Raw genomic sequence first — 57,671 nt, forward strand, 5'->3', positions numbered from 1 at the left:
CGCCAGACCACCTCCACCTCGGTGTTCGTCTCGGGCGACTCGGTGATCGACACCTTCGGCCTGAAGCTGGTCGAAGGCCGCGACTTCCTGCCGCAGGAACTGGTCGACGTCAACCAGAACGAGAGCAACCAGTACCCGCATCAGGTGATCATCACCAAGCCGCTGGCCGAGAAGCTGTGGCCGGGCGCGCCGGCGGTCGGCAAGACCATGTACTTCGGCACCGGCGAAGACGCCCAGGGCGTGCAGGTGGTCGGCGTGGTCGAACGCCTGCAGGCCGCCCACGTCAACCTGGAAGAGCGCTCCGAGTATTCGACCTTGGTGCCGGCGCGCGTGTACGGCAGTCCGGGCAACCTGTACGCGATCCGCGCCGAGGCCGGCCAGCGCGACCGCGTGATGAAGGAAGCCGAGGCGGCGCTGCGCAAGTCCTCGGCCAGCCCGATGATCCTGCGCCTGAAGACCGTCGACCAGGACCGCACCGACCTGTACCGCGCCGACGCCGCCCTGTCCTGGATGCTGGTCACCGTCAGCGTGCTGCTGCTCCTGATCACCTGCTCCGGCATCGTCGGCATGGCCAGCCTGTGGGTCACCCAGCGCCGCAAGCAGATCGGCGTGCGCCGCGCGCTGGGCGCGAGGAAAATGGACATCCTGCGCTACTTCATCACCGAGAATTTCATGATCACCAGCGCCGGCGTGTTCGGCGGCGTGGCCCTGGGCCTGGGCCTGAACCATCTGCTGGTGAGCAAACTGGAGATGGCGCGCCTGCCGGGCGGCTACCTGATCGGCGGTGCGCTGGTGTTCTGGGCGCTGGGCGTGCTGGCGGCCTACGGACCGGCGTGGCGCGCGGCCAGCATTTCCCCGGCCACCGCCACCCGCAGCGTCTGAACACGATGGTATGCTAGCGCTCATGCCTATGCCTACCGTTCTGATCATTGACGACAACGCCGCCGTCGGCGTCGCCCTCGACGTGCTGTTCTCGCTGCACGACATCGCGGCGCTGCACGCGGCGTCCCCGGAGGAAGGGCTGGCGGTGCTGGCGCGCCAGCCGGTCGACCTGGTGATCCAGGACATGAACTTCACGGCCGACACCACCTCGGGCGAGGAAGGCGTGGCGCTGTTCCGCGAGATCCGCAAGCGCCATCCGGACCTGCCGGTGATCCTGCTGACGGCATGGACCCACCTGGACGCCGCGGTCGACCTGGTCAAGGCCGGCGCGGCCGATTACCTGTCCAAGCCCTGGAACGACGACCGCCTGCTGGCGACGGTAAGCAACCTGATCGAGCTGGGCCAGGCCAACCGGGCCCTCAACCAGCGCCTGCTGCGCGAACGCCGCGCGCGCCGCGAGCTGGAACAGAACTACGATTTGCGCGGCCTGGTGTGGGGCGATCCGGCCCTTGAGCGCGTGCTGAGCCTGGCCTGCCAGGTGGCGCGCGCCGACGTGCCGATCCTGATCACGGGGCCGAACGGCACCGGCAAGGAACGCATCGCCGAGATCATCCAGGCCAACTCCCTGGTCCGCAACGGCCCCTTCGTGGTGCTCAACTGCGGCGCCCTGCCCTCCGAACTGATCGAGGCCGAACTGTTCGGCGCCGACGCCGGCGCCTACACCGGCGCCTCGAAAGCGCGGGAAGGAAAATTCGAGGCGGCCGACGGCGGCACCCTGTTCCTCGACGAGATCGGCAACCTGCCGCTGGCCGGGCAGATGAAACTGCTGCGCGTGCTGGAGACCGGCCGCTTCGAACGTCTCGGCTCGAACCGCGAACGCCAGGTCAAGGTGCGCGTGGTCAGCGCCACCAATGCGGACCTGCAGAGCATGATCCGTCTAGGGACCTTCCGCGAAGACCTGTTCTACCGCCTGAACGTGATCGAGCTGAAGCTGCCGCCGCTGGCCAGCCGCCCTGGCGACATCCTGCCGCTGGCGCAGTCCTTCCTCCCGCTCGGCAAGACCCTGCATCCGAGCGCCGAAGCCGCGCTGATGGCGCATGGCTGGCCGGGCAATGTGCGCGAGCTGAAGAACGTGATGGCACGTGCCAGCCTGCTGGCCAATGGCGACGTCATCAAGCCCGCCGAACTGGGCCTGCCGGGCCCCTCTGGCGCCGCCGGCAATGGCGCGGATGCGGAACCGGACCGCGACGCCATCGTGCAGGCGCTGGCGCGCGCGGGCGGCGTGATCGCCCAGGCCGCCGCCGACCTCGGACTGTCGCGCCAGGCCCTGTACCGGCGCATGGAGCGGCTGGGCATCGCGCGCGCCGCATGAACGTCACATGAGTTCAGGCAAGCGCTTCAGGCTCTCGCTCGCCACGCGCTGGTCGGCCCTGGTCGGCACGCTGCTGGCGGTCGGGATCCTGATCGCGCTGGCCCTCGACCACCTGCTGCCCGGCCAGCCGCTGGCCGTGCTCGGGATCTGCCTGGTGTGCGTGGTGCCGATCGCCCTGATCACCATCCGCTCGCAGATCCAGCCCATCCTGTCGCTGTTCCGCGCCCTCGAAGGCACGGTGGCGAGCTACCGCGACGGTGACTTTTCCTTCAGCCTGCACTGGGGCCAGAACGACGAACTGGCCGACCTGATCAGCGCCCACAATGCCCTCGGCGAGGTGCTGCGCGAACAGCGCCTCGACCTCGTGCAGCGCGAGCTGCTGCTCGATACCATGGTGCAGAACACCCCGGTGGCCATGCTGCTGGTGACCGAGCTGGCCAACCGCGGCGAGCAGGCCGGGCTCACCGTCGTCTACGCCAACCTGGCCGCGCGCCAGCTGCTGTCCGGCGGACGCAAGCTCGAAGGACACGCGCTGAACGAGGTGCTGCAGCAGGCGGCACCGGCCCTGATCGAAGCCCTGGGGCGCGGCGGCGACGGCCTGTTCACCGCCGGCGAAGGCGAGGACGAGGAGGTCTACCACCTCGCGCGCCGCAATTTCAGCCTGAACGGCCGCAAGCACGAACTGCTGCTGCTGCGCCAGTTGACCACCGAGCTGCGCCGGCAGGAAGTGCAGACCTGGAAGAAGGTCATCCGCGTCATCAGCCATGAACTGAACAATTCCCTGGCCCCGCTGGCCTCGCTCGCGAACTCGGGCGCGGAGCTGGTGCGGCGCGGCCAGACCGAGCGCCTGCCGCAGATCCTCGAGACGATCGGCGAGCGCACGCGCCACCTGGAAAGCTTCATCCTCGGCTACGCCCGCTTCGCCAAGCTGCCGACGCCGCGCATCGAGGCCGTGCCCTGGGACGCGCTGGTGGCGCGCCTGGCCGGCCAGGTCAAGTTCCGCGTGATCGGCGAACTGCCGCCCGAACCGGCCCGGATCGACACCGCGCAAATGGAGCAGGCCCTGCTCAACCTGCTCAAGAACGCCCACGAATCGGGCTCCTGGCCGGACCACGTGGAACTGCAGATCCGCCGCGTCCAGGACGTGATCCGCATCGACGTACTCGACCGCGGTAGCGGCATGAACGACGCCGTGCTGACCAACGCCCTGGTGCCCTTCTACTCCACCAAGCGCAGCGGCACCGGCCTGGGCCTGGCGCTGGCCCGCGAAATCGCCGAAGCCCACGGCGGCCGCATCACGCTCGCCAACCGCGAAGGCGGCGGGCTGGCCGTCACCATGATCCTTCCGGTCGGTCCGGGCCCTGCCTGAAATTCGGGGTCAGAGCACATTTTCCCAGCGCCCCGGCGCGATTTGCGAACAGTTCGGCAAAACATGCGCGACGATCCTGCCATGTTCGCCTCAACTGCTAAAATAAATGTGCTCTGACCCCGAATTTTGAAAGTCTTCATGCCTGCTCAGGATCCCCGTTTTTCCCAGCCCGGCCATCCGCCCGCCACCATCACCGAATTCGAAGGCGTCCGTTCCCTTCACCTGGGTACCTCCTGGGTGCAGGGCGCGATGCGGCTCAATCGGCCGGATGCGATCGAACTCGAATACGTGCAGATGATGATGATGTGGATGCTGTTCGTGCAGCAGCCGCGCCGCATCGCGCAGCTGGGCCTGGGCAGCGCCGCGCTCACCAAGTTCTGCTACCAGAAATTCCCGGCGGCGCGGGTGGCTGCCGCCGAACTGAATCCGAACGTGATCGCGATCTGCCGCGACTATTTCGGCCTGCCGCCGAACGACGCCCGCCTGGACGTGCGCGAGATGGACGCCCTCGATTTCGTGATGGACCCGGCCAGCCACGGCACCCTCGACGTGCTGCAGGTCGACCTGTACGACGAAGAGGCGCGCGGCCCGGTGCTCGATACCCCCGAGTTCTACCAGGCCTGCGCCGACTGCCTGGTTGACGGCGGCGTGATGACCGCCAACGTGTTCGGCGACTTCATCAACTACGACAAGAACCTGCAGGCGATGGAGCTGGCCTTCGACGCCGTGGTCTGGCTGCCCGAGGTCCACGACGCCAACATCGTCGTCATCGCCTTCAAGGACGCGCCGCAGATCGATTTCGCGGTCCTGTACGAACGCGCGGCCGACATCAAGCGGCGCTACAACCTGCCGGCCAGGGACTGGGTCAACGGTCTGAAGGAGTGGATGCGGGATCGCCAGGACTGACGCTGCTCTGCTCGACACTGCTCAGCATGGCCCGTATCGCGGCGGCCTCCTGCGCTTTCCGCTGGTAGTCCTTGTAGGCCGGGATCGCCACCGCCGCCATCACGGCGATCATGACGATGGGGACGATCGCCGCGGCGCCGCCGCCGATGCCGGTACGCGGCACGAACAGGGCCAGCAGGCCCGCCAGCTTGCTGCGCGGCGGCTGGCGCAGCTCGTGCCCGGCCGCCAGCGCACGCACCGCCGCCATGCGCTTGACCAGCCAGGGATAGTCGCCGACCAGCTCGTGGAAGGACATCCAGAAACCTTCGGTCTGGCCGGCCTGGTCGACGTAGGCGCGGCGGTTCATCATCCGCGCGCGCTTGCCGCCGGCGGCCAGCACGGCCAGGCCATGCTCGGCATTCTGCGGATTGTCGCAGGCGGCCAGGCCATGGCGGTCGCAGGTGTATTCGCGGGCGCGTGAATAGGCCGGGCCGATCAGCGGCAGCGCCGAGGCCGGCATCAGGATCGTCGCCCAGTGCAGGTGCTTGCGCTTGATGTGGCCGATCTCGTGGCCGATATAGAAATTCAGCGCGTCCGGATTGTCCGCCAGGCCGTCGACCACGTCCGAGTACAGCACGAGAAAATGGCGGCCGAGGAAGCGGGTGGCGAAGGCGTTGAGCATGCCGCCCATCTGCATCAGGTAGGCCTGCGGCTCCTCGTCCAGGCCCAGCTTGCGGCAGCAGGCCGAGATCTGCTGCTTCAGGTCTGGAAATTGTTCTTCGGTGATGCGTACCCCATTGCCCTTGATGTAGGAAATCAGGGCGGACTGCGCGACGCAATAGAAAAGGAAGCCGAACAGCAGATAGACCAGCGCCAGTCCGAAGGTAATGAGCAGAAGCACGCCCCAGACCAGCAGGGACCAGACCAGCATCAGGCGAAACAGCCGCTCTTCGTTGCGATATACCAGGTTCATGATTGCCCACCCTTCTTGTCGTTAAGAAAGAGGCACATTCAAGGCCAGTTTTCGCCCCGGCGATATGAGCTTGTTGTACCTTTCTCACGGTTCTGCCACAGGACAGACATGGAGTTGCGCACGATCAACGGCGCTCCGCATTCCCCCAAGCAAGATGAGCTGTCAACCAGACTCATCAGAGGGGAATATGACCAAGCAACGCCATCGCAGTTTGCTCGCCTCCGCCATCCTGGCCGCCATCCCTCCCGCCGGGGCCCAGCAAGCCTCCGCAAGCGGGGACGCCACCGCCACCGTGGTCGTGATCGGCTCGCGCACCAATGCCAAGAGCGCGCTCGACACCGCGGTCCCGGTCGGCCTGATCGACCAGAAGGACCTGCAGTCGGCCGGCACGCCGGAGCTGGGCAAGGTGCTGCAGGAGCTGGACCCCTCGTTCAACTTCACCACCACCTTCATCAGCGACGGCACCGACATCATCCGGCCCGCCACCCTGCGCGGCCTGGGCCCGGACCAGTTGCTGGTGCTGGTCAACGGCAAGCGGCGCCACCAGCAGGCCCTGGTCAACGTCCAGCAGACCATCGGCCGCGGCTCGGCCGGCACCGACATCAATGCGATCCCGCTGTCGGCGATCCAGCGCATCGAGGTGCTGCGCGACGGCGCCGCCGCCCAGTACGGCTCGGACGCGATCGCCGGCGTGATCAATATCGTGCTCAAGCAGGGCCCGGGCGGCCAGCTGAGCGTTGCCGGCGGCACCACCTCGAAAGGCGACGGCGACACCATCAGCGTCGGCGAAAGCCACGGCTGGGCGCTGGGGTCCTCGGGCGGCTACCTGAACCTTGCCGTCGAGAGCCGGCGCCGCGGCGAGACCAATCGCGCCGGTCTGGACACCCTGCGCGTGAATCCGCCGCGCGTGACCCAGCGCATCGGCGATTCGCTGGCCAGGGATGCCTATCTGTGGACCAATGCCATGCTGCCGGTCGGTAGCAGCGACGGCGAACTGTATGCCTTCGGCGGCGTCTCGCGCCGCACTGGCGACGCCGCCGGCTTCTTCCGGCCGAAGGAAGATGGACGCAACGTCCCCGCGGTCTACCCGAACGGCTTCCTGCCGAACATCCTGACCAGGGTCAGCGACGCCTCGCTGGCGGTCGGCTTCCGCCGCGGCCTCGGCGCCGGCTGGAACCTCGACGCCAGCGTCAACCACGGCCGCAGCGAGCTCGCCTTCCACGAACGGAACTCGATCAACGTCAGCTACTGGTACGAACCGAAATGCAGCTGCGCCGACTTCAACGAGTCGCCGCTCGAAGCCGATACCGGCAAGCTGCGCTTCACCCAGACTACCGTCAACCTCGACCTGCGCGGCCCGCTGACCTTGGCGGGCATGGCGCTGCAGCTGGCCGCCGGCCTCGAATACCGGCGCGACGGCTACCAGATCGTGGCCGGCGATCCGGTGTCCTACCAGTACGGCCGCACCAACAACCCGGCGATCCGCATCCTCGACCAGACCGGCCATCTGGCGGCGGCCGGCATCCAGGGCTTCCCCGGCTATACCCCGGCGACCGAAGTGAACGAGGCGCGCCACAACAGCGCGATCTACCTCGATGCCGAACACAGGTTCGCGCTGCCGCTCACGCTGGCGGCCGCGCTGCGCCATGAGCGGTATTCCGACTTCGGCGGCACCACCACCGGCAAGCTGGCGCTGCGCTACGATCCGAGCCGCCAGCTCGGCCTGCGCGCCAGCGTCTCGACCGGCTTCCGTGCGCCCGGCGTGCAGCAGAAGTTCTACAGCTCGGTCTCGACCAACCTGAACGGCGCCGGCGTGCTGACCGAGACCCTCACCGCGCGCGAGGGCAGTCCGGTGACCCGCGCGCTGGGCATCGCGCCGCTGAAGGAAGAAACCTCGCGCAGCGCCAGCGCCGGCCTGGTGCTGCGCCCCGCTCCCGGCTTCTCGTTCACCGCCGACGCCTGGCGCACCCGCATCGCCGACCGCATTGTCTTCTCCAGCACCATCTCGCCCGAGAGCGGCCCCTGCCGGACTGCCTCCGCCTGCCCGATCAAGGCGGTGCTGGATCCGCTGCGCGTCGGCCAGGCCCAGTTCTTCACGAATGCGATCGGCACCACCACGCGCGGCCTCGACCTGATCGCCGAGCGCACCCTGCGCGGATTCGCCGACGGCACCCTGGTGCTGTCCGGCCAGCTCGGCTTCAATCGTACCTCCGTCGACTCGCGCAAGTCCTCGTCGAAGGTATTGACCGGCACCCAGTTGTTCGACGACGCCCAGGTCACGCTGATCGAACGCGGCCAGCCGCGCCGGCACCACGTGGTGGCGGCCGACTTCACGAGCGGACCGTGGAACCTGAACGCGCGCGCCAACTACTACGGCGAAGTGGCCGGCCAGGGCTTCACCGCACCCTATGTGCAGACCTGGGACGCGAAATGGCTGCTGGACCTGAGCGGGCGCTACGCCTTCAGCAAGGCCCTGGCCCTGAGCGTCGGTGTGAACAATGTGTTCGACACCTACCCGAGCCGCTGGGACCCGGTCAGGGCCGCCCCCTTCCCGCAGATGGGTTTCACCTATTGCTGGGAGACCTGCCCGTTCGGGATCAACGGGCGCTCGCTGTACGCCAGGGCCGACTACAACTTCTGATCAGCGCCGTTCGCGCCACCACAGGCCCAGCATGGCCAGCGCGAACACCAGGCCGAAAGGCCAGGCCGGCATCGTGCGCAATGGCTTGCCTGTCGACTGCGCGCCCGTTGCCGGCGCCGGCGTACGGGCCGCATAGCGCGCGGTGGCCTCGCGGCGCTGGGCGCGCTGCCACAGCGTCCAGTCGCGCTCCGCGTACACATACACCGCGTTCTCCAGCGCGCGGCCGCCCTGCGCCTGCGCCGTCATGCCCAGCCAGCCGGGCTGCTTCGGCCACACCGCCACGCAGGCGGCGTCGACGCGCTCCAGGCGGCGCTGCCAGGGCAGCGTGAGCGCCAGCGCCGGAAAGTCCAGCGACGCCGACTTCGCCAGGGCCTCGCCCCGTGCGCACACTTCCAGGCGCCGCTCCGGCAGCGGCAGCTCGCCCGGGTCCAGCCAGGCCAGGTCATCGTCACGCCGCACGCGCAGGCGGTCGAGCACGTCCTGCCACCACAGCGCCAGCGCGCGCGGCTCCTCGATCGCGTGACGGTGCCAGCCGCCCACGCCCAGCCAGGCGATACGGCCCTTGTGCCAGTCGCGGGTCCAGAGGCCGTCCTCGCCCTGCCACTCGGCGGCGCGCCCAATGGCCGGATTCAGGCCGCCCGAGGTCATCGGCAAACGGGCGCCGATGCTGCGGTCGGCCGGCTGCGGCGCCAGGCGCAGGCCGATGCCGCGCGACCAGACGCCGGCGTCGTTCGCATTCGCACCCAGCACCAGCAGCGGCGCGCCCTCGGCAACCCGCGCCAGCAAGGCCGCGCGGCCGGCTTCTCCGGCGCGTTCGAACCAGGCGGCGTCGACGATCTCGAGATCGGGCGCCTTCATCCCGGTGCGCGCGCTTTCGCTGCGGCGCAGGTTCTTGCCCAGCTCGACCTGCCAGTCGATCACGGCATTGCTGGCAGCCAGCAGGTCGTCCAGGGTGCGCAGGTCGAAGGATGGCGCGCCGAAACGTCCGCGCACCTGCAGCGGCGCCGGCTCCGTCACGGTGACCGGCACCGGTCCCTGGTCGACCGTCTTGCCGTTCGCATCCAGCAGACGCGCGCTCAGGACCAGGCGCTCGGCCAGCGGCGGCAGCCACTGCACGGACAGCACGCCCTCGCCCTTGCTCTCGGCCAGCACCTCGCCGTTCTCGGCCAGCAGCTGCAGCCGGCCCGGTCCCTGCCAGGAGCGCTCCAGGCGCAGCGTGAAGATGCGGCCCAGCGCGATCGTGCGCGGGAAGTCGAGGCGGACGGTGGGCGTGGCCGGCACGCTCCAGGCGAGCGGCCGCGCCGGCAGGTCTTCCCATTCGGCGGCGCGCAGGCCGTCGCCTTCCAGCTTCAGGCTGCGCACGCCCTCCAGCGAGGCCGGCGGCTCGGAGGCGGACAAGGCCAGCGTGCTGCCCGCCTCGCCGGGCAGCGCGAAGCTGCCGACCGTGGCGGCCAGCGCGACACCTGCCACGGCGGCCAGTACGGCATCGATCCAGCGTCGCCGTGCGGCGTAAATGAAGGCGCCGGCCAGCCCGAGCACGAGAGCGGCAATGCTCATCCAGTTCATCGCACACCTCCCCGCGCGGCGCGCTCGAACGGCGTCTCGACCTTCGGCGTGGCCTGCAGCCTTACCTTCGCCTCATGCACGGCGCCGCGCAGCCAGGCGCGCAGCACCGGACGGCAGGCCAGGCAGCCGTCGGCCACGTCCTGGATCGCGCGCTGGGCGGCCATGCGCTGCTCGTCGGCGGCGATGCGCTCGCGCACCCAGTCGTGGGCGGTGCGGGTCCACAGGCTTGGGAGCGGACCGTCGCCGGCCAGCGCCCGCACCAGCTCGCGCAGCTCGGCCGGCACGCCATCGGGCGCCCCCGACTGTTCGCGTTTGCTGCTGGCGGCGCCCGCCATGTCGCCCGTCATGCGCTTGTCCTCCTTGATCGGCGGCGGCGCGAACGCCGTCTTGTGCAGGTAGATGCGTTCGGACTGCTGCAATTCCTTGATCGCGTCGAGCGCCTTGTGTTCCGGCGGCAGCGCCGTCTTCGGGGTGATGGCGCGCAGCGCGTTCTCGGCATCCCACATCGCGGACAGCGCGCGCCGCAGGATCTTCTTGGTCGCCTCGTCGAACAGGGTCGCGTTCTCGGCCTGGTCGTGGGCGTGGCCGAACTCGTGCAGCACGTCCTGCGGCTTGCCATGGCCGCTGCCGTGCTCACTGCCGTGATCATCGTCGTGATCGTCCTTGCCGAACAGGGTCGACTCCTCGCCCAGGAACTGGCCGTAGCGGCGCCGCAGCGCGCCCTGGTCGGCGGCGATGGTCTCGCTGCGCTCGCGCACGGTGGCGGCGTCGATTTTCTTGACGCGCATGTCGGCGATCAGCTGTTCGGTGTCGATGATGATCTGGCGCTGGCTGCGCAGGCTCTCCGGCTTGACCATCACCGGCAGCGCCGAGACGTCCTGGTCCTCGTCCTGCGGCGGCGCCGGCAGGCGCAGCGTGTAGGTCGGCGACTGCACGGTATGCGGCCTGGCCGCGTTGTCGGTGGCGCGGACGAAAAAGTAGAGCTCGTCGCCCGGTTCCATGCCAAGTTCGCTCAGGGCCCAGTGCTTGCTCCAGTCGCGCCGGCGCGGATCGGGCCCTGGCGGAATCGGCAGCTCGCGGTCGCTGAAGCGGATGTTTTCGCCGCTGCCGCGCGCCAGGGTCAGGTGCAGGGTGGCCTGCTTCACCCGGTAGTCGTCGCGCACCGATACCGCCATCGCCGCCTGGCTGGCGTCGCGCGCCAGTTCCTTGATGATCTCGTTCGGCTGGGTCACCACGATTTCCGGCGCCTGGTCCGGCAGCACCTTCAGCGTGTAGCGGGCGCCGCGCCAGCGCCAGAAGATGGATTCGGTGGCGGTCCAGCGCGCGCATTCCGCCCCCAGCTGCAGGGCCTGGCCATCGCTCAGCTCGATGGTCTCGAGCACGCCGGCCGCGGGCTGCTTCAGGCACCACTCGACCACGGTCTGTTCCGGCGCCTGCAGGTCGCGCGGGGCCGAGCTCGATGTCTCCACGCCCGTGTAGCGCGGCGGCGTGAGTTTCACGATCAAGGCGGCGGCGGCCGGCGCGGCGGCGCCGGCTTGCGCACCCGGCAGACCGGCGGCGGCAGGTTGGACGCCTTGCGGCAGGAAGCTTGCACCCCAGGCCAGTGCCGCCAGCGCCAGGCTGCCAGCCAGCCAGGGCAAGCCGAACGATACGTGCTCGCGCACGATGGCGCGGATGCGCGCAGCCGTCAGACTGGCCTCGATGCGGCCCAGCAGGCGCTGGCGCTGCAGTTGCGCCACCGGCGAATCGGCATGCAGCAGCAGCGCGGCGCTGTCTTCCATTTCCGGCAGCGCGCCGTCCAGCCAGGCGACCCAGCCGTGGGCAACGCGGCGCTGCAGCCGCAGGCCGTCCCAGGCGCAGAACGCCGACCAGGCCAGCAGGCCGGGGCCGGAGCGCAGCAGCAGCCAGGGCAGCGCGCCCGCGATCCACAGGCCGGCGCGGCGCAGCAGGGCGGCGCGCCAGATCGGACCGATCAGGCGCGCGAAGATGTCAGCGCCGGCGGACATGGGTCACCATCCTCTCCAGGGCGAACAGGACCAGCAGCGCCGCGGCCAGCATGTCGCGCAGGGCGCCGCCGGCCGGGCCGGCCGGCGCGCGCGCATCGACGGCGGGCGCCTGGGCCGGGGCGGTGTACGACCGGACGCCGACATGCAGGCGCTGCCAGGTCTCGAACATGGTGCGCGCGGCGGCGGCGTCCCGCGGCGGCAGCCAGGCCGCGCTCCACAGGCGCCCGCGCCGGCTGTCCAGGTAATGCAGGCCGTCGGCCTGCGGCGCCTTGTCCAGTTCGGGGAAGGCTGCGGTGTCCGCCACCCACCACAGCGGCGCGCGCAAGCCGGCCGGCGGCGGCTCCGGCAAGTCCCAGATCACCAGTCCGGTTCCGGGGCCTGCCTGCTCGTCGATCACGTAGCGCTGCGCGCCGCCGAGCGCACCGAACAGCGTGCGCCATTCGTCCGCGCGGCGGCTGTACACGGCCACGTGCCGTTCGAGCGGCGCCACCGGCGTGGCCTGGGAACGCACCGTAAGCGGGTGGCGCAGGCGCGGCAGCGCGGCAGGCATCGCCACGTCGCCGACCAGCAGCAGGCGCGCCTGCGGCTTGAATTCGCGCTCGTGCTCGTGCAGCCAGCGGTAACCCTCGCGTCCGGGCAAGTCGATGCGGCGCGCATCCGCCAGGCCTGCCGCGCGCGCCTGCCGGTCGACGAAGGCCGGATCGGCGCCGGGCACCACCAGCACGCTGTCGCCGCGCCAGGGCAGCACGGGGTCGGCCAGCAGCGCAATCAAGGCCAGCAGCAACAGGCAGCGCAGGATCAGGAGCAGCACCTCTTCCCAGCGCCACACGCGCAGTTGCACCGGCTTCGAGACCGGCAGGAAGCGCGCCGTCGCCAGCGGCAGCGCACGCGTCTGTTCGCGCTTCTGCCGGTGCCACAGGATCGGCAGCAGCAGTACCGGCAGCGCCCACCACCAGAGGCTGTTCATGCGCGTCCTCCCCACGCATTCAGCTTAGCCTGCAGCCATGCGCGCAAGACCTCGCCCGGGGCGCGCTCGATCGGCGCCGCCACATAGGGGATGTCGTGCGAGCGGCACTGCTGGGCGACCATGGCGAAGTGGTCGTCGCGCCGGCGCGCATAGCCGTCCCGTACCTCGGATCCGAAGCGGAACAGCTTGCCGTCCCCCTCCGGGTCGCGCCAGGCCTGGCGGGTATCGAAGCTTGCCGCGATCTCGGCCTCGGTCTGCAGGCACAGCGCCCGCACGTCGTGGCGCATGCTGCGCAGGCGGACCATCGCTTCCGACAGCGGCGAAGGCCATTCCAGGAAATCGCCGGCCACGCAGACCACGCTGGGCGAGCGCGCGAAATGCAGGCTGGCGCGCAGCACTTCGCTGCCGGGCAGCGTGCCGGCGGCATCCAGGCGCTCCAGCTGGGACAGCACGCGTTGCAGCTGGCGCGGCCCGCGCGCGGCCGGGGTGAAGTGGGCACGCTCGCCCTGGCAGACGACCAGGCCGAACGCATCGCCCTGGCGCTGCGCGATCGCGCCCACGCAGCCCAGCAGCAGGCGTGCATAGCCCAGCTTATCCAGTCCCTCGATGCTGCGGCTCGGCTCCAGCATCGAGGCGGTGGCGTCCAGCACCAGCCAGACGGCGACGTGGCTGTCGCGCTCGGCCTCGCGCACATAATACCGGTCGGCGCGCGCCATCAGCTTCCAGTCGACGCGGCGCCACTCGTCCCCCGGCGCATAGGCCCGGTACTCGGAGAACTCGACGCCGGCGCCGCGCTCGCGCCCGGCGTGGATGCCGTGCCCGAGCCCCGCCAGCACGTGACGGATCGCGAGATCGAGCTTGCCCGTGTGCGCCGCCAGCGCGGCGCTCGCCAATCCAGCCACTTAGTCGATCCGTACTTCGTTGGGCAGCGCCGCCAGCACGTCGGCGATCAGGATGCCGTCCGCTTCCGCCTCGAAATTGCGCAGCACGCGGTGGGCCAGCACCGGCAGCAGCATGGCCCCGATGTCTTCGCGGGTGACCGCCAGGCGGCCGTGCATCAAGGCGCGCGCCTTCGATGCCAGTACCAGCGCCTGGCCGGCGCGCGGACCGGCACCCCAGCCGATGTGCTTGCGGATCGCCTCGACCGGCGACTCCGCCGGACGGGTCGCGCGCACCAGCCGGGTCGCGTAGCGCAGCATGGGATCGGCGATTTCGATGTCGCGCACCAGTTGCTGCAGACGCAGCAGGGTTTCCAGCGTCATCGCGGGCTCGGCGTCGCGCAGGCCGGCGTGCGTTGTGGCGCCGACCATCGCGATCTCCTCAATCTCGGTCGGGTAGCCGACGTCGATGCGCAACAGGAAGCGGTCGAGCTGGGCTTCCGGCAGCGGATAGGTGCCGGCCTGCTCGATCGGGTTCTGGGTCGCAAGCACGAAGAAGGGTTTCGGCAGCTTGTGCGTCTGGCCGGCGAAGGTGACGGAGCGTTCCTGCATCGCTTCCAGCAGGGCCGACTGGGTCTTCGGCGGTGCGCGGTTGATCTCGTCGGCCAGCAGCACCTGGGTGAACACGGGTCCCTGCTGGAAACGGAACACGCGCTGGCGCGTGGCCTGGTCTTCTTCGAGGATCTCGGTGCCGACGATATCCGACGGCATCAGGTCGGGCGTGAACTGCACGCGCCGGAACTGCATGTCGGTGGCCTGGGCCAGCGATTTGACGAGCAGGGTCTTGCCGAGGCCCGGCACGCCCTCGACCAGCGCGTGGCCGCCGGCCAGCAGGCAGGTCACCAGCAGCTCGATCACGTCCTTCTGGCCGATGATCACCTGCCCCATGCTCCGTTTCAGGTCGTCGACTTTCGCGACCAGATCCGCGATCTCGTTCTCAGTCCATGCAGCTTCAGCCACTTGCTATGCTCCCAACGCGTATTGAATGATATTGACCGCAAAGCGGGTGTTGTCGACCGCCAGCCAGCGCTTGTTGCGGAAGTCGTAGTCCCACTCGCAGCCGTAGTCCTTGTTCGAATACAGCACGCCGATGCGGCCATTGACCTCGATGGCGCGCAGGTATTCGTGGACCAGGTCGTCGCCCCAGCCGTTCAGTTCCACCGCGGTGTTCGGCGGGCCGTCGAACTTGAAGAAGCTGGAATACAAGCGGTGCGTATTCGGGATCTTCTTCAGGGCCTTCGGGCCGAACATCTTCGCCAGTTCCGCTTCGAAGGACTTGGCGAACAGGCCATCGATGTCGTGGTTGCAGTCGTCCACGAAGACGAAACCGCCTCCCTTCACGTAGCGCTCGAAGTTGCGGCGCTCGGCGGGCGTGAACTGCAGCAGCTTGTGCCCGGCCAGGTAGCAGAACGGCGCCTGCAACATCTTCGGGTCCGACAGGGCGATCACGCGCTCGGCCGGATCCACCCGCAGGGTCGTGTATTCGACCAGCGAGTTGAGCACGTTGCTGGGCATGCGGATGTCCACGTCCCAGTCGCCCGACTCGTACATCAGGCGCGTGAAGTAGAAGTCGTAATTGGCCACGAAACCTAAACCGCGTCGGACAGGGAGCTGAAGTTGAAGTCCCGCAGCCGCATCGGCGGGATCACCATCTGGTACGACACCTCTTCACCGCCGACGATCACCGGCTTGCCCAGCTCCTCGACGTTGTTGAGCATGGCGACCGGGCTTTCGTTGAAGCGGAAGTTCTTGATCGGGTACTTGATCCTGCCATTCTCGACGTAGAAGGTGCCGTCGCGCGTCAGGCCGGTCAGCAGCAGCGATTGCGGATCGACCATGCGGATGTACCAGGTGCGGGTGACCACCACGCCCTTCTTCGTGCTGGCGATCAGCTCCTCGAGCGACTTGCCGCCGCCGGCCATGATCATGTTGCCGGCGCGCGCGGTCGGCGCCTGGCCCTGTTTCTGGGCCCAGTAGCGCGAGTATTCGAGATTGGCGACCTTGCCGTCCTTGATCAGGTCGCGGCGCTGGCGCGCCAGCATCGAGCCGCTGTCCCAGGGGCTGACCGGCACGTCCTGGTCCCAGGGGTCGGACCAGACGTTGACCTGTTCGTCGAACAGCTTTTCGCCCAGGCGGTTGCCGCCGCCCTTCTTCGCCAGGAAGCTGCGGCCCTCGTCGGCCTGGCGCGCACCGAAGCCGCCGAACATGCGGCCCACCAGCTCGGAAGCCGCGGCCGGCTCCAGGATCACGGTGTAGCGGCCCGGCTCCAGCGCCCTGGCGTCGACCGAACGCAGGGCCTTTTCCATGGCGACGTCGACCGCCTCGCGCGCATCGAAGCGTTTGGCGTCGCTGGCCGTTCGGGTCACCCAGCCGGAACCGCGGCCATCCTCGGTGCGCGCGGTGCAGGTGAAGCCGAGGCGGGTGAATTCGCGGTGCCCGAACAGGCCTTTCGAATTGGCGATGGTCTCGATGCCGGTGGTATCGAGGAAGAAGCCGGCGGTGACCAGCTTGTTCTTGCGGCCCGCCAGGATCGCGTGCGAGGCCACCTCGGCGCGGTAGTCCGGATCGATCGCGGCGGTCGGCGCGAAGTATTCGCCGCTCGCCTTGAAGGCCTGCTTGTCCGGCAGCGGCATGTATTCTGGATTCTCGGGCGCCAGGCGCGCGGTGTCCTCGGCGCGGCGCACGGCCTGCTCGAGCGACTTGGCGTCGAATTCGTTGACGGATGCGGTGCCCTGGCGCTTGCCGAAGGCGACGGTGACGGTCAAGCGCTGGTCTTCGTTCAGGCCGGCCGTGGAGACGCTGTTACGCGCGAAGCGGATATTGCCCTGGCGGCTGCCGTTGATGGCGACGCTGCATTCGTCGGCCTTCGAGAAGGACAGCACACGGTCGCAGATGCGCTTGGCCTCATCCTGGTTCAGGTGTTTCATGTCCGTCCCTTCTTATCCGATCTTGCGACCGGTGTTGATCACTTTGACGCCGTTGAAACGGGTCGTCGATGCGCCGTGCGAGACCGCGCTGACCTGGCTCGGCTGGCCCTTTCCGTCGAAGAAGGAGCCGCTCATGCGCCAGTCGCGCTCGTCGCAGATGGCGCTGCAGGCGTTCCAGAATTCCTGGGTGTTCGACTGGTAGGCCACGTCTTCCAGCATGGGGCCGATCTTGCCGTCCTTGATCTCGTAGTAGAGCTGGCCGCCGAACTGGAAGTTGTAGCGCTGCTGGTCGATCGAATAGGAACCGCGGCCGAGGATGTAGATGCCCTTCTTGACGTCCTGGACCATTTCGTCCGGCGTGAGGCGTTCTTTGCCCGGCGCCAGCGAGACGTTCGGCATGCGCTGGAACTGCACCTTGCTCCAGCTGTCGGCGTAGGAGCAGCCGTGCGACTCCTTTTCGCCGATGATGTGGGCCTGGTCGCGCGTGGCCTGGTAGTTCACCAGGATGCCGTCCTTGATGATGTCCCAGCGCTTCGGCTGCACGCCCTCGTCGTCGTAGCCGACCGCGCCCAGCGAGCCCGGCGTGCTCTTGTCGGCGAAGAAGTTGACCTTGTCCGCGCCGAACTTGAATTTGCGGGTCTCCCACTTGTCCAGCGTGCAGAAGCTGGTGCCGGCGTAGTTGGCCTCGTAGCCCAGCACGCGGTCCAGCTCCGTCGGGTGGCCGACCGACTCGTGGATGGTCAGGAACAGGTTTTCCGGCGCGATCACGAGGTCGTACTTGCCCGGCTCGACGCTCTTCGCGCTCAGCTTCTCGCGCGCCTGGCGGCCGGCGTTGCGCGCTTCCTCGACGATGTCGTAGCCGCCCTTGTACAGGGTGGTGACGCCGCCCGCGGCCTGCAGCTTGTGCTCGGGACGCACGTCGAAGTATTCGTAACCCATGCCGACCGGCGGCGCCAGCCCGGCGCGCGAACGGAATTTGCCGGTCGCCTTGTCGACCGCGGTGGCGGTCAGCGGCGCCCACAGGCGGTGGATGTCCTGGTCGATCCAGGAGCCGTCGGTGGAAGCGAAGTACTTCTGCTGGTTCACCTGGAACAGGTTGGCGGTCATGAAGCTGGCGCCGGCGTCCAGGCCGGCCTTGTTGGCGGCGATCAGCATCTCGGCCTTTTCCTTGACCGGCACGGTGCGCCAGTCCTTCCTGATCGGCGTGGCCCAGGCCACCCCGCCCACTCCCTTCACGGGCGCCAGCCGCACCGGCTCAAGCTGCAGCCTGGCGTTGGCCTTCGCGATCGCCACCGCCTGGCGCGCGGCGTTGGCGACGGCGTCCGGATTCATCGCATTGGTGGCGGCGAAACCGTAGGCGCCGTCGGCGATCACGCGCACGCCGACGCCGCTCGACTCGGTATTCGTCACGCTCTGCACCGTCAGGTCGCGGGTATTGATGAACTGGTTCAGGTAGCGCCCGATGCGCACGTCGCAATAGCTGGCGCCGGCGCGGGTGGCCGCGTTCAGGGCGGCGTCGGCAAGCGCCTTCTTGAGGCTGAGGGGCATGCTGCTTTGCAGCTCTTCGGCGGCGATGGCGTTGCCGAAGACGGGGACCAGCATCGCGCCGGCGGTGCCGGCGGCCAGGGTGAGGAAGGTACGGCGTTCCATTGAATCTCCAAAAATACCCGTCATTCCCGCGAAAGCGGGAATGACGTTTTGAGGCCGCAGGCCTTGCTTTACACCGCGTCCGACAACGAAGTGAAGTTGAAATCCCTCACCTTCATCGGCGGAATCGCCATCTGGAACGGCGCTTCGTCGCCGCCGATGATCACCGGCTTGCCGATCTCCTCGATGTTGTTCAGCATGGTCACCGGGCTCTCGTTGAAGCGGAAGTTCTTGATCGGGTACTTGATCTTGCCGTTCTCGATGTAGAAGGTGCCGTCGCGGGTCAGGCCGGTCAGCAGCACGGACTGCGGGTCGACCATGCGGATGTACCAGGTGCGGGTCACCAGGATGCCCTTCTTGGTGCTGGCGATCAGGTCCAGGGTCGACTTGTCGGTGCCGGCCATGATGATGTTGCCCGGCGTCGCGGTCGGCTTCACGCCCTTCTTCTTGGCCCAGTACTGCGAGTAATTCAGGGCGTTGACCTTGCCGTCCTTGATGATGTCCATGCGCTCGCGCGCGATCAGGTTCTGGGTGTCCCAGGGCAGCACCGGCACGTCCGGATTCCACGGGTCGGCCCAGATGTTGACCTGGCTGTCGAACAGCTTGTCGCCCAGGCGCGAGGCGCCGCCCTTCTTCGACAGGAAGCTGCGGCCTTCGTCGGTCTGGCGGGCGTCGAAGCCGGACAGCATGAAGCCGATCAGGTCGGAGGTCGCGGCCGGCTCCAGGATCACGGTGTAGCGGCCCGGCTCCAGCGCCTTGGCGTCGACCGAGCGCAGCGCCTTCTCGATCGCCACGTCGGCCGCTTCGCGCGGATCGAAGCGGGCGGCGTCGGTGGCGGTGCGCTTGACCCAGCCCGAACCGCGGCCGTCTTCGGTGCGCACGGTGCAGGTGAAGTCCAGGCCGGTCTCGTCCTGGTGGCCGTAGACGCCGTTCGAGTTGCCGACCGAAGTGAACGAGGTGCTGTCGGTGAAGAAGCCGGCGGCCACCAGTTTATTCTTGCGGCAGGCTTCGATCGCATAGGCGGCGGCCTGGGCGCGGTATTCCGGATCGATGGCGGCGGTCTTCTTGTTGAAGGTCTCGGAGGCGCGGTAGTTCTGCTTGGCCACGGCCGGCATGAATTCCGGATTCTCCGGCGCCAGGCGCGCCAGGTCTTCGGCGCGGCGCACGGCTTTTTCCAGCGACTTGTCGTCGAACTCGTTGATGGTGGCGACGCCCTGGCGCTTGCCGAAGGCGACCTGCACGGCGATATTGGTGTCTTCCGCCAGGCCGGCGGTGGAGACGGCGTTGCGCGCGAAACGGATATTGCCCTGGCGGCTGCCGTTCACGGTGACGCTGCATTCGTCGGCCTTGGACAGCGACAGCACGCGGTCGCAGATGCGTTTGGTTTGTTCCTGGGTCAGGATGGTCATGTGGTGTGCTCCCTGCCTTAGCCGATCTTGCGGGCGGTGTTGATGACGTTGATGCCGTTGAAGCGCGCGGTGCTGGCGCCGTGCGAGACGATGGAGATCTGCGGAGGCTGGCCCTTGCCGTCGAAGAAGGAGCCGCCCATGCGCCAGTCGCGTTCGTCGCACAGCGCGCTGCAGGCATTCCAGAATTCCTGGGTATTCGACTGGTAGGCCACGTCTTCCAGCATCTGGCCGATCTTGCCGTTGTTGATCTCGTAGAACAGCTGGCCGCCGAACTGGAAGTTGTAGCGCTGCTGGTCGATCGAGAACGAACCGTCGCCGACGATGTAGATGCCTTTCTTGATGTCCTTGACCATCTCGTCCGGGCTCAATCTCTTCTTGCCCGCCTGGAGCGAGACGTTCGGCATGCGCTGGAACTGCACATTGCTCCAGCTGTCGGCATACGAGCAGCCGTGCGATTCCTTCTCGCCGATGATGTGGGCCTGGTCGCGCGTGGCCTGGTAGTTCACCAGGATGCCGTCCTTGATGATGTCCCAGCGCTTGCACTTGACGCCTTCGTCGTCGTAGCCGACCGCGCCCAGCGAGCCCGGGGTGACCTTGTCGGCCACGATGTTCACCAGCGGCGAACCGTAGTTGAATTTCTTCGTTTCCCACTTGTCGAGGGTGGCGAAGCTGGTGCCGGCGTAGTTGGCCTCGTAGCCCAGCACGCGGTCGAGTTCCGTCGGGTGGCCGACCGATTCGTGGATCGTCAGCCACAGGTGTTCGGGCGACAGCACCAGGTCGTACTTGCCCGGGGTGACGCTCTTGGCGGTCAGCTTGCGCTTGGCGTCGCGGCCGGCGGCGCGGGCGTCCTCGACGATGTCATAGGATGTCGTGTACAGGGTAGCGACGCCGCCGGCGGCCTTGATCTTGTCTTCCTTGCGCGCGGCCAGGTATTCGTAGCCCATGCCGACCGGCGCCGACAGGCCCTGGCGCGAGCGGAACTTGCCGGTCCCCTTGTCGACCGCGGTGGCGGTCAGCGGCGCCCACATGCGCTGGATGTCCTGGTCGATGTAGGAGCCGTCGGTGGACGCGAAGTACTTCTGCTGGTTCACCTGGAACAGCATCGAGTTCATGAAGGTCGCGCCGCCGTCCATGCCGGCCTTGTTGGCGGCGATCAGCAGTTCGGCCTTCTCCTTGACCGGCACCGTGCGCCAGTCCTTTTGTACCGGCGTCGCCCACGAGACCTCGCCCACGCCCTTCACCGGTGCGAGCTGCACCGGTTCGAGCTGCAGCTTGGCGTTGGCCTTGGCGATCGCCACCGCCTGGCGCGCCGCGCCGGCCACGCCGTCCGGGCTCATGTCGTTGGTGGCGGCGAAGCCATAGGCGCCGTTGCAGACCACGCGCACGCCGATGCCGGCCGACTCGGTGTTGACCACGTTCTCGACGTTCAGGTCGCGGGTGATCACGTACTGGTTGAGGTAGCGGCCGATGCGCACGTCGCAGTAGCTGGCGCCGGCCTTGGTGGCGGCGTTCAGCGCGGTGTCGGCCAGCAGCTTCTTGGCCGCGACCGGCATCGGATTGAGCAGCTCTTCGGCGGCGATCGCGCGGCCGAATACGGGCACCAGCATCGTGCCGAAAGCCAGGCCGCTGATGTTGAGGAAGGTACGGCGTTCCATGACGTCTCCTGAGGTGGACAGTGGTCCGGCGGGCGGACCGCTCTTGTTGTGCTGCGCTTTACTTCTTCTCTTTATCTGCTGAACCATAGCAGCAAGTAAAGTTCTTGAATAGGCAATCTTTATGCCAGGTGCCTGGGTTCCTGCTTGCCAGCGCGGCCAGGGCGGACGGTGTCCGCGCGGGCCGCGTCCGCCCTGTGTCCGGCAGGTGTCCGGTCGGACAGGTTTAATACATACGCAATCTTTACTTGACGACAACTAGGGCCTGCCCGATGATCGGCGGAGGGCACGGCATGGCGCCGCTACCCCACCGACATTGGAGACCGAGACATGAAACGATTCATCCTGGCCGCCGTACTGGCAGGCTTGGCCGGCACGGCGCTGGCCGCCAACCAGACCGACGACGCCCAACTGCGCGCGGCCATCGCCGGCAGCCACCGCTCAAGCGCCAACGTGGCGCGCGACACCTGGCGCCATCCTTACGAAACGCTGACTTTCTTCGGCATCAAGCCAACCATGACGGTGGTCGAATTGCTGCCGGAAGGCGGCTGGTACACCGAGATCCTGGCGCYCTACCTGCGCCAGGACGGCAAGCTGATCGGCGCCGGCCTCATATCCAAGACGCTGCTGGAGTCCAACCCGGCGGTGTATGACAAGGTCGTGCGGGGCGCCTTCAATCCGCCAAAGGCCATCTACAACTTCGCCCCGCCAAACAGCGTCGACATGGTGCTCACCTTCCGCAACGTGCACAACTTCGTCGAGCTGGGCGACGACAAGGTCAAGGAAATGTTCAAGGCGCTGTACACCAGCCTGAAGCCGGGCGGCGTGCTGGGCGTGACCGACCACCGCCTGCCGGAATCCATGCCGCAGGATGCCAAGGCCACGAGCGGCTACATCCATGAGTCGTATGTGATCAGGATGGCCGAAAGCGCCGGCTTCAAGCTGGCGGGGAAATCCGAGATCAACGCCAACCCGAAGGACAAGGCCGACCACAAGGGCGGCGTGTGGGCCCTGCCGCCGACCCTGGCCAACCGCGACGAGGACCGCGCCAAATACCAGGCCATCGGCGAAAGCGACCGCATGACCCTCAAGTTCGTCAAACCGTAAATGTCACGCCGTGGTGAGTATTTGTGAACTTTCACGCTTCGCCACGGTGTATATTCGCTCAGCAATCTTTCCGATTCAAAGAGACGCATGACACTTTTCCGACTCGCTGCCGCCGCAGCGCTTGCCGCCGCCTGTGCGATGGTCCAGATCCAGGTCCAGGCCCAGGACCTCGATGCAAAGGCCGCACCGACCAAATCCGCCATTCCGTCCCGCGTCGAAAACTCGGTCGTCAAGATCTTCTCGACCTTGCGCCGCCCCGACCCGTATAAACCCTGGACCAAGGCCACGCCGCAGGACGTCACCGGCTCGGGCGTGATCATCGAGGGCAAGCGGATTCTCACGAATGCCCACGTGGTCGGCTACGCCAGCCAGGTCGAGATCCAGGCCAGCCAGGACGGCGACAAGGTCGCCGCCACGGTGGTGGCGGTGGCGCGCGGGATGGACCTGGCCCTGCTCAAGCTCGACGACGAATCCTACTTCAACAAGCATCCGGCGCTGCCGCGCGCCAGCGTGCTGCCGGACGTGCGCGAACAGGTGTTCGCCTACGGCTATCCGGTCGGCGGCAACTCGCTGTCGATCACCAAGGGCATCGTCTCGCGCGTCGAATTCGTCCCCTACGGCTTCGGCAACGCCGGCCTGCGGGTGCAGATCGACGCCCCGATCAATCCCGGCAACAGCGGTGGCCCGGTGATCGCCGGCGACAAGATGATCGGCCTGGCCTTCTCCGGCRTGGCCGGCGCCAACAACATCGGCTACGTGATCCCGAACGAGGAGATCGAGCTGTTCCTGAGCGACGTCGCCGACGGCCGCTACGACGGCAAGCCGCTGCTGCTCGACAGCGTGCAGACGCTGGAGAATCCGGTGCTGCGCCAGTACCTCAAGCTCGACAGGTCGGTCGAGGGCGCGGTCGTGCACCGTCCCGCGCGCAGCGACGCCGCCTATCCGCTGAAGGAATGGGACGTCATCACCCGCATCGGCGAGCACCCGGTCGACAACCAGGGCATGGTCAAGCTGGGCCCCAACCTGCGGGTGCGCTTCCAGTACCGCGTCCAGCAGGTGGCGAAGGACGGCAAGGTGCCGCTGACCATCGTCCGCGGCGGCAAGACCATGCAGGTGCAGGTGCCGGTCGGCGGCGCGCGCCAGCTCCTGATCCCGGACCTGGCCGGCGGCTACCCGTCCTACTTCGTGTACGGCCCGATCGTGTTCACGCGCGCCACCGCCGAGTACCTGTCCTTCATCACCGCCAACGCGGCCGCGCTGAACGGCTTCAGTTTCAACGCCAGCCCGCTGGTCACGCGCCGCGGCGATTCGCCCGACGCCCAGCACGAGGAACTGGTGGTGATCAGCTCCCCCTTCTTCCCGCACAAGCTGGTGGCCGGCTACAGCAACCGCATGGGCGCGGTGGTCGAGTCGGTGAACGGCGTGCCGGTGCGCAGCCTGCGCCACCTGGTGGCCCTGCTGCGCGACCTGAAGGACGACATGGTGGTGCTGCGCTTCGACCAGCGCGAGGGCGAGACCATGGTCCTGCCGCGCAAGGAGATGGTGGCCGCCACCGAGGGCATCCTGTCCGACAACGGCATCCGTTCCCAGGGATCGGCCGACATGATGGATATCTGGAACGGCAAGAAGATCTGAGCATGCGAGCGTCCTTCCTGCAGCGGATGGCCTGGCTGGGCCTGGCGCCAGCGACCGGACTGGCGCTGGCGGCATCGCCGCAGGCGGCGGCCGACGCCGCTCCCGGCGTGACGCCGGCGAGGCTGGCGGCGCTGGCCTTCCCGGGCTGGAGCGACAACCCGGCGGGACGGGTCGTGACCGTCAGCCTGCCGCGCCTGCCCGGCATGTCCCGCAAGGCCGGCCACGGCGGCTGGACCGCGGGAACGAACCGGGTAGTCGCCGAACCGCGGCTGCTGCTGCGTACCGATGCCTCGCACCTGACCTTGATTGCCGGCCTGGTGCCGTCGGAAGAAGGCAGCACGCCCGCGGTCAACCATACGACGCCGATGGCGCTGGCCGCCTACCAGTTCGAGCAGAGCGGCGGCCAGTGGAAGGTCGTGGGCCGCCAGGGCGTGTTCGCGCTGCGCGGCTTCTTCGGCGAGGCCAATGTGCGCGCGGTGCCGCTGTCCGGCCAGCGCCAGGGCATCGCAGTGGAATACGGCAGCTGCTGGCAGGGCTATTGCGGCACCTGGATGTCGCTGTACGAACTGGACAAGGGCACGGTGCACCACGAAGCGGTGGTCGAGATGGCRCTGTCGGGCATCAACGTCGACAGTACCGGCGACTGCATGCACCGCCTGCAGCCGCTGATCAAGGCGCACCCGCAGGACACCCACCCGGACGACGACCGCACCCCGCCCGACGGCCACGACTGCTATGCCATCGAAAGCGACTGGAGCATCGAGCCCTCGCGCGAGCAGCCGGGCGACCTCGTGATCCGCTACCAGGGCGCGATCAGCCGCGCCGAATCCCACGCCGCGCCACCCAGCGCCATCGACCAGCGCCAGGTACTGCGCTACAGCGATGGGAAGTATCGGGCGATTTCGGGGTTCAATCCGGTGCCGCCCATTTGATCCTTACTTCTTCACCGGCGTAAAGTTCAAATCCTGGAAGTCATAGCTGAAGTCGGTCTCGGTGGAAATCGGCTGCATCTTCATGCGCTCGATGCTGCCGTCCGGGTTCAGCGCGAAGGTCACGTAGGCATCGGCGTTGAAGTTGCGCTCCTTCCAGCGCACGATGAAGGTGTCGTGCTGGAAGTGCTCCATTTCCCCGCTCAGGTCCGGCGTGCGCGTCAGCGACAGGATCTGTTTTCCGCCGACGTGCTTGATGGTGGCGATGCCGTACCACGGGTCCTGGTAGTCGCCGTCGTAGGCGGTGCGCGGCAGCGACGGCTGGGACTTCGCCGCGCGGGCGGCGCTGTTCTTGGCCAGGCGCGCCTTTTCCTTGGCGTGCATCTCGTCCTCGACGGCGGCGACGGCGCCGATCCAGTCGGTCTTGTCGTCGCGGTCCACGAGGCGGCCCAGCAGCTGCCACTGCAGCGCGTTCAGCGAGCCGCCGCTTTCGGCATTGGTGAGGATGGCGATGCCCAGCTTCTCTTCCGGCACCAGCACCACCTTCGAATAGAAGCCCTGCAGCGCGCCGCTGTGCATTGCCAGCAGCCTGCCGTGGTAGTCGCGCAGCTGGAAGCCGAGGCCGTAGGCCGCGAAGTTCGGCTTGGTACCGGCCAGCTTGGGATTCGGCTCGCTGATGCGCATCGGGGTCTGCGCGGTCCACAGTTCGCGCGCCTGCTTGGCGCTGTACAGGCGTGTTTCCTTGCCGTCGGCGCCGGCGCCCAGCTTGCCCTGCGCCAGCAGCACGTTCATCCAGCGCGCGATGTCTTCGGCGTTGGTGTTGATGCCGACCGCGCCGACCGCGTTCGGTACCGGCATCGCCTTCACGGCGGCGATCTTGTCGTTGATCTTGCTGTGCGCGTTGGCGACGTTCGGGTTGCCTTCGTTCTCGAGCAGGCTGGTGGTCGTGGTGGCCATGCCGACCGGGGTCAGGATGCGCTCGCGGATGGTCTCGCCCCAGCTCTTGCCGGACTTCGCCGCGATGATCTTGCCGGCCACGATGTACAGCAGGTTGTCGTAGGCATAGCTGCTGCGGAAGCTGGTCGCCGGCGGAATGAAGCGCAGCTTGTGGATGATCTCGTCGGTCGAGAAGCCGGTGGTCGGCCACCACAGCAGGTCGCCGGCGCCCAGGCCCAGGCCGCTGCGGTGGGTCAGCAGGTCGCGCACCGTCATCTCGTGGGTGACGTAGGCATCGTACATCTGGAAGTCAGGCAGGTGCTTGGTGACCGGATCGTCCCAGGCCAGCTTGCCCTCGTCGACCAGCATCGCCAGCGCCGCGGCCGTGAAGGCTTTCGAATTCGAGGCCACTTCGAACAGGGTCTTGCCGTCGACTTTTTCCGGGGCGCCCAGCTTGCGCACGCCGAAGCCGCGCGCGGTCAGCACCTGGCCGTCCTTCACGATGGCGATGGCGATGCCCGGCACGTCGAACTGCTTCATGACACGCTCGACGTCGGCGTCGAGGTGGTTCAGCTGGAGCGGCGCCGTGCTGCTGGCGGCGGGCACGGAAGCCGGGACGGTGGCGGGAACTTGCGCCAGGGCGGCGCCGGAGAATGCGATCAGGAGGGCTGCTGCGATGCGGTTCATGGAGTGCACTTGTGGGATTCCTTGGCGTGATGGTCGGAAGCTGAATTCAGGCGCGAGCAGGATAGCACTTCGGAACCCGTCCCGATAGGTAGGCGCCGCCCGCCTCTGCTATGATCGCCCCTTTGCCTTTCCCCGCCCTGTCGCTTCAATGGACGCCTTCCTCGTTTCCACCGGCATCGTCGCCCTCGCCGAAATCGGCGACAAGACCCAGTTGCTGGCCTTCCTGCTGGCCGCGCGCTTCCGCCGTCCGCTGCCCATCGTCTTCGGCATCTTCGCCGCCACCATCGCCAACCACGCCTTTGCCGCCGCGGTCGGCGCGCTGGTCAGCAAGCTGCTCGGTCCCGAAGTGATGCGCTGGGTTCTGGGCCTGGCCTTCATCGGCATGGCGGCATGGATCATGGTCCCGGACGACATCGACGAGAACGAGACGACGCCGGCGCGCTTCGGCGTCTTCCTCACCACCGTGCTGGCCTTCTTCCTGGCCGAGATGGGCGACAAGACCCAGGTGGCGACGGTGGCGCTGGCCGCGCGCTATCCCTCCGCGGTGGCGGTGGTGGCCGGCACCACCCTGGGCATGATGCTGGCGAACGTGCCGGCCGTGTACTTCGGCGACCGCATCGCCGGCCGCGTGCCGCTGAAGCTCGTGCACGGCATCGCGGCCCTGATCTTCGTGGTGCTGGGCCTGGCGACCCTGTTCGGCCTCGGCAAGAACCTGGGCTTCTAGTCGCCCGCCTGGTTGACCCAGACCGGCGCCGACCACAAGACCTTGCCGTCGTCCTGGGTCAGCTTCGCATAGTAGAAGTGCGGCCCCGGCGACGGCGTCAGCGTGACGCTCGCCTGCGCCGCCAGCTGGCTCACGTTGCCGTTCCGGCCCGGCACCCCTTCCATGATCGCCACCGTGGCCGCACGCCGGCCGGCATCGTTCGCGAACTGCACCGACAGCTGGAGCGGTCCGCGGTTGTCGATGCGCTCGCCCATCAGGTGGCCGTTGGCGGTAAATACGATCTGCGATGCCTTGTCCATGGTCGCGAACACGCGCCGCGCCCTGAGGGCGTCGATGAAGCTGTCGCGGGTCAGCGGCACGCCGTTCGGGACCAGCACCGCGGTGCGGTTGGTGTATGAGCTGCCCCAGTTGGCGCAGTGGTTGTCCTGGTTGCTGCTGAAGGCCACGTGGTAGCCCGCTTCCAGCAGCTTGTTGCAGGCCGCCTCGAAATTGCTGCGGCGGGTCTCGCCCTCCTTGTCGTTGGTGGAGAAGGCCGAGGTGTTCATCACTTCGCACAGCGCCATCGCCTCGTCGCCGTCCGCCGTCCAGGCCAGCGGCACGCCGCCGACCTTGAACTGGTCCTTCAGCGCCGGGTGGTTGAACTGGCCGATCCAGCCCTGCTTTCGCATCAGCGTGTACAGCGCGCCGTAGTCGCTGCGGCTGCTGAGCGTGTCGGCCAGCAGCTCCCCCTTGCCGTTCTTTTCCCAGCCCAGCAGCTCGTCGCTGTTGAAGATGTTCAGGTGGCCGCCGTTGCTGATCACGCCCCACTCCATGCCGTACAGGGCCAGGAAGTCCGGATGCTGCTCGTTGAACGCGCGCGCCATCCCGAGGCCGGACTGGTACAGCGCCCTGGCCGCGGCCGGATCGGCATCAAGCTTGGTGCCATCCGAGCCGTCGTACATGTGGTTGTGCTCGGAGACCATCAGCATGTCCAGGCCATGCTCGCGGGCGTAGGGAAAGGCGGTATCCGGACCGAAGGGCGCGGTCTGCGGGTCCTGGGCACCCTTGCAGTTATCGAGGGCGGCGCCGCCGTCGCTGTGGCTGGTCTGGCTGTGCAGGTTGCCGTAATAGACCGTGAACGGCAGCGCACCCGCCGCCGGCGCCGCCTGCAGCACCTTGCGCCGGCCCGGCATGGGAGAAAAAGCCGGCAGCGCGGGCGCCGGCGGGTTGCCGACGGCGATGTCCCAGGACTGCTCGACCGCTTCATCCCCGGCCGTCGCGTGCAGGCGCACCCGGTACACGCCGGGCGCAGGCAGCCCCTTCGCCAATTTACCCTGCCAACGCACCGGCACGTCGACCGGCCGCCCGGTCAGGATCGCCTGCCCCTGCCAGCGCGCCACTTCGCGGCCGTTCGGCGCCATCAACTCGAGGCGCCAGTGCACGCTGCGGCGGCCCTGCAGGCCAGGGTAATCGAAGGACAGGCGGAAGGTGCGTGATTCGGCCCCGCGGGCCTCGCCGCGATAGGGCGCGTCCAGGGTCGCCTCTAATTCCTGGTGCTCGTGCGGCGCCGGTGCAATGCGCTGCGCCGGAGCGGCAGCGGCCGCAAGGTGGAAGAAGCTGGCCGCTGCGAAGACGAGGCAGCGGGACCAGGCCAGGGAAGGGATAAGGGATGAGGTTTTCATGATGCAATTTTTGCAATTGCATCACTCCTTCACCTTGATCCTCGGATCATAACGATATAAAATTGTTATTAACTAATTGACAAAAATAAAGTCAGCTGGAATATCTGGTTTGCAATGCTTTCACGTCATTGCCGCGAAAACGGGCATGAGGGCTCAACAGCCAATAGGCCGTACTTGGTTCTTCGACTGATCCACCAGCTTGTTCTTCGCAATCCACGGCATCATCGGGCGCAGCTTGTTGCCCACCCGTTCGATCCGCGCTCGGCCACGTAGCCCAGGCGGTCGAAGTCGATGTTGGCGCCGCCGGCGACCGCCACCAGGGTCTGGTCCCGGACCGGCGCGCCAGCCAGCGCGGCACGTTCCACATAGGCCTGCAGCCCGGCCACCGCCAGGGCGCCCGCCGGCTCGAGCACGCTGCGCGTCTCCTGGAACACCTCCTTGATGGCCGCGCAGACCTCGTCGGTACCGACCAGGACGATCTCGTCCACGACCTGCCTGGCGATGCGGAAGGTCTCTTCGCCGACGAGCCGGACGGCGGTCCCGTCGGAGAACAGTCCGACTTCCGGCAGCGCGATGCGCTCGCCCGCCGCCAGGCTGCGCGCCATCGCATCGGAATCGACGGTCTGCACGCCGACGATCCTGATGTCCGGCCGGCAGGCCTTGACGTAGGCGCCGATGCCGGCGACCAGCCCGCCGCCGCCGATGGCGACGAAGATCGCATGGATCGGGTCCCGGTGCTGGTGCAGGATTTCCATGCCGACCGTCCCCTGGCCGGCGATCACATCCGGATCATCGAAAGGATGGACGAAGACGAGCCCCTGCTCTTTTTCAAGCGCGGCCGCGTGGTCGTGGGCATCGGTATAGGAGGTCCCGTGCAGGACGATGTCGACGCAGGGACCGCCGCGCCTTGCCACCGCATCGATCTTGATCCTCGGCGTGGTGGTCGGCATCACGATCAGCGCCCGGCAACCCAGCCGGGCCGCCGCCAGCGCCACACCCTGGGCATGATTGCCGGCGGATGCGCAGATCACGCCGCGCCGGCGCTGCGCCGGCGACAGCCTGGCCATCTTGTTGTAGGCGCCGCGCAGCTTGAAGCTGAAGACGCTCTGCATGTCTTCGCGCTTGAGGCAGATACGGTTGCCCAGGCGCTGGGAGAGCGAGGGCAGCATGTCCAGCGGCGTCACGCCCGCGACCTCATACACTTGTGCGCCCAGGATGCGCTTCAGGTAGCCGGCCGTCATCGGCCGCTTTCGTAGGTCCGGTCTTTCGACAGCATGACTTCGTGGTGTCCGCGGCCAGCCGGAATCATGGGGAAGCAGTTCTCGGCCTGTTCGACCACCACGTCGAGCAGGAAAGGACCTTCCGACGACATGCACTCGGTGATCGCGTCGTCGAGCTCGTCCGCCCTGGCGACCCGGCGCGCCTGCCATCCGAAGGCGCGTGCCAGCGCCGGGAAATCCGGCAGGGCCTCCGCATAGCTGTGGCTATAGCGGGCGCCGTGATGCAGTTCCTGCCATTGCCGGACCATGCCCATGCAGCCGTTATTCGACAGCACGACCTTGATCGGACAGCGATGCTGCACGGCGGTGGCGAGTTCCTGGATGTTCATCAGGATCGAGGCGTCGCCGCTCACGCACACGACCGTCTTTTCCGGATGCGCGATCTGGGCGCCGATCGCGGCCGGGATGCCGTAGCCCATCGTCCCCGCGCCGCCCGAGGTCAGCCAGCGCCGCGGCCCATCGAAGGGAAGGTATTGCGCCGCCCACATCTGGTGCTGGCCGACGTCCGTGGAGACGATGGCGTCCCGTCCGTCCAGCGCGCCGGCCAGGGTCTTCATCAATTGCTGGGGGACGATCGTCGGCGACGTGGCGGCAAAGCCGAGACAGTCCACGTCCCGCCATGCCTGGATGCGCTGCCACCACGCGTCCGTGGACGCGACCTCGGCCTGCATGGCGGCGAGCTCGCGCTCCAGGGCCGCCAGGACCGCGTGGCAATCGCCCACCAGACCGACGTCGGCGCGCACGATCTTGCCGATCGATGCCGGATCGATGTCGATGTGGACGATGCGCGCGTCAGGACAGAATTGATCGAGCTTGCCGGTGACCCGGTCGTCGAAGCGCGCCCCCACGCAGACCACCAGGTCGGCCTCGTGCATCGCCAGGTTGGCTTCCAGGGTGCCGTGCATGCCGAGCATGCCCAGCCACCGCGGATCCGATGCCGGAAAGGCGCCGAGTCCCATCAGGGTCAGCGTGCACGGTGCGTTTTTCATGCGCACGAGGTCTGCAAACGTGGCGCAGGCCGCGCTGCCGGAAGCGGTCAAGCCTCCGCCGCCGTAAAAGACGGGACGGCGCGAACCGGCGATCAGCCTGGCCGCCTGTTCCAGCAGCGCACCCGGAATGTCCGGCACCAGGGACTGCGGGACGGACGGCGGGCTTGCGGCCAGCGAGCGCGGCGCGGTCACGGCGACTGGCTGCAGCTGGACATCCTTCGGCACGTCGACCAGCACCGGCCCCGGGCGGCCCCGGGTCGCCTGCCGGACCGCGGCGTCGACCATGTCCACGATCTCGTCCGCGCTGCGGACCTGGGCATTCCATTTGGTGACGGTGCGCGAGATGCCGAGCGCATCGCACTCCTGGAAGGCGTTCGTGCCGATCAGGTTCGTGGCGACCTGGCCGCTGATGCACAGGACCGGCACCGAGTCGCACAGGGCGTCGAGCAGGCCGGAGGTGGTGTTGGCCATGCCGGGTCCCGAGGTGACGAACACGACGCCAAGGCGGCCGGTCGACCTCGCATAGCCCTCGGCGGCATGCACCGCCGCCTGCTCGTGCCTGACGAGCACATGGCGCAGCCGCGGTTCGAGGTACAAGGCATCGTAGAGGGGAAGCACGGCGCCGCCGGGATAGCCGAAAACGGTATCGACGCCGGCGTCGATCAGGCAACGCAGCAGCAGCTGCGCGCCGGTCAGGGTGGGGTCCGAAGGAGTTCTCATCCTTAAATTTTATCGACGCAGCCCCTGAAAGTGCTTCATAATTTCCACCATATTCGAGAAAATATGGAAAAATTTATGGAAACGAGCGGCTACAACGGAAAATCTTTCGAACAGCAGGATCAGGCGATCCTGCGCATCCTTCTCGAGGACTCACGCACGCCGCTGCAGGAGATCGGCAAGGCGGTGGGGCTGTCGACCACCTCCTGCTGGAACCGCATCAAGCGCATGACCGACTCCGGCGCCATCCAGGCTTATACGGTGAAGGTGGACCTGGCGCAGATCGGCTACCAGGACACGGTGATCGTGCAGGTGACCCTGGGCAGTCACAGCCAGGAGACCTTGAATGAGTTTGCGCAGGCGCTGGAGTCCATCCCCGAAGTCCTGGAAGCCTTCCTGATTTCGGGCGACTACGATTACTTCATCCGGATCGCGGTCAAGGACACGCGCGACTATGAAAGGCTGCTGAGGGAGCAGCTGTACAAGATACCGGGTATCCGCCACAGCAAATCGAGCTTCGTGCTGCGGACGCTGAAGAAGGCGGATACCCCGTTGACGCGCTGAGGATCAGAAGTGGTATTCGGCGCGCACCATCGGCGTGCTGGCGCGCTGGCCGCGGTTGCCGGTGGTGGCCGCGGTGTTGCCGAACTTGTTGTTCCAGAACTGGTATTCGAGGCCGACGCGGAAGCGGTTCTTCGGCTGGCCGAAGCGGCTGCCGAGGTCGTACATCAGCTGCATGTCGAGATTGGTCTCGGCGCCGGTCCCGTTGCCGACCTCGTCGCGGCCCTTGGCGGCGATGTAGTTCAGGTAGCCTTCGAAGGACCAACCCGCTCCCCAGCCACTGAGCCAGCTCTCCGGCACCGGGATGCCCCAGCTGGCCGAGAACATCGGGTGGTAGTCGTAGGTGTAGCGGCCGCGGACTTCCGAGATCGGCGGGAAGGCGCCGCTCGGCGCATTGCTCTCGCGGAGCAGCAGGATGCCGGTACTGAGGAAGCCCGGCACGTCCCACATCAGGGTCGGGCCGGCCACCAGCATGCGCTTGCGCGAGTTGTAGCCGACGTCGTTCTTGGTGTTCCAGTCGAAGCCCAGCACCAGGCCCAGTCCCTTCACCGGGCCGTAGGCGATCGGTGCGCCGCGCAGGGCGCCGATGTCGAGCGTGTGGCGGTAGACGATATAGGCTTCCTGCGCGCCATCCCGCTGGTTCAACGAACCGGGGTCGTTGCTGTCGGACTGCAGCAGGTCGAGGTTGAAGTAGTTCGAGCCGTACTTGTAGCCGCTGGCGTGGGTCAGCGCGAAGATGTTCTTCTTGATGTCGGAGGGGTTGAAGGGCTCGCGGAAGCGCTGGCCATAGCGCCAGCTGATCGCCGTGTCGCTCCAGTCGGCTGCGGCGGCCGGCGGCGCCACGCTGGCCGCCAGGACGGCAACCGCGGCAACTGTGGCGGCCAGGGACGCGGCACTCGTACGTTCACTCATTGTTTTTCTCTGTCGGATGGGTTATCGGCAAGCCGGGTTGACGCTAGTGTAGCCGGAAGCCGCCCCTGCCGGCAGGGGCCTGTGGCGCGCGCGCCGCAGAGTCAACGAAACTATGCCTCCGATCCGGCCAGGGCCAGGCCGCCGCTCAGGCTCCAGGCCTCGGCATGGCCCAGGCGCTGCAGGCACAGCGCCGCCCGCGCGCTGCGGTTGCCGCTGCGGCAGACGAAGACCAGCGGACGCCGCGGCGCCGCCAGCAGCTGGCCCAGGTGTTCGGCCAGGCGCGACATCGGCAGCGCCTGCGCCGCACGGCCCTGCAGGCGCATGCCGCCGGCTTCCAGCTCGCAGGCTTCGCGCACGTCCACCAGCAGCGCATCCTCGTGGCTGCGCAGGAAGGCGTCCAGCTGCTGCGGCGCCAGCTGGCGCAACTCGCCGGCAGCCGACCCGGCATGCGCCGCCTCCAGCATGGTGCAGGGTGCGCCGCCGACATCGGCGCCGTGGCACAGCACCGTGGCGCCATCGATCAGTCGCGCCAGCTCCCGCGCATCGGCACCGTCCATCGCGATCCCGCCGACGAAGGCCAGGCGCACCGCCGCCGCCTCGAGCCGGCCTTCCTGCGCCCGGCCCAGCAGATAGGCGGCGCCGCGCCCGTCCCGGTCCGCCAGGCGCACCAGCACTTCGTCGCCCAGCGCGAGCGCCGGCGCGGCGCTGCCGTCGGCCAGGGTCACCACGCCGCCTTCGCGCGGCCAGCCGAGGGCGCCCGGCTCGCCGGCATCCAGACCGAGGCCTGCGCGCAGCACGGCGCGGGCGTCGCCGTCCGCGCCGCCATCCGTCCCCAGCACGGCCAGGGTGCGCAGGTGGCTAGCGCGGATCTGGGCCGCGATCCGCGCCGCCATGCCGGCCGGCGGATCGATCGCCACGCAGGCGCCGGCTTCCAGGTTGAACAGGATCCAGCCGTGACGTCCCTCGCAGCTCACCTGCAGCAGGCCGCGGCGCTCGCCGCTGAGGCTCGACGACGCCAGTGCCGGACGCCGCGCCGCCTGGCCGCAGCGGCGGATCCGCGCGCAGGCTTCGTCGATGAATTCCTCGGTCGCCAGCGGCCCGAAGGACAGGCGCACGGCGCCGCTGGTGCGCCACGCCGGCAGGCCCATCGCTTCCAGCACATAGCTGGGCGCGGCCTTCGCCGCCGAACAGGCGGAACCGGCGCTGACGCGCATGCCGGCGGCGTCGAACAGGTCGAGCAGTTCCTTGCTCGCCATGTCCGGCACCGCGAAGTTCAGGGTGGTCGGCAGCGCCAGTTCGAAGGGCGTGTTGAACACGATGCCCGGAAAGGCATCAACCAGGCTGGCCGCGACCCGGTCGCGCATCGCCGCCAGTTCGGCGTGGCCGCGGAAGGTGCCGCCCTCCTCCAGTGCTTCCAGCACGGCGCCGAGAGCCGCGATGCCGGCCATGTTCTCGGTGCCCGAGCGCTGGCCCGCTTCCTGGCCGCCGCCGATGATCAGCGGCGTGTAGGGCGTGCCCTCCTTCACGTACAGCATGCCGATGCCCTTCGGCGCATACAGCTTGTGGCCCGAAAAGGGCGCGTAGTCGATGCGGCTGTTGGCAAGATCCAGCGGCAGCTTGCCGAGGGCCTGCACGCAGTCGACCATCCAGAACGCGCGCGGCGCACGCTCGGCCAGCACGGCGGCGATGCGCTCGAGGTCGGAGACGGTGCCGGTCTCGTTGTTGGCGGCCATGGTGCAGACCATCGCCGCGCGCGGCGCCAGTTCGCGCAGCAGGTCCAGGCGGTGGCGGCCGGCGCCGTCGACCGGCAGCGCGCACAGGGTCAGCCTGGTACCGAGCAGGCGGTTCCAGTGCACCAGGCTTTCGGACACCGCCTTGTGCTCGGTGGCGCCGTAGATCAGCAGATCACCACAGTCCTCGCCCGCCGCACGCCGTTCGCGGATCGCGCACAGCGCCGACAGCACCGCGGTCTGGATGCCTTCGGTGGCGCCGCTGGTGAACAGCACGCGGCCGGCGCCGGCGCCCAGCACGCGGCGCGCACGCGCACGCGCGGCGTCGAGGATGACCTTGGCGCGGAGGCCGGTCGCATGGCTGCTGCTCGGATTGCCGAAGCAGGCCTGCATCGTCTCCAGCGCGGCGCTGGCGGCGGCCGGCAGCACGGGCGAAGTGGCGTTGGCGTCGAGGTAAATATCGTGGCTCATGAATAACAACCGAAAAAATTGCTAAAAACAAAAAATAATATGCACACAACGTGCCATAGTTGAGTAATATGTTACGGACTGACGCAGAATAAGATGTACTAAAATTCCTTTGTTTTCGTTGAAAAGAAGAACTGGCATTCTCATTCTTACTGCATAAGAGAAATGAACTCACTCGACAAATACGATTGTGCGATTCTGGCCGCCCTGCAGGCGGACGCCACCCTGTCGATTTCCGGTTTGAGCGAGAAAGTCGGGCTGTCCAGCACCCCCTGCTGGAAGCGCGTCAAGCGCCTCGAAGAAGAGGGCTATATCGAGAGCCGCGTCAGCATCGTCAACCGCAACAAGGTCGGCTTGCCGGTCACGGTCTTCGTCAGCGTGCGCGCCAAGGAGCACGACGAAAAGTGGCTGGAGCGCTTCGCCTCGGCCGTGATCGCCCTGCCCGAGGTGCTCGAATTCCACCGCATGAGCGGCGACGTCGACTACCTGCTGAAGGTGGTCACCACCGACATCGAAGGCTACGACCGCTTCTACAAGAAGCTGATCAAGACCGCCCAGCTGGCCGGCGTGTCCTCGGCCTTCTCGATGGAGCAGATCAAGTGCACTACCGCGCTGCCGCTGGAACTGATTTCGCACGGTCTCGCTGCCTGAACTGAATCATGCGATGATGGCGCCCGTTGGAACATAACGGAGACTAGGTAATGCCATCGAAATTCAAGATTGCGCCGCTGGCGCTGGCCGCCGGCATGATGACGCTCGGCGCCGCCGCCGCCCAGGACCAGCTGGTGCGCATCGGCGTGAGCGGGCCGCTGTCGGGCGCCAATGCCTTCGCCGGCAAGGACAACGAAAACGGCGTGCGGCTCGCGGTCGAGGAACTCAACGCACAGAAGATCAAGGCGGGCGGCAAGACGCTACGCTTCGAGCTGATGTCCGAGGACGACCAGGGCGACCCCAAGGCCGGCGTGAACGTGGCCCAGAAATTCGCCGACGCCGGCGTCAAGTTCGTGCTCGGCCCCTACAACTCGGGCGTCGCGATTCCCGCCTCGCGCGTCTACAACGATGCCGGCATCCTGATGTCGACGGTCGGCACCAACCCGAAGATCACGCAGTCGCGCTACCCGAACGTGTTCCGCATCGTCGCCAGCGACAACCAGGTCGGCGGCTCGATGGCGGCCTACGCGGCCAAGGAACTGAAAATCAAGACCGTCGGCGTGATCGACGACCGCACCGCCTTCGGCCAGGGCATCGCCGACGAATTCGCCAAACAGGCGCGCGCTTCCGGCCTGGCCGTGGCCGGCCGCGAGTTCACCAATGAAAAAGCGAGCGACTTCTCTGCCATCCTGACCGCCTTCCGCGCCAGGAAGGTCGACGCGATCTTCTTCGGCGGCTATGCCCCCCAGGGAGCGCCGATGGCGCGCCAGATGAAGCAGCTCGGCATGGGCGGCGTCCGCCTGCTCGGCGGCGACACCCTGTGCAGCCCGGAGATGGCCAAGCTGGGCGGCGACGCCGTCGGCGAGAACGTGCTGTGCGCCCAGGCCGGCGCCATGCTGGACAAGCAGCCCGGCGGCCCGGCCTTCAAGCAGCGCTTCAAGCAGCGCTTCCAGCGCGACCCGGACGTCTATGCGCCGGCCTTCTACGACCAGACCATGTTCATCGCCCAGGCCATCAAGAACGCCAACACGGTCGACGCGGCCGCGGTGAGCAAGCTTCTCCATACCATGAGCTACCAGGGCGTGGCCGGCACCTATGGCTATGACCCGAGCGGCAACCTGAAAAAGACGGCCGTCACCGTCTACACCTTCAAGAACGGCGCGCTGGCCCCCCTGGCCAGTTATTGAGAACACCCCGTAAAGACTGGGCCGCGGGCGGCGACAAGCGTATCCTTGTCGCCGCCTTCGTTTTTATTCCGCACACAGAACCGCACATGAAACAGATCCTGAAGCTGGGCGCGATCGCCTGCGCCGCCATGCTCGCCTGCGCACCCGCCGGCGCACTCGAGCCGAAACCCATCGCCGCCAAGACGGCTGCCGCCAGCGCCGGCGCCGAATCCCAGCGCCTGAACAAGCTGGCCGACGACTACTGGGACGCCGAAGCGCGCTTCGACCCCATCATGGCCGGCGAGGCCGGCGACAACCGCTTCGCCGACCAGATCGGCCTGTCGATCGCGCCGCAGAACCGCGCCCGCCAGTTCGCGCTGTACAAGGACTACCTGAAACGCCTGCACGCGATCCGCCGCGACGCCCTGCCCCGGCGCGACCAGACCAGCTACGACATCCTCGACTACGAGCTGAAGACCGCGCTGCGCCTGGAGCCCTTTCCCGAGCACCTGCTGCCGCTGAACCAGATGGACAACGTCCCGGTCGAGCTGGCGAACTACTCGAGCGGCCAGGGCGCCCAGCCGCTCGCCACGGTGAAGGATTACCAGGCCTACCTGAGCCGCCTGAACCAGCTCGGCCCCTGGATCGACCAGGCCATCGCGAATATGCGCGAGGGGATGAAGCGCGGCGTCACGGCGCAGAAGGCGGTGATGGCCTCGACCCTGCCGCAGATCCAGCACCTGGTGGCCGTCAAGGCCGAGGACAGCATCTATGCCTCGCCGGTAAAGCACTTCCCGGCCGGCTTTTCGAACGCCGACAAGGCGAAGCTGACGGCCGCCTACCACGGCACGATCGGCGCCAAGGTCAACCCGGCCGTGAAACGCCTGGCAGACTTCCTGGAGCACGACTACCTGCCGGCCTGCCGCACCAGCACCGGCTACGACGCCCTGCCGCAAGGGAAGGACTGGTACCTGGCGCGCGTCGCCAGCCAGACCACCACCGACCTGACCCCGGAGCAGATCCATCAGACCGGCCTGAAGGAAGTCGCGCGCATCCAGCAGGAATACGCCCGCATCGGGCCGCAAATGGGCTACACCGGTCCGGCATCGGGCCTGCCGACCTGGGTCTCGGAACAGCCGAAGTACACGCCTTTCAAGACCGAGGGCGAGATCATCGAGGTCTACCGCAAGCTGAACACCGAGCTGAATCGCAAGCTGCCGAAGCTGTTCTCGCTGCGGCCGAAGACCCCGCTCGACATCCGCCTGGAGCCGGAACTGACGCGCGCCACGGCCTCGGACCACTACACCCCGCCGGCGGCCGACGGCTCGCGTCCGGGCGTGTTCTGGACCGTGGTGAACGACCCGGCCAAATACAGCGGCCCCGGCATGGTCACGCTGTTCCTGCACGAAGGCCAGCCGGGCCACCACTTCCACATCGCCCTGATGCAGGAGCTGAACCTGCCGAACTTCCGCACCTTCGGCGGCAACAACGCCTTCACCGAAGGCTGGGCGCTGTACGCCGAAACCCTCGGCACCGAGATGGGCCTGTACGGCAAGCCGGAAGACTGGTTCGGCCACCTGAACGACGAAATGCTGCGCGCGGTGCGCCTGGTGGTCGACACCGGCATGCACGCCAAGGGCTGGAGCCGCGAGCAGTCGATCAAGTACATGCGCGAGACCCTGGGCTATCCGGAAGCGCTGGCGCGCAGCGAGACCGAGCGCTACATGGCCTGGCCGGCACAGGCGCTGGGCTACAAGATCGGCGCCCTGAAGATCCAGGAACTGCGCGCCCGCGCCGAGAAGGCGCTGGGACCGAAGTTCAGCCTGCCGAAGTTCCACGAGATCGTGCTGGGCGAGGGTACGCTGCCGCTGGCGCTGCTGGAGAAGAAGGTGGATCGGTGGATTGCGGAGCGCAAGTAAATTGAAGTATGGGTGAGCGCCATGCATGAGAACGATTGAACGTGCGCGCTCCCCCTACTTTATGCGGCTTCCTGCCAAGAAGCACCTTTTAACCAGTGTTGATTAAGGTTTTGGCCTGCGACTATGCTTGACAAGATCGGCAACAAAAATTCCTTGAGTTGTCCGACCACATCGGGGAGAGTCGGAGCTTCCAATTTGTTTTTTCGCTTGAAGGCGGCCCATTGATTTATTTTGTTCTCATCATTGGCGAAATCGTCAGACAATCCGATTAGCTCCGCAGCCATAGGTGTTTTTCTTCGTTCGAAAGTGGCGATTATTGCTTGACGCAACACATTGCCTTCGAATTCTGCGTATTGGCTCAATACCCATAGATCAAAATAGTCCTTGAGTCGAGTATTTGCCATAGCCAGCTTGGCAATCGCTTCGGTTTTCTCCGCAACTACAGTATCCTTTGGATAAGCGCGCAGCGCCGGGCCAGGCATATCAGGAAGAAGGACCGGATAATCAACTGCAAGCGCGTGAGGAGTTACGGCATCGCCATATCCCACGTCCACTTGGATAGGGCAACGAACGCGGTTGATGAGCCCTTGGAAGGTCACGCGAACACCTTCGTAATTAGAGTCTTTTCTGATCTCTTCTGCCTTCACGGTCTCGGGGTCAAAAATGATCCCATCTTCGCATTTAACATCACATACTTCCTTGAAAATTTCGGCAAGCGTGTCTAGGCCATGCGTTCCAAAGCCCAGCATATCTACATCGGTAGTTGGCCGATGCGGCATGTCGAACCACAAATTGAAAAGCATAGCGCCCTTCAAAAGAAAGGACTGTGCATGTTCGGATTTCGAAAGCCGATACAACATGCGCTCCAAACCATAACGCGTAAGCATCTGCTGGAAGTCGACATTTTCTTGCTTCGCCTTATTCTTGAGTTTGGCGAGAACCGAATCAGATATATTTTTCATGGCACTCAAATAAGAGACTCCAGATATGGACGCATTATTTTTTCTACTCGGCAGATCTTGCTGAAGTGATACAGCTCGCTCATTGTCACATGTCGTTTCCTCCATGCATCATGAAGAGCTTCGAGTGCAACGTCAATACCTATTTTATTTCGATATTTGAAGCAGTCAGCAACTGTTTTTGCAATGCTATAGACCTTGATAGACTGTCCTTCAATAAGATGCGATTCAACCCCTTCACTCAGCGCCTGTCCTGAGTACCAAACCACATGAATTGGGGGATAGTCGATTTTAGGAATGCGAGCTTTGTTGGGGATTGCTAGCCAAATCTCGAAAGGAGACTGTGTGGTAAGCCTATGAAAACGCAATGCTGTTAGAAGACAGAAAACACCTTGCCGACTTTGCGCAGCAACTTCGAGTAGTCCGTCCAGCTCAGTGCTCTTGCGCTTCGTGCTCGTGTAAACGCCGCGTCCCACTCGAGTTAGCTCGCCCCGGTTGACAAGACGTGTAAGAGTAATGCGAGGCACACCGAGCTTCACTGCGTCAGAAGTACGAAATGTTGGTCGCTCAGTGGCCAGAAGCATGACAGATGGCTGTTTTTTCTTCATCCCACGATTGTTCCATAGTGTCGGTAAATGTCAACAAGATCCGACAGTTTGGAACATAAAATGTTCCAAACTGTCGGTAAATATACTTCTTTACCGACGCTTAGAAACAAATAATGATTTACCTCTCCGGCGCCACGCGCCACACCACGCTGCCCGCATCGTCCACCACCAGCAGCGCCCCATCCTGCGCCACCGCCACTGCCGCCGGGCGGCCCCAGACGTCGCGGTCGCTCAGCACCATGCCGGTCATGAAGTCCTGGTACTGGCCGGTCGGCACGCCGTTCTTCATCATCACGCGGACCACCTTGTAGCCGGTGCGGATGCCGCGGTTCCACGAGCCGTGCAGGGCCACGAAGATGTCGCCCTCGTACTCTTTCGGGAAGGCGTGCCTGGCGCCCGCCGGAGCCTGGTAGACCACCATGCCGAGCGGCGCCGAGTGGGCCTGGATCAGGGTGTCGGGAATCGTCACCTTGTCCTTCAGGTCGGGGCGGATGCCCTTCAGGCGCGGGTCTTCGTGGGCGCCCAGGTAGTACCACGGCCAGCCGTAGAAACCGCCCTGCTTCACGCGCGTCACGTAGTCCGGCGGCAGGTTGTCGCCCAGTTCGTCGCGCTCGTTCACGCTGCAGTACAGGTCGCCCGTCTGCGGGTGCACCAGCATGCCGACGCAGTTGCGCAGGCCGTTGGCGAAGTTGCGGCGGTTCTTGCCGTCCACGTCGAAGGCCAGCACCGTGGCGCGGTCGGCTTCCTCGGCCCAGGCACCGCCCAGGCCGTGCTCCTTCTCCCATTGCGCCAGCGGCTGCAGCGGCTGTTTGCCAATGCCGGAAGCGATGTTGGTGGCCGAACCCACCGACACGAACAGCGTCTTGTCATCCTTCGAGAATGCCAGCGTGCGGGTGACGTGGCCGCCGCCGGTGTCGGCGATCTTCTCGACCACGGTTTCCGGCTCGCCCTTGGCCTTCAGGTCGCCGGCCGAATACGGGTAGCGCACCACCGAGTTCACGTTGGCGACGTACAGGTATTTCGGGTTCGGGCCGGACGGCCACAGCGCCAGGCCGTAGGGCCGCGACAGGCCGCTGGCGAACACGCTGGCCGTCTCCGCCTTCTCGCCGCCGCTGCCGGGGCGCAGGATGCTGACCTGGCCCTTGCCCGCTTCGGAGACGATGATGTCGCCGTTCGGCGCGCGCAGCGCCAGGCGCGCCTTGCCGGTATCGCCGGCGAACACGGACACCTTGAATCCCTGCGGCACGGCCGGCATCGCACCGCTCGGCCGCGCGGCGACCTTCGGGCCGTTGCCGGCGCTCTCGCTGGCGAAGGGCGCCGCCAGCTTGTCGGCGGTGATGTGGTGCAGGTCGCCCGGCTTGTCGTCAAGCCAGCCGCCGGCGCCATCGCTCACCTTGCCGTCCGCCGCTTTCGAGGCCGCCGCCGGTGCCGCCGCCTTGCCGCTTTGCGCGGCCAGGTAGCCGATCACCGCGGCGCGCGCCTTCGCATCGGCGATCCCGATCGGCATCGCGGTACCCGGCACGTCCCTGGTCGGATCGCGCAGGAAGACGTCGAGCTCCTCGCGGGTCCAGGTCTTGCCGGCGGCACCGGCCCTGGACAGCGCATCGGTGTAGTTATAGCCGGGCACCGCGCCCGCCTTGCGGCCGACCACGTTGTACAGACCGGGACCGGCGCGCGAACCCAGCTTCGGATCGACCGTGTGGCAGCTGGCGCAGTTGCGCTCGAAGTAAGTCTGGCCAGCCGAGGGCGCAGCTTCCRCGGCCCCTGCGGCCAGCCAGGCCAGCGCGGCGACCCGGGCCGCGAGGATGGTGCGATGCATGTTCTTCTCCTTGTTGAATCCGCCAAATAATAGGCGCAATATTGCCAGAACAATCAATAAAAGGAGGCGCGGATGGAAGGAAAACTGCTGGCGTGTGCACTGCTGGGCGTGACCATGCTGGCGGCCCTGCCGGCCGCGGCCCGGGAAACCGCGCAGGCGCCGGAGCAGGAAGCCTTGCGGCAGCGGCAGGCCGCCCGGATGGCGGACGGCTTCGCCCACCTGCACGGCTTCGGCGAGGGCGTGGCCGCGGCGCTGGCGGCTTCCTCGTCCGCCCAACGCACCAGGCGCGTCGAGGGCTTCAACGGCAAGCTCACGCGCAAGACCTACCGCCAGCCCGGCATCGAACTGACGACCGAGTCGGGCGGCGGCAATACGTTTCCGGGCTCGCTGGCGATCGCGCGCGCGGGCTGTCCGCTGCCGCTGGGACTGCACATCGGCGATCGGCGCGGCGCGGTCGAGGACGTCCTCGGCGCGTCGGCCAGCGGCGGCGACACCCTGGTCCTGAAGCGCACCAAGGGTGAAGGCTGCGCCGATCCCATCACCCTCACCTTCCGCGACAAGGTGCTCGCCCGGGTCGACTGGACCTGGGAGAGCTGCCAGGACTGAGCCGCTTCAGTCGATCATGAACACCGGATAACGGCGCCATTCCGGCTCGCGGTAGCGCGCGCAGTGGGCGAAGATGAAGTCCAGCACCGCGTACTGGTCGGACAGCTTTTGCGGGTTCAGTTCTTTCCACTCCGCGAACTTGGCGGCCAGCTCCGGCTCGTCGCGCAGCAGCTTCTCGGCTTCGTCCTCGAACACATAGTCCGAATACGCTTCCTTCTTCTCCAGCACGCTGTTGAAGAAGCCCCAGCGGAAGAAGCTGTCGTGGCCCAGCGGCTCCAGCATCTCGACCGCGTAGCGCGCATTGTCCTGGTCCAGCGGCACGATGTAGTCGCCGGCACGGACGGTGACGGTGGCGCAGCGGCGCTCGAGCTGCACGTCGTCGTGGAACATGTGGCCTTCGTAGGCATGCGGGCGCGAGCTGACCGACTTGATGTGGTAGCAGGCCAGTTCCTGCTCGCGCTCGGCCTCGACGCGCTCCATGCGCACGCCGTTCCACTGCAGGCGTTCGATCACTTCGCGCCACTGCTGCGGCACCACGTAGGCGCGCGGCGCCCACACGACGACGTCGGCAGGGAAGCGGTTGAAGTAAGGGATGTCCTTCTCATACGGCGCGCTGCGGTCGTACCACAGGCGCTGGTAGTCGCCCAGCACGCTCTGCTTGTACTTCGCGGCATAGCCCTTGAAGCGGAAGCTGGACGGATTGGCCTCGTCCATCGCCCAGTGGATCGGCCACTCGCGGCGGGTGCGGCCCTCATCCTTGGCGGCGCGGCGCAGCTGCACGATTTTGTCGCCATTCGCGACGGTGAAGCCGAGCGCCGTCTCCACCAGCGCGCGCATCGAGTGATAGCGGTCGGCGAAGGGCTTCAGCATGTGGGTCTCGGGCATGAAGCCGATCGTGTGGTGCAGGGCCGCGTAGCCGGTCGAGAAGCGCGGCGTCTCCAGGAAGTCGGCGATGCCGTCGTCCGGGCTGTCCTTGACCGGGTTCACGTAGGGGCAGGTCGGCCAGCCGCGCCTGTCCATCTCGGCGAACATCGCCGGCAGCATGGTCTCGCGCAGGAAGTCGCCCAGCTCCCCGCCCAGCTTGTCGGCCTGGGTCTGGATCAGGGTCATGGTGTAGCTGTAGTCGGCGCCGTTCGAGGTGTGGGTGTCGACCATCACGTCCGGATCCCAGGCCGTGAAGAACTCGTTGAACACGCGCGCGGTGAGGGTGTCGCATTTCACGAAGTCGCGGTTCAGGTCGAGGTGGCGGCTGTTGCCGCGGAAGCCGAACGACTCGGGGCCGTCCTGGTTCACGCGCGAGGTATCGTTGCGGTTGAAGGCACCGTCGACGTTGTACAGCGGGATGAAGATGAACACCGTGCGGCCGAGCGCGGCCAGGCGTTCCGGCTCCTGGCAGAAGTCGCGCACCAGGGCCATGCAGGCGTCGACGCCTTCCGGCTCGCCCGGGTGGATGCCGTTATTGTTGAAGAACACCGGACGCTTGTCGCGCTTGATCTCGAAGCGGTCGAACACTCCGTCGGCGGACACCACGCCGGCATGGATCGGCACGCCCGCATCCGAGGTGCCGATCTGGCTGAAGCGCAGCACGCGCGGGTAGCGCTTGGCGAGCTCCTCGTACCAGGCGATGCAGTCGGCCCAGGTGGTGGTCTGGTTCTGGTTGCCCTTCTCGAAAGGCGTCTTCAATTCATTGGACATGGTCGTGGCTGCTGGTGATGGTGATGGTGATGGTGATGCGAAGACCGCTAATGTACCTCAGTTGCGCCGCCGGCCGCCTCGTGCAGCGGCAGGGTGATGGCCAGCGTGGTGCCGCGCCCTGGCCGGGACCGCACCTGTATCCTGCCGCCGACGGCAAACACGCGCTCGCGCATGCCGATGATGCCGATGCCTTCCGAGGACAGGGCCGGATCGAAGCCTTCGCCGTCGTCGCCGACCTCGATGTGCAGGGCATTGTCGGCATCCGATAGCACCAGGCTGACGTGGGCGGCCGAGGCATTCGCGTGCTTCATGATGTTCGACAGCGCCTCCTGCACGATGCGGTAGGCGGAGATCGCCAGCTCGTTGTTCAGGCGCGAGAAGTCGCCCTCGGTATGGAATTCGAAATCGATGCCCGAGCTGGACCGGTAATGGCTGACCATCTCCTCGACCGCGCCGTGCAGGCCCAGCATGTCCAGCACTTCCGGACGCAGGCGCCGCACCAGGCGCCGGCCGTTGGCGTACAGGTCCAGCGCCAGCCTGGTGATGGCCTGGGCCTTGGCGCCGATCTGCTCGACTTCCGGTCCAGGCACGGCCTTGCTTGCCAACTGCTGGATGGTCTGCGATTCCAGCCGCACCGCGATCAGGGAGGCGTTCAGTTCGTCGTGGATCTCGACCGCGATGCTCTTGCGTTCGTCCTCGATGATGTTGTTGACCTTCTGGATCAGCTTGCGCTTGTCGGCGTCAGCGCGCAGGGCCTCGTTGCGCGATTCCAGCAGGTCGCGGGTGCGCTCGGCCACCTTGTTCTCGAGGTCCTGCTTGGAACGGTCGAGCGCCACCGACATTTCGCCGATCGAGGCCTGCAGCTCGCCGACCTCGCCGCCGGTGGTGACCGGCAGCTCGACCCGGTAGTCGCCGCCGCGGATCGCGCGCAGCACGGCGATCGCCTCCTGCAGCGGCACCGTCAGGCTGCGCGCCAGGAAATAAGCGAGTAAGCCGCTCGCGACCAGGGCCAGCGCCGCCATCGCCAGTTCGATGCGGAAGCGCCGCAGCTGCTTGGCCATCATGCTGGTCGGCGACATCGTCACCCTCACCCGCCCCACCACCTCGGTGGTCAGGGTCGGCGGGCGGGTGTCGCTGGAGGCGGAGACGTGCGGCGTGCCGTTGTCCGAGAACAGGTTGAGCCACACCACCTGCTTGCGGATCGGCGCCTCGAAGGAATGCGGCTCGGCCTGGATCGGATGTTCGGAGACCACGCTGACGGCATTGCGGCCATTGGTGTCGACCACGTCGATGCGGTAGACGCTGCGGTCCGACTGCACCAGGCCGTTGATGGTCAGGCGCAGGTCGGACAGGTTGCCGGAGATGACGTTGTATTCGCTGGTCTCGGCCAGCGCGCGCGCCAGGATGCGTCCGCGCTCGGCCAGCTCCTCGTCGACCTGGGCGCGGTGCGAATACCAGGAATACCAGACGAAGGAAGAGAACAACAGCGCCACCGGCAGCATGGTGATGAAGGCCATGCGCAGGCCGATGCTCCAGCCGCGCCAGAAGGACAGGTAGCGCATCATGGGCGGCGCGGCGGCGCCGGCCTGGAGAAGCCGCGCACCTCGTCGCTGACCGTGAGGTCGAGCGAACGCGCCACGCCTTCGTTGACGATGGTGCGGAAGTAGCGCGGGAACTGCGGCGGCGCCAGCTCGCCGCCGGCCACATAGGCGCTAGCGAGCTCGGCCACCTGGGCGTCGATGTCCTCGATCTCGGAATAGGTGGTGGCCAGCGCGCCGGCCTTCACCATGTCGCTCGAAAAGCCGATCACGCCCTGCTTGTGGCGGTAGGTCGAGAGCAGGATGTTGCGGATGCTCTCGGTGCTGTAGACGGTGCTGTCGGGCAGGGCCAGCAGCACGTCGGTCTGGGCGATCTGGTTCAGCAGGCGGTTGATGTCCTCGCCGCCGGCGTCCAGCACCGTCACTCTATCCGCTTCCAGCGCGGGGCGCATGAAACTGGTGTCGGCGCCGAGGATGGCGGCCACCCGTACCGGCCTACGGTACAGCAGCGCGGCCAGGCGCAGCTGGTCGGCAGGCGAGGGTTCGGCATAGACGGCGGTGCTGGCGACCGGCTGCGCCCCGCCCTGCGCGGCCTTGGCCATGATGGCGCGGTACACCTGGCTCGAGGTGAAGGCCGAGATCACCACGCAATCGCAGCGCTTCGACGCCACCTCGCGCAGGGCCGCCGGACCGATCGCCACGTACAGCATGCGGCGGCGCTGGGCCAGCTCGGTGCGGAAGGTGGAGAAGATCGGGACCAGGCGTTTGTACAGGTCTTCGGTGATGCGCTGGGTGATGGCGCTGTCGTCGGCGGTGACGAACTGGAAGCGGAAGCCCTGGGCGGGTTCGTGGGTGGGTTTGGCGGCTTGGGCGGTGAGGCTGAGCGCTGCGAGGATACTGGCTACGAAAATCAACTTGGAGCCTCGCACGGCGAGGCGCCTTCGCGGGGACGACGAAGTGCGGGCTGCGGTCGCCCCGGTGGCCTGCTGCCTTAAAACGTCGTCCCCGCACAGGCGGGGACCCAAGTTCCTCAGCATATCCCTTACGGCTCGATCAAACCATGCTTCACCGCCAGCTTGGTGATATAAGCCTGCCGATGCACCCCCAGCTTCTCCTTCACCGACTGGCTGATATTGCTGATGGTCTTGGTCGACAGGTTCAATCGCTCGGCGATCTCGTTGTTGGTCAGTCCCTCGGCCATCAGCTTGAAGATCTCCAGGCTGCGCTCGTCCAGCATCGACTGCGGCGAGACGTCGCCGCGCACCGCCAGGCTGGCCAGGCGCTCGGCGATCTGCGGCAGGAAGTACAGCTTGCCGGCGTGGGCTTGGCGCACGGCCTCGGCCAGGTCGGCCGGGTCGCAGTCCTTGGTGACGAAGGCGTGCGCGCCGAGGCGGTAGGTTTCCTTGATCAGGCTGTCCTGGTCGAACTGGCTGAGGAACACGATCTTCGCCTGCGGATCGGCCTTCAGGATGTTCTGGGCGGCGTCCATACCGGTCAGCTCGGTGCCGAAGCGGATGTCCAGCACCGCCACGTCGGGTTTCTGCTCGGCGTACATCGCCTCCGCCTCGCTGGGCGACTTGGCCTGGCCCACCACTTCCATCCCCTGCGCGCCAAGCGACATGGCGAAACCGGTCATCACGATCGGGTGGTCGTCCGCCAGCATCACGCGGATCGGCTTTTGCTCTTTCTGCATCGTCTTACCATTCTCTGGCATGTGAATGGTGTGATTATTCCATACAAGGACAGCAAGGCCAACGAAGGAAATTGATGAAACGAATGGAAGAAAATTTGCCAAGAATTCGCTTTACACATTGCTATGACATAGCATATATTAATTCCATAGCTTAGCCAAACCGCTTCATGTCCGATAACAACAAGGAGGATGGCCATGCATTTCTCTTACTCGAACCATGCGAATGGCAGCAAGGCCAGCAAGTTCGCGCTGGTTGCCGGCCTGCACGTGGCGCTCGGCGCCCTGATCGTCCATAGCCTGGGCACCCGGCATACGCTCTCGATCCTGCCCGAGCAGGTATTGGTGATGCTCGAACCGGAGCGCCTCGAACCGCCTCCCACGCCGCCCGAGCCGCCGCAGCCCACGCAGCAGCTGGCGCCGCCGGAAGTCGTGATCCCGAAGCTCGAGGTCGACGTCGCCCCACCGCCCGATCCGGCGCCGGTGACGGCCACCACCGAGGCCGAGCCCTCGCCGCATCCGTTCACGCCGCCCGCGACCGCCTCCGAAGCGCCGCCCGCCGCCAACGCGAACGCGAATGCGAACAGTGGCCAGATGCGCACCGCCGTATTCGCCGACGCCAACAGCTGCGCCCTGCCCGATTACCCGGCCAGCGCGGCCCGCAACGGCGACACCGGCACCACCACGCTGGCCCTGCTGGTCGGTACGGACGGCCGCGTGAGCTCGGCGCGCATCCAGCAATCGAGCGGCTCGCGGGTGCTGGACCGCGCCGCCCTCAATGCGCTCAGCCTGTGCAAGTTCAAGCCGGCCACCAATAACGGTGCGCCGGAAGCCGGCTGGGCCCAGATGGCCTATGTCTGGAAGCTGGACTGAGCCCGAAGCATCAAGCGTCCCTTCGCCCGCCCCCTCTCCTCGAAGCCTGGCGGGCTTTTTTTCGCCTGGAGAAGCAATGTCATCCCGTGAATCCGTCCTGCCCGCCGCCGGGGTCCAGGGCCTGGCCGCCGCATGCCTGCTCGGCGCGCTGCTGGCCTGGCTCGCACTGGCTCCGCGTCACCTGCCGGCGCCGCCCACCGCCGTCACGGCGTCCGCGATGCCCGGGTTTTCCGCCATCCGCGCCCAGACCCACGTGCGCGAACTGGCGGCGACGCCGCGTCCGGTCGGCAGCCATGCCAACCAGCAGGCGCGCGAGTACCTGCTGGCCCGCCTGCGCGCACTCGACCTGGAGCCGGAAGTGCAGATGGAGACGGTGCAGACCTCCTCCTCCGACCTGACCGCCAACGTGCGCGTGACCATGGCCGAGGTCCACAACGTGATCGTCAGGAAGCCGGGCGTGCTGTCCGGCCATGCCGGCAGGCCGGCGGTGCTGGCGGTCGCCCACTACGATTCCGGCAGCGACTCCCTGGGGGCGGCCGACGGCGCCGCCTCCAGCGCCGCGCTGCTGGAAACCCTGCGCGTGCTGCAGGCCGGGCCCGCGCTCGACAACGACCTGCTGGTCGTCTTCACCGACGGCGATGCCGGCCAGGCCCTCGGCACGCGCGGCTTCGTGCAGTCGCATCCCTGGGCGCGCCGCGCCAGGGTCGTGCTGCGCTTCGATAATCCCGGCAACCGCGGCGCCCTGCAGCTGATCGGCGCCGACCGCGCCGACTCTTCGACGCTCGGCGATTGGGCGGCGGTAGCGCCGGATCCCCAGGGCTCCTCCTTCATGGGCGAGCTGTACGCCACGCTGCCGCATCACGAGGGCGCGGCCCTGCTGGCCGGTCCCGATCCCGATCACGGGCCGGCGGTCCTGCACTTCGCCACCACCGCCGGACCGCTGGGCGGGGGCGCCTGGGACATCGCCGAACGCCTCGACCGCGCCAGCCTGCGGCACGAGGGCGACACCATGCTGGCCCTGCTGCGCCACTTCGGCGCCGCCACGCTGCCGGAACCCGGTGCGCGCGGCCAGGTCTTCTTCGCCCTGCCCGGCCTCGGCATCCTGCACTACGGCTATTCCCTGGTGTGGCCGCTGACCTTGCTGGCCTGCCTGCTGTGCATAGCCGCCTGCCGCACCGGCATCCGGCGCCAGAACATCGACGTCACCGACATCGTGCAGGGCGTCTTCGGCATGCTCGCGATGGGGGCGCTGGCCACCTTCGCCGCCTGGCTGTGCCGCGAAGCCCTGCCCGGCCTCGCAGAGCGCTACGATGCCGGCCTGCTGGCCGACGGCGCGGGCCTGGCCGCCACCGTGCGCTGGCAACTGCTGGCCTTCACGCTGGTCCCGCTGACCGTCTTCATCGCGCTGCAGCGCAGGCTGCAGGCGCGGATCGGCGCCGCCGCCGCGCTGCTGGGGGCGATGTGCCTGCTGGCCATGGCGCTGGCCGTCGTCAGCTGGTTCGCGCCGGGTGCCAGCTATGTGCTGGCCTGGCCGCTGCTGGCGTCGCAGGCGGCGTATCTGGTGCTGAACAGCCGCCGCACGCGCGCGTGGACGGCGCCGCAGCGGCTGGCCGCCATGTTAGTGGCCGCGGTGCCGGCCGCGCTGCTGATCCTGCCGGCGGCGCGCGACAGCCTGCTGTTCCTGTCGCCGGCCTGGCTGCTGCTGCCCTGTGCCCTGGTGTGCTGCCTGCCGGCCCTGTGCGGCCCGCTGCTGGCCGGCGTCGGCGCGCGCCTGGTGGTGCGCCCTTTGCTGCTGGGCGTGTGCGCCTGCCTGCTGCTGGCCCACCGCGGCGGCACGCTGCGGCCGGAGCTGCCGCAGCCGAACCGGCTGCTGTATTTCAAGGACACCCCGAGCTGGCAATCCTTCTGGCTGTATCCGCCGGTGCCGCTCGATGCCTGGACCCGCAAGTTCTTCCCCAACAGCCTGCACCCCGACCAGCTGCCCTATCTGTTCCCGCCCGGTTCGCCCTCGGTATGGTATGCGGCGGCCAAGCGCGACGACAGCATCGCCTACCCCGACCTGCTGATCGAAAAGGACGTGCGCGGCGGCCCGGTGCGCCACGTGGAAATCCGGCTGCGCTCGAAGAACCGGGCGCCCGCGCTGATGCTGCGCATCGTCGGCGCCGACAGCCTCAAGACCAGCGTCAACGGCCGCGTGCTCACGGCCAGCCGCTACCGCGGATGGCGGCTCGACCTGCACGGCATGCAGGACCGCGAGCTGCACTTCGCCTTCGACCTGGTCGGCGATCCCTTCTTCCTGGTGTATGTCCAGGAACGCATGCCGGGCCTGCCGGAACGCGACCTGCCGCCGCGTCCCGCCGGCATGCTGCCGCGCCTGCTGCCGCAAACCGCCACCACGGTCTCGTCCGACGTGCTCCTGTTCCGCTAGAATGGCCGGGCTTCTGCTTTGTAAATCCGATCCATTCTCGCACCAGGAATCCATGCACAAGATCGTCCGCCCGACCCTCGCCGCCAGCCTGGCGCTGGCCTTTGCAGCCCACGCGGCCAGCCCCGCGAAACCCGCCGGCGCCAACCATGGCGCCACCGTCCAGGAAGCCCCGCTGCGCGCCCACCTGGCCTTCCTGTCCTCGGACGCCCTGGAAGGCCGCGGCACCGGCCAGCGCGGCGGCGAGCTGGCCGTCACCTACCTGGAGACCCAGGCGATGGCCGTCGGCCTGCTGCCGGCCAACCAGGGCAGCTACCGCCAGAGCGTCAGGATCGCCGGCGTGAAGGCCCACCCGCAGGAAAGTTCGGTGGCCCTGGTCGCGGGCGGCAAGCCGCTGCCGCTGGCCTTCGCGAAGGACTGGGTGTGGGCGCCCGGCGATGCGAAACCGGTGCACGACATGGACGCCGAACTGGTCTTCGTCGGCTACGGCATCAGTGCGCCGGAAGAAGGCGGCTGGGACGACTACAAGGGCCTCGACGTGAAGGGCAAGGTGCTGATCATGATGGTCAACGACCCGGCGCCGACCGGCGCGGAACCGGACCGCTTCAATGGCAAGGGCCTGACCTACTACGGCCGCTGGACCTATAAATTCGAGGAAGCCGCGCGCCGCGGCGCCGCCGGCGTCCTGCTGATCCACACCGATGCCTCGGCCTCCTACGGCTGGAGCGTGGTGCAGAACAGCTGGACCGCCGAGCGCTTCCAGCTGGCCGACGCCGATCTCGGCACCGGCCTGCAAGGCTGGATGACGGAGGCCAGCGCGCGCGCCCTGTTCGGCGCCGCCGGCCAGGACCTCGACAAGCTGCGCGCCGCCGCCGAAGACAAGTCCTTCAAGCCGGTCGTGCTGAACGCCCGCGTGCAGGGACAGGCCAAGGCCGCGGTGCGTACCCTGGAACAGTTCAACGTGGCCGGCATCGTGCCGGGCACCGATCCGAAGCTGAAGGACGAACTGGTGATCTACAGCGCGCACTGGGACCACCTGGGCAAGCAGGGCGACACTGGCGACACCATCTTCAACGGTGCCGTCGACAACGCCTCGGGCAGCGCCGGCCTGCTTGCGATGGCCCAGGAGGCGGTGCGCCATCCGGCCAAACGCAGCCAGATGTTCCTGTGGGTGGCGGCCGAAGAACAGGGCCTGCTGGGCAGCGCGGCCTATGCGGCGCGCCCGCTCTGGCCCCTGAACAAGACCGCCGCGGCGCTGAACCTGGACAGCCTGAACTTCGTCGCCATGGCCAAGGACATCGGCGTGCAGGGCAGCGAACGCAGCAGCCTGGGGCTGCTTGCGGCCGGCACCGCCAGGGCGATGAACCTGAAGGTGGCGGAGGCGCGCCCGGACCTGGGCGGCGGCTACTTCCGCAGCGACCACTTCAGCTTCGCCAAGGCCGGCGTGCCGGCGTTCTCGGTGGGCGGCGGCCACGACTGGGTGAAGGACAAGGAGGGCAACGACGCCAAGCGCAAGGCCTACGGCCCGCGCTACCACCAGGCCAACGACGAATACGATCCTAACTGGGATCTGTCCGGCATGGTGCAGCAGGCGCAGTACACGCTGAACCTGGGCCGCGCGGTGGCGGACGCGCCCGCGATGCCGACCTGGAAGCCGGGCGACCAGTTCGCGAAAGCCCGCGCCGCCAACTGAGCCTCCCGCAACAATGACATCCCGCGCAGCCCGGAAAGGCTGCGCGGGATTACCGTCCTTGTTTGCAAGCTGTCTGTCGAGAGCGGGGTTACATGCGGGAGATCGCCGGCCGCAGCTGCTCCAGGAGGCCGGCCTCGGACGAGCAGCCGAATTTTTCGTAGACCGCCTTCACGCAGTCGCGCAGCACGGCGTCGCTGACTTCCATATTCGCGCGCGCCGATTCGCGCCCACCGCCGACGCCCATCCAGAACGCCACCTCGGCCTGCTGCGGCGACAGCTCCACCGAGCCGATCGCGCGCCAGATCCGCAGCGGCAGCGGCACCACGAACTTCATGAAGATGCCGACCGTGCGGCTGGCGGCGCCGGCATCGCCGCCCGTGTGCAGGGCCGCGGCGCCACCCACGCTCATCCACTGGGCGCGCGCCTCGAGGATGCCGCCGGCCATCGCCAGGGTCGCCAACGGCAGCAGCCAGGGATAGCGGTCGCCGTGCACCACCGATTCCACCAGGCGCATGCAGAACGGCGGCACGGTGCGGCGGTCGAAGCGCTGGCGCTCCTGCGCGGCCAGCTGGTCCAGCAAGCCGCCGGCCGAGTCGCTCAGATACAGGATCTGGCCGTCGCCGGTGGCCAGCAGCATGGCTTCGTCCTCGACCACGGCGGCGCCGCCCGCGCCCAGTTCCGGCGCATTGCGCAGCGCATGCTCGAAATAGCCGGCGACACGCCGCAGGTCTTCCTCGTCATGGTGGTCGAAGGCAGGTCCCTCGGCGCGCCACAGGACGATCTCGCCGCGCCTGCGCCCGCCGCCCTGCAGCGGCGCCTCCAGCACATGGACGGGCGGCGCGGACGGCGCATCGAAGCCGACATGGTCGCCGTAAAAATAGCCCCGCGGCGGCGGCAGCACCTGGACGAAGGCGGCATCGTCCCGGCCGGCGTCGGGCGCCGGCTGCGCGGGCAGTTGCGGAAGCAGCGTCAGGTGGGCGGAGGAATTCGGGATGAGCTCGCGCACCAGCCCGAAGGCGTCCGGGACGATCGTCATCAGGTCGAGACCCGCGTGGCACAGGATGCGCAGGCGGGCCCACTGACGGCTGTTCTTTTTGCGGGACATCACCGAATACTGAGCGGTTGGAAATTAATTGTCAATATGCCACGCCCCCGCGAAGGCGGGAATGACGGATCAAGAAGTTGCGGGAGCGACGGCAGGTGCGTGCGCCAGGATCTGCGCCAGCTTGGCGATATCGACCGGCTTGACCAGGTGGTGGTCGAAGCCGGCCTGGCGCGAGAGTTCGCGGTCGCGCTCCTGGCCGTAGCCGGTCAGCGCCACGAACACCGCGCCGGCGTGGCCGGGCCGGCGGCGCAGGCGGCGCGCCAGTTCGTAGCCGGTCATGTCGGGCAGGCCGATGTCGAGGATGAAGACTTCGGTGCCTTCCACTTCGGGCGCGCGCAAGGTGGTCGAGGCGTCCTCGTAGACCTGCACGTTGTGACCGTGGGCGCGCAGCAGCACCGCCAGCGAATGGCCGGCGTCCAGGTTGTCGTCGACGATGGTGACCGAGAGCGGCCGGGTCTCGCCGGCGATGCCGCCCGCGCGCGGCGTCTCGCCCGCCTGCGCCTGCGCGAGGGGCAGCGTGACCGTCATCGTGGTGCCGCGCTGGGGACCGTCGCTGCTGGCGGTCACCGCGCCGTTGTGCATGCGTACGATGCTCTTCACCAGCGCCAGTCCGATGCCGAGACCGCCCTGCGAGCGGTCGGGCGCGCGGTCGGCCTGGGTGAACAGGTCGAAGATGTGGGGCAGCAGCTGGGCGTCGATGCCGCTGCCGTTGTCGCGCACGCTCACCTCGGCCGAGGCCCCTGTGCCGGTGACGGCCAGCGTGATCCGGCCGCCGGCCGGCGTGTACTTGGCCGAGTTGTTGAGCAGGTTGACCAGCACCTGGATCAGGCGGGTGCGGTCGCCCTCGACCGGCACCTGCTCGGGCGGCAGGTCGACCGTCAGCGCATGGCCGCGCTCCTCGATGTGCGGGCGCGCCTGTTCGACGGCAGCCATCGCCACCTTGTTCAGGTCGAGCACTTCGTTCTCCAGCTTGACCAGGCCGCGGGTCACGCGCGAGACGTCCAGCAGGTCGTCGACCAGCTCCTTCATGTGGCGCACCTGGCGCGAGATGATGTTGCTGGCCTTCAGGCGCAGGCCCTCGTTCGCTTCCGGCAGGCGCAGCAGCTGGGCCGCGTTGGAGATCGGCGCCAGCGGATTGCGCAGTTCGTGCGCCAGCATCGCCAGGAACTCGTCCTTCATCTTGTTGTGGCGCTCGGCCTCGGCGCGCGCGGCGCGCTCGCTGGCCAGCAGGCTTTCGCGCTCCAGGGCCGCCTTCTGCGCCATGTCGTAGAGGCGCGCATTGTCGATCGCGATCGCGGCCTGGCCGGCGAAGGTGCCGATCAGCTCCTCGGTGCGCGCGCTGAACATGCCCGGGGTCGAGTGGCCGAAGAACAGCCCGCCGATCACCTCGCCCGAGCGCGAAACCACCGACGCCGCCAGGTAGCTGCGCACCGGCAGGTGGCCGGGCGGCATGCCGTGGTGCGGTCCCATCGAACCGTAGCGCGGATCCTTCGTGATGTCGTCGCTGCGGATCGGCGCACTGCCGTAGAAGGTCGGGCCGAACACCTTGGTGGGACGCGGATGGCCGAAGTCCTGGAAGGCCTCGCGCGGCGCCCCGCTCAGGGTGTAGAGCAGATAGGCGTCGCCGTTGCCGTCGGTGCCGTTATGGAAGAAGGCGCCGAATTCGGCGCCGGTCAGCTGGGTGGCGGCGTCGGTGATCGCCTGCATCAGCGTTTCGAGGTCGAGGGTCGAGGCCAGCTGCCCGGTGGCGTCCTTCATCAACGCCAGCAGGCGGCTCTCTTCGCGCAGCGCCTGCTCGGTACGGATGCGGCGCAAGGCATCCGCGATCCGGTGGGCGCTGTCGCCGATCAGCTCGACGTCGGCGGTTTCCCAGCTCTGTGCGGTGGGCGCATGCAGCGCCAGCACGGCTTGCAGGCGCCCTTCGTCCATCAGCGGCACCAGCAGGCCGGCGGCAATGCCCTGCGCCAGCCAGGCTTCAGGGCCGGCAATGTCCGGCTCGGCGGCGACGTCCGGCACGCACACGATCTCGCCGCGCAGCAGCTGGGCCTCGCGCCCGAACGCGAGCAGCCCGAGCGGCACCGCGCGTCCCGGCTCGCCGTCCGGCGCGCCGTCGCGCCACTGCTCGCGGATCACCGCCGCCTGCGCCGCATGGTCGACCGTCGCGAAGATCGTCACCGCGCCGGCCGCGTGGCCGCTCACCTGGCGGGCGGCGGCCTGCAGCAGCGGACCGGTTTCGGTTTCGCGGCGCAGGATGTCGGCCAGCGCCAGCTGGAAGGCATGGCGGCGCTCGGCCCGCACGCCGCCGGTGGTTTCGACGAAGGCGGCCAGCACGCCGCCGACCCGGCCCGCATCGTCGTAGACCGGGCTGTACGAATAGTGGAACCAGCAGGTTTCGGGATAGCCGAAACGGGTGACCGTCAGGGCCAGCTTGTCGGAGCCGATCGACTCCCCGCGCCAGGCGCGTCCCCAACGCTCGGCCATCACCGGCCAGATATCGGCCCAGGTGACGCGAGCGTCTTCGCCCAGGGCCGTATCCTGCTTGTTGCCGAGGGAAGGCAGATAGGCGTCGTTGAAGAACTGGATCTGGCTTTCGCCCCAGGCCAGGCACATCGGCAGCCGGCAGTCCAGCAGGGTGCGCACCGCCAGTTTGAGGCTGAAAGGCCAGGAGGCGACCGGACCGACGGGTGTGTCTTCCCAGGGATGGCGCCGCATCCGCAGCTCCATCTCACTTACGTTCGGTGGCGACGTATCGCCGGATGCGGCAGGGTCGAAAGGCCAGGACATAGGTATTCGTCAGCAAAGCCGAGCCGGAGGGTCGGCTCGCCGGCTCATCATAGCAGGCATTGTTAAATCAATGCATGCAAGTAATGAACAATTTTTACATTGCCTGGCCGGATACTCACTGGATGACACCGCAGGCGATGCGCGCGCCCCCGCCGCCCAGCGGCTGCGGCTTGTCGGCGTAGTTGTCGCCACCCGCGTGGATCATCAGCGCCTTGCCCTTCACGTCGGCCAGCCTGGTGAGATGCGGCGCCGTCACCGCCAGGGTGGCGCGGCCGTCTCCCCCCACCACCAGCGGCGGCAGGTCGCCCAGGTGGCCGTTGCCGGTGGGGCCGAGGTGCTGCTTGCTGCCGCGCGGGTCGTAATGTCCGCCGGCGGCGCCCGCCGCCACCTTCTTCCCGTCCTTTTCGTTGACGCCGCAGCTGCCGTTTTCGTGCACGTGATAGCCGTGTGGGCCGGCAGGCAGGTCGGTCAGCGCCGGAGTGAACACCAGGCCGTTCGGCGATTCGGTGATCGTCACCGTGCCGATCATCTTGCCGGTGCCGCCGGCGGTTACCAGCGTCATCGGGGCTT

The 57,671-nt window shown here is 67.4% G+C and carries 43 protein-coding genes and 1 pseudogene (1 of these 44 running past the window's edge); 17 read left to right on the forward strand and 27 right to left on the reverse strand.

Annotated elements, in window-relative coordinates:
* The 4 genes from AC1DIX_RS18400 to AC1DIX_RS18415 all read left to right on the forward strand — a co-directional run.
* A partial coding sequence (locus AC1DIX_RS18400; RefSeq protein ID WP_477326308.1) for an ABC transporter permease occupies positions 1-882 on the forward strand: 882 nt, incomplete at its 5' end.
* Positions 883-910: 28 nt separating this feature from the next.
* Positions 911-2,254 carry a sigma-54-dependent transcriptional regulator gene (locus tag AC1DIX_RS18405; RefSeq protein ID WP_477326379.1) on the forward strand — a complete coding sequence of 448 codons (1,344 nt, stop codon included), beginning with the start codon at positions 911-913 and terminating at the stop codon, positions 2,252-2,254.
* Between the two features lie 7 nt (positions 2,255-2,261).
* Positions 2,262-3,623 carry a sensor histidine kinase gene (locus AC1DIX_RS18410; protein ID WP_442124176.1) on the forward strand — a complete coding sequence of 454 codons (1,362 nt, stop codon included), beginning with the start codon at positions 2,262-2,264 and terminating at the stop codon, positions 3,621-3,623.
* A 138-nt stretch (positions 3,624-3,761) separates the two neighbouring features.
* Entirely contained in the window at positions 3,762-4,529 is a 768-nt protein-coding gene (locus AC1DIX_RS18415) for a spermine/spermidine synthase domain-containing protein (RefSeq protein ID WP_442124175.1), read from the forward strand.
* Here AC1DIX_RS18415 and AC1DIX_RS18420 read toward each other — a convergent pair.
* Positions 4,489-5,481, reverse strand: a complete 993-nt coding sequence (locus AC1DIX_RS18420; protein WP_442124174.1) for a M48 family metallopeptidase — start codon at positions 5,479-5,481, stop codon at positions 4,489-4,491. The two genes, AC1DIX_RS18415 and AC1DIX_RS18420, sit on opposite strands and share 41 nt — an antisense overlap.
* A 187-nt stretch (positions 5,482-5,668) precedes the next feature.
* Between AC1DIX_RS18420 and AC1DIX_RS18425 the strand changes: the two genes are divergently transcribed.
* Positions 5,669-8,122 carry a TonB-dependent receptor plug domain-containing protein gene (locus tag AC1DIX_RS18425; RefSeq protein WP_477326310.1) on the forward strand — a complete coding sequence of 818 codons (2,454 nt, stop codon included), beginning with the start codon at positions 5,669-5,671 and terminating at the stop codon, positions 8,120-8,122.
* Here AC1DIX_RS18425 and AC1DIX_RS18430 read toward each other — a convergent pair whose 3' ends face one another.
* From AC1DIX_RS18430 to AC1DIX_RS18475, 10 genes are all read right to left on the reverse strand, one after another.
* Positions 8,123-9,679 (reverse strand): hypothetical protein, encoded by a 1,557-nt coding sequence (locus tag AC1DIX_RS18430; RefSeq protein WP_477326312.1) that lies wholly within the window; start codon positions 9,677-9,679, stop codon positions 8,123-8,125.
* Positions 9,680-9,684: 5 nt separating this feature from the next.
* A complete protein-coding gene (locus AC1DIX_RS18435; RefSeq protein WP_477326314.1) occupies positions 9,685-11,694 on the reverse strand; it encodes a hypothetical protein in 2,010 nt (669 codons plus the stop codon).
* Positions 11,678-12,661, reverse strand: coding sequence for a BatA domain-containing protein (locus tag AC1DIX_RS18440; RefSeq protein WP_477326316.1), 984 nt, complete (start codon positions 12,659-12,661; stop codon positions 11,678-11,680). The genes AC1DIX_RS18435 and AC1DIX_RS18440 overlap by 17 nt, the downstream gene beginning before the upstream one ends.
* A complete protein-coding gene (locus AC1DIX_RS18445) occupies positions 12,658-13,563 on the reverse strand; it encodes a DUF58 domain-containing protein (protein ID WP_477326318.1) in 906 nt (301 codons plus the stop codon). Before AC1DIX_RS18445 ends, AC1DIX_RS18440 begins: the two co-directional genes overlap by 4 nt.
* Complete coding sequence (locus AC1DIX_RS18450) at positions 13,564-14,559, reverse strand: AAA family ATPase (RefSeq protein WP_442124168.1); 996 nt, start codon at positions 14,557-14,559, stop codon at positions 13,564-13,566.
* Positions 14,560-14,562: 3 nt separating this feature from the next.
* The gene (locus AC1DIX_RS18455) at positions 14,563-15,183 is read right to left on the reverse strand and encodes a DUF4159 domain-containing protein (RefSeq protein ID WP_477326321.1); all 621 of its coding nucleotides are present in this window, start codon (positions 15,181-15,183) and stop codon (positions 14,563-14,565) included.
* 5 nt (positions 15,184-15,188) lie between these two features.
* On the reverse strand, positions 15,189-16,526 hold the full coding sequence (locus AC1DIX_RS18460) for a TldD/PmbA family protein (RefSeq protein WP_442124166.1): 1,338 nt from the start codon (positions 16,524-16,526) through the stop codon (positions 15,189-15,191).
* A gap of 12 nt (positions 16,527-16,538) precedes the next feature.
* Positions 16,539-18,176, reverse strand: coding sequence for a TldD/PmbA family protein (locus AC1DIX_RS18465; RefSeq protein ID WP_477326323.1), 1,638 nt, complete (start codon positions 18,174-18,176; stop codon positions 16,539-16,541).
* 68 nt (positions 18,177-18,244) lie between these two features.
* On the reverse strand, positions 18,245-19,582 hold the full coding sequence (locus tag AC1DIX_RS18470; protein ID WP_442124164.1) for a TldD/PmbA family protein: 1,338 nt from the start codon (positions 19,580-19,582) through the stop codon (positions 18,245-18,247).
* A 17-nt stretch (positions 19,583-19,599) separates the two neighbouring features.
* Positions 19,600-21,237 (reverse strand): TldD/PmbA family protein, encoded by a 1,638-nt coding sequence (locus tag AC1DIX_RS18475; RefSeq protein WP_477253689.1) that lies wholly within the window; start codon positions 21,235-21,237, stop codon positions 19,600-19,602.
* Between the two features lie 327 nt (positions 21,238-21,564).
* On the opposite strand from AC1DIX_RS18475, the gene AC1DIX_RS18480 reads away from it, so the two are divergent.
* From AC1DIX_RS18480 to AC1DIX_RS18490, 3 genes are all read left to right on the forward strand, one after another.
* Entirely contained in the window at positions 21,565-22,341 is a 777-nt protein-coding gene (locus AC1DIX_RS18480) for a class I SAM-dependent methyltransferase (RefSeq protein WP_477326325.1), read from the forward strand.
* An 87-nt stretch (positions 22,342-22,428) separates the two neighbouring features.
* The gene (locus AC1DIX_RS18485) at positions 22,429-23,976 is read left to right on the forward strand and encodes a S1C family serine protease (RefSeq protein ID WP_477326327.1); all 1,548 of its coding nucleotides are present in this window, start codon (positions 22,429-22,431) and stop codon (positions 23,974-23,976) included.
* A gap of 2 nt (positions 23,977-23,978) precedes the next feature.
* Entirely contained in the window at positions 23,979-24,908 is a 930-nt protein-coding gene (locus AC1DIX_RS18490; RefSeq protein ID WP_477326329.1) for a hypothetical protein, read from the forward strand.
* Positions 24,909-24,911: 3 nt separating this feature from the next.
* Here the strand turns inward: AC1DIX_RS18490 and AC1DIX_RS18495 are convergent, their stop codons facing one another.
* Positions 24,912-26,528, reverse strand: coding sequence for a serine hydrolase (locus AC1DIX_RS18495; RefSeq protein WP_477326331.1), 1,617 nt, complete (start codon positions 26,526-26,528; stop codon positions 24,912-24,914).
* Positions 26,529-26,676: 148 nt separating this feature from the next.
* Here AC1DIX_RS18495 and AC1DIX_RS18500 point away from each other — a divergent pair, with 148 nt between their 5' ends.
* The gene (locus tag AC1DIX_RS18500; RefSeq protein WP_477326333.1) at positions 26,677-27,252 is read left to right on the forward strand and encodes a TMEM165/GDT1 family protein; all 576 of its coding nucleotides are present in this window, start codon (positions 26,677-26,679) and stop codon (positions 27,250-27,252) included.
* On the opposite strand, the gene AC1DIX_RS18505 is transcribed toward AC1DIX_RS18500, so the two are convergent.
* The 3 genes and pseudogenes from AC1DIX_RS18505 to ilvB all read right to left on the reverse strand — a co-directional run bounded on the left by AC1DIX_RS18505 (position 27,249) and on the right by ilvB (position 31,902).
* The gene (locus AC1DIX_RS18505; protein ID WP_477326335.1) at positions 27,249-28,913 is read right to left on the reverse strand and encodes a CehA/McbA family metallohydrolase; all 1,665 of its coding nucleotides are present in this window, start codon (positions 28,911-28,913) and stop codon (positions 27,249-27,251) included. The genes AC1DIX_RS18500 and AC1DIX_RS18505 overlap by 4 nt on opposite strands.
* A 245-nt stretch (positions 28,914-29,158) precedes the next feature.
* Positions 29,159-30,154: pseudogene (gene ilvA / locus AC1DIX_RS18510) on the reverse strand (threonine ammonia-lyase, biosynthetic); the annotation flags it as partial.
* A complete protein-coding gene (gene ilvB, locus AC1DIX_RS18515) occupies positions 30,151-31,902 on the reverse strand; it encodes a biosynthetic-type acetolactate synthase large subunit (protein WP_477326337.1) in 1,752 nt (583 codons plus the stop codon). The pseudogene ilvA and the gene ilvB, both read right to left, overlap by 4 nt.
* A gap of 63 nt (positions 31,903-31,965) precedes the next feature.
* Between ilvB and AC1DIX_RS18520 the strand changes: the two genes are divergently transcribed.
* Complete coding sequence (locus AC1DIX_RS18520; protein ID WP_477326339.1) at positions 31,966-32,463, forward strand: Lrp/AsnC family transcriptional regulator; 498 nt, start codon at positions 31,966-31,968, stop codon at positions 32,461-32,463.
* Positions 32,464-32,466: 3 nt separating this feature from the next.
* On the opposite strand, the gene AC1DIX_RS18525 is transcribed toward AC1DIX_RS18520, so the two are convergent.
* A complete protein-coding gene (locus AC1DIX_RS18525) occupies positions 32,467-33,372 on the reverse strand; it encodes an outer envelope protein (protein WP_477326341.1) in 906 nt (301 codons plus the stop codon).
* A 110-nt stretch (positions 33,373-33,482) separates the two neighbouring features.
* Positions 33,483-35,573, reverse strand: a complete 2,091-nt coding sequence (locus AC1DIX_RS18530; RefSeq protein WP_442124153.1) for an aminotransferase class V-fold PLP-dependent enzyme — start codon at positions 35,571-35,573, stop codon at positions 33,483-33,485.
* 162 nt (positions 35,574-35,735) lie between these two features.
* Here AC1DIX_RS18530 and AC1DIX_RS18535 point away from each other — a divergent pair, with 162 nt between their 5' ends.
* The 3 genes from AC1DIX_RS18535 (at position 35,736) to AC1DIX_RS18545 (ending at position 39,306) form a co-directional block, all read left to right on the forward strand.
* Positions 35,736-36,221 carry an Lrp/AsnC family transcriptional regulator gene (locus tag AC1DIX_RS18535; protein ID WP_442124152.1) on the forward strand — a complete coding sequence of 162 codons (486 nt, stop codon included), beginning with the start codon at positions 35,736-35,738 and terminating at the stop codon, positions 36,219-36,221.
* A gap of 50 nt (positions 36,222-36,271) precedes the next feature.
* Positions 36,272-37,408 (forward strand): branched-chain amino acid ABC transporter substrate-binding protein, encoded by a 1,137-nt coding sequence (locus AC1DIX_RS18540; protein ID WP_477326343.1) that lies wholly within the window; start codon positions 36,272-36,274, stop codon positions 37,406-37,408.
* An 86-nt stretch (positions 37,409-37,494) separates the two neighbouring features.
* Positions 37,495-39,306 carry a DUF885 domain-containing protein gene (locus AC1DIX_RS18545; protein ID WP_477326345.1) on the forward strand — a complete coding sequence of 604 codons (1,812 nt, stop codon included), beginning with the start codon at positions 37,495-37,497 and terminating at the stop codon, positions 39,304-39,306.
* 59 nt (positions 39,307-39,365) lie between these two features.
* Here the strand turns inward: AC1DIX_RS18545 and AC1DIX_RS18550 are convergent, their stop codons facing one another.
* From AC1DIX_RS18550 to AC1DIX_RS18560, 3 genes are all read right to left on the reverse strand, one after another.
* Complete coding sequence (locus tag AC1DIX_RS18550) at positions 39,366-40,268, reverse strand: nucleotidyl transferase AbiEii/AbiGii toxin family protein (RefSeq protein WP_477326347.1); 903 nt, start codon at positions 40,266-40,268, stop codon at positions 39,366-39,368.
* 5 nt (positions 40,269-40,273) lie between these two features.
* The gene (locus AC1DIX_RS18555) at positions 40,274-40,873 is read right to left on the reverse strand and encodes a type IV toxin-antitoxin system AbiEi family antitoxin domain-containing protein (RefSeq protein WP_477326349.1); all 600 of its coding nucleotides are present in this window, start codon (positions 40,871-40,873) and stop codon (positions 40,274-40,276) included.
* Positions 40,874-40,991: 118 nt separating this feature from the next.
* The gene (locus AC1DIX_RS18560; protein ID WP_477326351.1) at positions 40,992-42,692 is read right to left on the reverse strand and encodes a PQQ-dependent sugar dehydrogenase; all 1,701 of its coding nucleotides are present in this window, start codon (positions 42,690-42,692) and stop codon (positions 40,992-40,994) included.
* A gap of 72 nt (positions 42,693-42,764) precedes the next feature.
* Between AC1DIX_RS18560 and AC1DIX_RS18565 the strand changes: the two genes are divergently transcribed.
* Complete coding sequence (locus AC1DIX_RS18565; protein ID WP_477326353.1) at positions 42,765-43,298, forward strand: hypothetical protein; 534 nt, start codon at positions 42,765-42,767, stop codon at positions 43,296-43,298.
* A gap of 6 nt (positions 43,299-43,304) precedes the next feature.
* Here AC1DIX_RS18565 and AC1DIX_RS18570 read toward each other — a convergent pair whose 3' ends face one another.
* The 4 genes from AC1DIX_RS18570 to AC1DIX_RS18585 all read right to left on the reverse strand — a co-directional run bounded on the left by AC1DIX_RS18570 (position 43,305) and on the right by AC1DIX_RS18585 (position 48,224).
* The gene (locus AC1DIX_RS18570) at positions 43,305-44,993 is read right to left on the reverse strand and encodes a M14 family zinc carboxypeptidase (RefSeq protein WP_477326355.1); all 1,689 of its coding nucleotides are present in this window, start codon (positions 44,991-44,993) and stop codon (positions 43,305-43,307) included.
* 47 nt (positions 44,994-45,040) lie between these two features.
* Complete coding sequence (locus AC1DIX_RS18575; RefSeq protein ID WP_477326357.1) at positions 45,041-46,558, reverse strand: sensor histidine kinase; 1,518 nt, start codon at positions 46,556-46,558, stop codon at positions 45,041-45,043.
* A complete protein-coding gene (locus tag AC1DIX_RS18580; RefSeq protein ID WP_442124145.1) occupies positions 46,555-47,445 on the reverse strand; it encodes a hypothetical protein in 891 nt (296 codons plus the stop codon). The genes AC1DIX_RS18575 and AC1DIX_RS18580 overlap by 4 nt, the downstream gene beginning before the upstream one ends.
* A 128-nt stretch (positions 47,446-47,573) precedes the next feature.
* Positions 47,574-48,224: a response regulator gene (locus AC1DIX_RS18585; protein WP_442124144.1), complete on the reverse strand. Its 651-nt coding sequence runs from the start codon at positions 48,222-48,224 to the stop codon at positions 47,574-47,576.
* 195 nt (positions 48,225-48,419) lie between these two features.
* Between AC1DIX_RS18585 and AC1DIX_RS18590 the strand changes: the two genes are divergently transcribed.
* The 3 genes from AC1DIX_RS18590 (at position 48,420) to AC1DIX_RS18600 (ending at position 53,212) form a co-directional block, all read left to right on the forward strand.
* Positions 48,420-49,094 (forward strand): energy transducer TonB, encoded by a 675-nt coding sequence (locus tag AC1DIX_RS18590; protein ID WP_477253668.1) that lies wholly within the window; start codon positions 48,420-48,422, stop codon positions 49,092-49,094.
* A 76-nt stretch (positions 49,095-49,170) separates the two neighbouring features.
* Entirely contained in the window at positions 49,171-51,522 is a 2,352-nt protein-coding gene (locus AC1DIX_RS18595; protein WP_477326359.1) for a M28 family peptidase, read from the forward strand.
* A 52-nt stretch (positions 51,523-51,574) separates the two neighbouring features.
* Positions 51,575-53,212, forward strand: coding sequence for a M28 family peptidase (locus AC1DIX_RS18600; RefSeq protein WP_477326361.1), 1,638 nt, complete (start codon positions 51,575-51,577; stop codon positions 53,210-53,212).
* Positions 53,213-53,300: 88 nt separating this feature from the next.
* Here the strand turns inward: AC1DIX_RS18600 and AC1DIX_RS18605 are convergent, their stop codons facing one another.
* The 3 genes from AC1DIX_RS18605 to sodC all read right to left on the reverse strand — a co-directional run.
* Positions 53,301-54,317 carry a helix-turn-helix transcriptional regulator gene (locus tag AC1DIX_RS18605; RefSeq protein WP_477326363.1) on the reverse strand — a complete coding sequence of 339 codons (1,017 nt, stop codon included), beginning with the start codon at positions 54,315-54,317 and terminating at the stop codon, positions 53,301-53,303.
* 69 nt (positions 54,318-54,386) lie between these two features.
* Positions 54,387-57,029, reverse strand: a complete 2,643-nt coding sequence (locus tag AC1DIX_RS18610; protein ID WP_477326365.1) for a hybrid sensor histidine kinase/response regulator — start codon at positions 57,027-57,029, stop codon at positions 54,387-54,389.
* A 187-nt stretch (positions 57,030-57,216) separates the two neighbouring features.
* Positions 57,217-57,671, reverse strand: partial view of a superoxide dismutase [Cu-Zn] SodC gene (gene sodC, locus AC1DIX_RS18615; protein ID WP_477326367.1) — the 3' portion only. It continues 130 nt past the right edge of the window; the window shows 455 of its 585 coding nt (coding positions 131-585); its start codon lies beyond the right edge, outside the window; its stop codon occupies positions 57,217-57,219.

It is taken from the genome of Massilia sp. 05N420, assembly GCF_056397205.1.

Bases quoted from the DNA above. Each gene is read 5' to 3' on its own strand.
- AC1DIX_RS18465 (WP_477326323.1), bottom strand. From the start codon at position 18,176: ATGGAACGCCGTACCTTCCTCACCCTGGCCGCCGGCACCGCCGGCGCG.
- AC1DIX_RS18425 (WP_477326310.1), top strand. From the start codon at position 5,669: ATGACCAAGCAACGCCATCGCAGTTTGCTCGCCTCCGCCATCCTGGCC.
- AC1DIX_RS18420 (WP_442124174.1), bottom strand. From the start codon at position 5,481: ATGAACCTGGTATATCGCAACGAAGAGCGGCTGTTTCGCCTGATGCTG.
- AC1DIX_RS18470 (WP_442124164.1), bottom strand. From the start codon at position 19,582: ATGACCATCCTGACCCAGGAACAAACCAAACGCATCTGCGACCGCGTG.
- AC1DIX_RS18565 (WP_477326353.1), top strand. From the start codon at position 42,765: ATGGAAGGAAAACTGCTGGCGTGTGCACTGCTGGGCGTGACCATGCTG.
- AC1DIX_RS18540 (WP_477326343.1), top strand. From the start codon at position 36,272: ATGCCATCGAAATTCAAGATTGCGCCGCTGGCGCTGGCCGCCGGCATG.
- AC1DIX_RS18460 (WP_442124166.1), bottom strand. From the start codon at position 16,526: ATGAAACACCTGAACCAGGATGAGGCCAAGCGCATCTGCGACCGTGTG.
- AC1DIX_RS18405 (WP_477326379.1), top strand. From the start codon at position 911: ATGCCTACCGTTCTGATCATTGACGACAACGCCGCCGTCGGCGTCGCC.
- AC1DIX_RS18415 (WP_442124175.1), top strand. From the start codon at position 3,762: ATGCCTGCTCAGGATCCCCGTTTTTCCCAGCCCGGCCATCCGCCCGCC.
- AC1DIX_RS18600 (WP_477326361.1), top strand. From the start codon at position 51,575: ATGCACAAGATCGTCCGCCCGACCCTCGCCGCCAGCCTGGCGCTGGCC.
- AC1DIX_RS18545 (WP_477326345.1), top strand. From the start codon at position 37,495: ATGAAACAGATCCTGAAGCTGGGCGCGATCGCCTGCGCCGCCATGCTC.
- AC1DIX_RS18590 (WP_477253668.1), top strand. From the start codon at position 48,420: ATGCATTTCTCTTACTCGAACCATGCGAATGGCAGCAAGGCCAGCAAG.
- AC1DIX_RS18585 (WP_442124144.1), bottom strand. From the start codon at position 48,224: ATGCAGAAAGAGCAAAAGCCGATCCGCGTGATGCTGGCGGACGACCAC.
- AC1DIX_RS18435 (WP_477326314.1), bottom strand. From the start codon at position 11,694: ATGTCCGCCGGCGCTGACATCTTCGCGCGCCTGATCGGTCCGATCTGG.
- AC1DIX_RS18495 (WP_477326331.1), bottom strand. From the start codon at position 26,528: ATGAACCGCATCGCAGCAGCCCTCCTGATCGCATTCTCCGGCGCCGCC.
- AC1DIX_RS18475 (WP_477253689.1), bottom strand. From the start codon at position 21,237: ATGGAACGCCGTACCTTCCTCAACATCAGCGGCCTGGCTTTCGGCACG.
- AC1DIX_RS18530 (WP_442124153.1), bottom strand. From the start codon at position 35,573: ATGAGCCACGATATTTACCTCGACGCCAACGCCACTTCGCCCGTGCTG.
- AC1DIX_RS18575 (WP_477326357.1), bottom strand. From the start codon at position 46,558: ATGATGCGCTACCTGTCCTTCTGGCGCGGCTGGAGCATCGGCCTGCGC.
- AC1DIX_RS18410 (WP_442124176.1), top strand. From the start codon at position 2,262: ATGAGTTCAGGCAAGCGCTTCAGGCTCTCGCTCGCCACGCGCTGGTCG.
- AC1DIX_RS18605 (WP_477326363.1), bottom strand. From the start codon at position 54,317: ATGTCCCGCAAAAAGAACAGCCGTCAGTGGGCCCGCCTGCGCATCCTG.
- AC1DIX_RS18535 (WP_442124152.1), top strand. From the start codon at position 35,736: ATGAACTCACTCGACAAATACGATTGTGCGATTCTGGCCGCCCTGCAG.
- ilvB (WP_477326337.1), bottom strand. From the start codon at position 31,902: ATGAGAACTCCTTCGGACCCCACCCTGACCGGCGCGCAGCTGCTGCTG.
- AC1DIX_RS18430 (WP_477326312.1), bottom strand. From the start codon at position 9,679: ATGAGCATTGCCGCTCTCGTGCTCGGGCTGGCCGGCGCCTTCATTTAC.
- AC1DIX_RS18440 (WP_477326316.1), bottom strand. From the start codon at position 12,661: ATGAACAGCCTCTGGTGGTGGGCGCTGCCGGTACTGCTGCTGCCGATC.
- AC1DIX_RS18500 (WP_477326333.1), top strand. From the start codon at position 26,677: ATGGACGCCTTCCTCGTTTCCACCGGCATCGTCGCCCTCGCCGAAATC.
- AC1DIX_RS18570 (WP_477326355.1), bottom strand. From the start codon at position 44,993: ATGTCCAATGAATTGAAGACGCCTTTCGAGAAGGGCAACCAGAACCAG.
- AC1DIX_RS18520 (WP_477326339.1), top strand. From the start codon at position 31,966: ATGGAAAAATTTATGGAAACGAGCGGCTACAACGGAAAATCTTTCGAA.
- AC1DIX_RS18555 (WP_477326349.1), bottom strand. From the start codon at position 40,873: ATGAAGAAAAAACAGCCATCTGTCATGCTTCTGGCCACTGAGCGACCA.
- AC1DIX_RS18505 (WP_477326335.1), bottom strand. From the start codon at position 28,913: ATGAAAACCTCATCCCTTATCCCTTCCCTGGCCTGGTCCCGCTGCCTC.
- AC1DIX_RS18525 (WP_477326341.1), bottom strand. From the start codon at position 33,372: ATGAGTGAACGTACGAGTGCCGCGTCCCTGGCCGCCACAGTTGCCGCG.
- AC1DIX_RS18610 (WP_477326365.1), bottom strand. From the start codon at position 57,029: ATGCGGCGCCATCCCTGGGAAGACACACCCGTCGGTCCGGTCGCCTCC.
- AC1DIX_RS18595 (WP_477326359.1), top strand. From the start codon at position 49,171: ATGTCATCCCGTGAATCCGTCCTGCCCGCCGCCGGGGTCCAGGGCCTG.
- AC1DIX_RS18550 (WP_477326347.1), bottom strand. From the start codon at position 40,268: ATGAAAAATATATCTGATTCGGTTCTCGCCAAACTCAAGAATAAGGCG.